The organism is Biostraticola tofi (genome assembly GCF_004343195.1).
GTDB lineage: Bacteria > Pseudomonadota > Gammaproteobacteria > Enterobacterales > Enterobacteriaceae > Biostraticola > Biostraticola tofi.
The window spans coordinates 1-57,671 of the sequence record NZ_SMCR01000007.1; the positions used below are offsets into that span (position 1 = coordinate 1).

The following is a 57,671-nucleotide window of genomic DNA, read 5'->3' on the forward strand; positions in this document are numbered from 1 at the left end:
GAACTCATGGGTAAATGTTTTTCTTCGCATTCTCACCTCGTTAGCGTTGCTCATTATATCTCTAACAAAGTGTCCGGTTTGATTAGACCATTACATTGCCATAGATAGCATCAGCTCTATGAGGGAGCAGTTTCTCTTGGCGTAGATTTCTGACCGAAGCCACCCGTTATTCCCATCTCAATTGCGCCGTTCATGAAATGATAACCCATACTCCCTGTCGCCCCATTCACGAGCAATGCCATGACAAACCTGCTGATAATCCACATATATTCTCGGTACCAACCGGACATCCATTATCATTATTGTCCATGATAAGACTAAAATGATTTTGTCTATCAACCCCCTTCATCAATTCTCTTGGGGGGAATGCTCCAATCAGGAAATCGCCAATGCTCTAAGAAAACTTCAATGAACTACAAATCTTGCTGGTGGTTGCCAGAGAGCGGAGTTTTACCAAAGCGGCCGGTAAGCTGGGGGTCTCCCAGTCCGCACTGAGCCATGCGATAAAAGCGCTGGAAGAGCGGTTAAACCTCCGTCTTTTGACCCGAACCACCCGAAGCGTTGCCCCGACAGCAGCGGGAGAGAGAATTATTGCCTGCCTTGAACCCCGGATAGCCGATCTTGAGCAGGAGCTGGAGTCACTGGTGCAACTCAATGGCACCGCTTCAGGCAATATCCGTTTATCCGCCGGGGAGCATGCCGCGCAAAGTCTGGTATGGCCCAACTTAAAACCCTTCCTCAGGGAATATCCAGCAATCAAGGTCGAACTGGTGGTGGATAACGGCTTTGTTGATATTGTCGAGGGGGGGTTGATGCCGGCATTCGCCTGGATGAAAGCGTGGATAAGGACATGATCGCCGTGAGGATTGGGCTGGATATGCGAATGGCTGTCGTGGGAGCACCGTCTTATTTCGCTGCAAATCCTGTACCTGAAACGCCGCACGAGTTACAAAATCATCGGTGCATCAATATGCGCCTGCCGACAGCCGGTGGGCTTTACCACTGGGAGTTTGAGAAGGAAGGGAAACCGTTACGGGTCAGAGTGGAAGGGCAGCTAACATTTAATCTGCAGGCAGAAAGGATCGATGCCGCTTTATCTGGATTTGGCATTGCCTGTGTTCCACAGGATAGGGTTGAGGATTATATAAAGTCACAACAACTTATCCAGGTTTTGCCGGACGGGTGTCCTTCTTTCCCTGGATATTATCTGTATTACCCCAGCCGCAAACAGCATCCACACGCTGCAGTTTGGTGGTGCCAGGGATGGGAACAATCCACGGCTTTTGGGCCAGCAGCCATGCCAGCGCGATTTGTGCGGACGTAACGCCTTTCTCTGCAGCCAGTTCACCCAGCAATGAGACCAGCTTTTCATTGGCTTCAATCGCCTGCTCGGCGAAACGCAGCACGGTGCTGCGGTAATCATCCTTGCCAAACGTCGTTCCTGGTTTAATCGAACCCGTCAGGAAGCCTTTGCCTAATGGGCTGAATGGCACAAAACCAATGCCAGCTCCTCCAGTAACGGCAGTATCTCCTGCTCAGGCTGGCGCCACCACATCGAATATTCGCTTTGCAGGGCAGTAACCGGTTGTACAGCATGCGCGCGTCGAATGGTTTGCGCGCCGGCCTCGGAAAGACCGAAATGCTTGACCTTTCCTTCAGCAATCAGGTCTTTTACCGTGCCCGCCACATCCTCAATGGGCACCTGTGGATCGACGCGATGCTGATACAGCAGATCAATCACTTCTGTTTTAAGACGGCGTAAAGGCCCCTCTACCGCTTCACGGATATGCTCTGGACGGCTGTTCAACATTTGCTGCTTGTGATCATTGCCGAAGGTAAAACCGAATTTGGTGGCGATAACCACGCGGTCGCGAAACGGTGTTAAGGCTTCGCCGACGACCTCTTCATTCAAATACGGGCCATACACTTCAGCAGTATCAAAGAACGTGACGCCACGTTCAACCCCTGCGCGAATCAGTTCGATAGCCTGACGGCTCAGTCGCTGGGCCGTAGCCGTGGCTGAGCCCCATGCAACCGAGTCCAAGAGCTGACACGCCGAGTTCGGATTTACCTAGATAACGTTTTTGCGTACTGTTTTGGCCAGCGAAACGATGCCGCGCTGGAGAAGCCATCGCAGGACAACCTGGCTCACGCTTTTGCCATACTTCTGACCTAGCGCCGTTAATACCGGATGTTGAAACAGACCATTTTTACCTTCTGCAAACGGTGCCCAGGCTTCGGGCTGAATGCCGCGGTATCAATCAGGCGATATCCCGTTTCAATAGCATCGATAACGGCTTTCTCGCACTCGGCTGCATCGGTCATTTGAAATACGCCAAAACCCAGCAGGGGCATTTCAATGCCGTTATTTAGTTTTACCGTTGGCATGACGTTATCCTTCAGTTGTTGGGTCGGATAAGCATAACGCAGAGTGATTTATTCGATAAGGTGGGGTAATGGGCTAGGGCTTATTAGATCAGTTCATTCATCATGCCTGTGTCTGATGCCAGCTTGGGGCCAGAAGCAGACATTGAAACATTAATGGCATTGTTGCGTGATGAAACAGATGACGACGGGTGACTATCTCTCGTAAGGTAGGTGATGACTTTGAATACAAATACTGAGTCATCATGGGCAGGTTGCAAGTCAAACTCATATTATTCACTGGTAGCATTCAGCTCGGCGCGAAGGTAAAAAATACGCATGTGGATTACCAGAATGTTTAATTGTAATCATCCGCTGATTTTCTAAGCCGTTACAGACAGGAGTAATACGTGCTGACAGTATGGGGAAGGAAAACGTCATCCAACGTACAGGCTCTGATGTGGTGTATAGGGGAAATGGGTCTGTCTTATAAACGTCACGATGCAGGCCATAAGTATGGGGGTACAGACTCTGATGAGTTTTACGCGCTTAACCCCAATCGTACCGTACCGGTATTGCAGGATGACTCCAATACACCGCTGTGGGAAACAGGAGCGATATTACGTTATCTGGCTAACCGGTATGGGTCTGACAGCTTCTGGCCTGCTGAGCTGTTAGCTAAAACGGAAGTTGATCGATGGGCCGAGTGGTCAAAACTCAATATCGCTCAGGCATTTACTGCTCCCGTATTCTGGCGAGTCGTTCGCACGCCTGAAGACAAGCGAGATGCTGAGGCTATAAATTCAGCCGTGGAGTATTTTGAGACAAAGCTTCAAATTGCGGAGGAACGTCTGGCAAAGCATGACTTTTTAGTCGGGAAGGCCCTTACTTTGGCAGACATCCAGTTTGGTCATGTCCTGTACCGTTATTATGATATCAATATTGACCGCAGGACCCTTCCCAATGTGCAGGCATATTATATGCGGATGACTTCCCGCCAGGCTTTCCGTGAACATGTCATGATTTCTTATGATGAACTGAGAGCTTAGTCTCTAAACGATATTGACAATTCCCGACCAAGTAATGTTCTGGCTCAGACACTATAAAATGCCAGGGCGTGTTTAATGGGAAAAAATCATTCGTCTGGCTACATATTCTGGCAGCCGGGGGAGATAATCAAACTGCCCCGGAATATTTCAGGGGCAGTTTCAAATAACACAGGCATAGCCGCAATTCATCACAGCATTACTTTTTCTTATACACTTCTGCGGTACCATGCATTTTGTTTTTGGTGTTGGCTGAGGTCACAACATAAATATCTCCGCCTTTTTCATCGGCCATTTTGGACAATTCTGCTTTGGCATCCGCAGCAGAAACTTCTCCAGATGTCGTAATGCTGCCCAGGCTGACATAGTGATCTTTCACCTTGGCAAATTCTGCCTTGGGCATAAGATCTGCCGCCATTGCGCTAAAGGCAAATGCACTTAATAAAATACCCAGTATCGTGAGTTTCATATAACGTTCCTTTTGGCTGACAGTGAATATGGCTTGGAATATCAATCTAGTGGTATTAACATCTACGCTGGTAACGCTGGTAACGCTGGTAACGCTGGTAACGCTGGTAACGCTGGTAACGCTGGTAACGTTGGTAACGTTGGTAACTTTAATCACTCCGACGAACCTGTTTTATGAGTCCGTAAAGCATCCGCTATCGCGCTTTACCTGACGATAAAGATGCCGTCGTGCACTGAAATATCCCGGTTAATGATCAAGATAGAGGTAGTGCATCCAACTGGTCATGCGCAGCAGCACCTTACGCATGACCGAAACGTGGCTGAAGTGGTCTGAATAAACCGCCACCTGAGCGAAAATACCATCAGGCAAAGCGTCAACATCCGCATTCGGCGCTAACTCGATTATCGCCAGTACGCCATCGGTACCGGGCAGGATGGTCAGTGATTGCAAGGTGCCCTGGGCCTGATAGGTTCCGCCGGGAACAACCGGCAATACCCGGTTGAGTTTTCCCCGGAATACCTGGCCCGGCAGCGCATTGAATACCACTTCAGCTTCATCTCCGGCTTGGAGGCGCAACAGCGAGTTCTGTCTGAACTGAGCGATAATAAAGCGTTCCTGCTCGGGAATAAAAACCATCACCGGGCGTAGAGGTAGCGCTGCGGCGTAAGTGCCCGGACGAATAAGCACCTGGGTGACATAGCCATTACTTGGCGCACGGACCACCGTCTGTTCAAGGTTGTAGCGGGCTTCAGCCAACTGGGCCTTGATACTGACAATCTGGGATTGTTCGCCGTTAACCACACTGTTTAACTGGCTCCTGATCTGTGCCTGCTCAGCCAACGAACTTTTTACCAGCGCAGCCTGGGCAAGGTAATTTTGCCGCGCATGATCGATATCGCTTTCGGAGAAGGGGTTTACCTGGGCTTTGCTCCCTCGCAGATAGCGCTGGTAGTCCTTGGAGACACGGTCTCGTTCGGCAACCACACCCGCTGTATTGGCGATAGCTTCATCCAATTGTCCTCTGAGCACTTGCACATTTTGGGTCGTCGTCATTAAGTCTGCTTGTAACCGGTCGACGCGGGTTTGATATCGAGTCGGCTCTATTTTGAAAAGGACGTCGCCCTTTTTTATCAAGATATTCGTTTTATCCGTTACTTCGGTTACCACGCCGGTGACCTGTGGTGTGATCGGAATTGAAATAACCGCTTTCTGGGCCAGGAAGGTATAGGGATGATTATAATTCATTAATAAAATTAAGGCGCCGACTATAACTACACCTCCCAGGGCGGCGGTGGGTATCGTCCATTTATTTACCGGGATTTTAAATATTTTGAATATAGCCCAGGCCACGGCAACATAAGTAAGAATAATGAGTAAGTCCATGACAGTTACTCCGCAGAGGGTGTTTTGATTTCCCTGATCTCTTTTTCCAGTTTTGCCACTCTTTGCTGCAATTGTGAAAATGATTCTTGCTGGCTCTGCATCCCCCAGCCACGCTCAGGCTGATATAACGTGGCCCATATCCACAGAAATGGCCAAATAACATGAAGTGTAAATAAGCTGACCCAACCTGCTACATGTATTGCATCGGCATGAGGGTGGTTGCGTGCTTTGGCGATTAAATATGGAATGTCGTGAAGTATAATTATCCCGTAAAAAATGACTAAAGCGACAAAAACCAGTACGCCTAAAGCAAAATAATTGAGGAACATAGCGACCTCGACTGAACGAACTTACATGAATCAATAAATCCGGTTTACATCTGCCATCAGTTTATTATTTTTTCCGAGTTATGATTTAGGAAAATTCACCACATCCTTGACCATATCGTCGATAGCCTGTTTGACGTCGTTAACGGTGATCGGGTCGTTATTATCACCGATTGTTTTTCCGTAACCTTTACGTACCACGGCAATGACGGTTTTGCCGGTGTCCTTATCTACCAGGTTCATTTCAAAAAATAACACGGTATTTTGCGTACGGTTGCCGCTGGCGGCCATTGTCGTAGCAATTACCGCTGCCACTGGGATAACTTCATAATATTGCATGTCTTTATTTTCAGCCGTCACAGCGGTAATCGCGACTTTTGCTACCAGCACTCGCGAACCGGACGGATTAGGCAACAGCACTTGGCGTTGCGCCAGAGCATTCGTCAGGCGCAGGTTGGCGTAATCCTTGATTTTGTTTAGCGTATCCTGGCTAACGCGTTGATTCGGTTTAGCCGCGGGGTAGTAAACCAGGGGGGATATATAGATACCTCGGTAAGCTGATTCCTTAAAACCCGGCGCTATCCAGCGTAAGACTTCATGTCCGCTGGCAATCTCAGTTCGTTCCAATTTACTGTAGTCGGGCAGAAAACCCGAATACTCATCTGTTTCAGCGACTTTGGAGGAACAGCCCGCGAATAACATGCTCGCAGACAAAACTGCAACGACAATGCGTAAATGATTTATTTTCATTTTTTTCTCGAAAGATTTTCAAAAGGTATATTCAATATAGCACTCGCAAAAAAAGACGTTAGCGTCAGGCGGGTATTATTTAATTATTGGTTGCGATCTTGCTCACAATATTCTAAAGGAAGTCGCTGGTTAAAAAATCCAATCATTACTTAGGTTGGTAGCTATATATTTTAATGGGGCAGCATTGATAAGTGATATTATTTCTGCGTATGGTTTTATCACTGGCCGATATATCTGCATTCAACTTTACTTTCCCGGTCTGGGCTGGGGCAGATAAAAGCAGTGCTAGAGCATTGCCCCCCCGGTCCCGCATTTAACGTTAAGTTGTCCTCTTTGCAACAAAGAGGGAATGAAGGGTAAAAAAGCATGATATAAACGCATCATTCCCTGGGGTTAAAAAAAAATTTCTCTGGAATCCGCTGTTTATTCTTCCTTGGCGCTGACATCAAAAAACCAGAACAGCACAAAACCAATAAAACCAAACACCAATAAAATCACCAACGTATAGATTTCATACTGTGCTGCATCAGCAGCGATAGCCTGCATGTCCTCCAGAGAGGGGCCTGGGTTTTCTTTAAACATCATCAACTGCCATTCATAAAGATTGACCGTTTTGATCTCTTTTATCGGCTGCCAGATATGATTGGCCGCAACCCCCAGGCCAAGCGCAGAGAATAAAGCGCCATAAACTCGTTGGCGTTTTTCCTGGCGTTTGGCAATGGCCTGGCGCATAAGCTCATCCAGACGATCAATCTGTTCGATCAATGCTCGGCGCTGCTCAGACAGGCCCCATTGGCAGGAGAGGTTTTCCGTCAGCCGGTTATGCAATGCGTCGCTGCCGAGCAGGCTACTGTGATTAACCGCTTTCAGGGCCTGGGCCTTGGTATGCAGGATCATTTCGGTCCACTGGCTCAGATGCCGGATTTTTCCCTGTCGATAGCCGCTCTGCTGTGACTCGAGCAAATCATTGAGCCAGTCGTCAAGCTGTTGGGAAGAACGAGTGAGAAAACTGTCATAGGCCTGGCTGGCATCCGCTACCGCCACTGTCGCACCGAGCAAAATATCAAGTTGGGCCTGGTCATCCTGACGGCAATACAGCGTGACGCCATGACGGTGGCTGACCGCGAGAATATCGCCATACCAAGCGCTGTGGTAACTGTCGGCGGCGGGTAAGTCCGCCGGACTCTTCACCACCAGGGCTGGGTTGCTGTTCGCTGCCAGCCAGGCATGAAAGGTCGGCGTATCGATCATCCGCATCATCGGATCGATCGAGGGATCGGCTAGTGCGGCCTGGTGATGGCGAAAAACGCGGATACTTTTGCCGCCGGTACGGCCAGCCAACGCCGGCACACTGAACGGCACGATGGCCGGTGGCAGATAACGCGAAAAATAGCATTCCCACACCGCCGGTAATATGTCGTTGTGCCAGTCAAGGCGGGTGCCTGGTTCGCCGGTCGGCAGTCTTTTAGGCGCGGCTATCAGCGTGTGTCTTCCCTGATCATCGTACCAGGGTTGGGTTGGGGCTTCAGGCCGTAGCTGATGGCTGCCCGGCAGACGATAGCTTTCCAGAAAACGCGGTGTCTCACGCGGGCGCAGGCCGTGCCAGGCATCATTCTCGCGCTGCTCCAGACGGTGCCATAGCGCGTCCAGCCGCGTGCCCTGGACCGGATCCAGCGACACCACCATATCATTGCCGCTGCCGGCTTCCTGTGGTCGATAAATCGCCAGCAGGCCGAATCCATTACGCGTCCAGGTATGCTGCCGGTCGGTACGGGCCAGGATCTTCAGCATGCCGGAGGGCGATGCCTCGTTGATAAACAGCGCATCCACCACCGTCTGCCGGCGTCCATCAGCCAGATCGACCAACAGTTGGCAGGTCAACGCCCGCTGCAGCACCTGCCGATATAGTTGCCGCTCATAGCCCAGGCTGGCGACAGCCTGGCTGTATTGCCGGGTGTGTAATGGCTCAATACCCGCGGTCGGTTGCGGATTGGCTTCCATCATGGCCGCTAACAGCGCCAGACAGTTGATCAAACCCTCGCGAACCCAGCTGTTATTGGTTGAGGTATGTTCCGGCAGATAGGCATGGCCAAGGGCGGATAACAGGCAGGCGGCTGAGCGTTCGACCGTATCACCGTCCAGATAAATACCGCTCTCCCAGGCGCTGATATAGGCAAGCCAGGGTTCGCTTAACGGCGGTGCCGTCCCGGCCGGCTCCAGATGCTGCAAAAACAGCAACAGCGCCAGACAGGTATCAGGCGAAAAATCCTCGATGATGACCCGTTGCAGATGCTGGGGATCAGGCAGCTTCTGCCGCCAACGGGCCCATTGCTGCTGATCGGCCCGGACAATAAGTTCGCTCACCGAGCCATACTGAGCCTGCCGATAGCCTTTATGATTAAGCGCGACACCGCTGCTCTGGCGGTCGTCGTTACTGTCGCCAAGACCGATTAAAACAGTACCGGCGGCGGCATCCCGGGCCTGAGGATCCCATTCAAAGACCAGATGTGCCCAGGTGTTATCGTGTAACGGCATCGTATACCCTTTCATTTGGCTAACGCCGTTTATAGGCGGTTATTTGACCACGTCATAAATCTTCTGCTGGGCCTTGCTCCAGTTGTTATCGATAGCAATATTCGGTGGTTGACTCGCCTGTTTGACGCAATAATCTTTCACCGACTGCCTGATGGAGCGGCTTTGTATGTCGCCACTGATAAGCTTCACATTGATATCGGCCAGCAACGCATCATGCAGCGAATAAGTGGATGATCCTGATAAGGAAAAACGGGCGGCATCATCAAGCAGATTTTGAGCATTATTCGCCAGTAATCGACGTTCACAGGTATTTGCCGGCTCCCTGGCGGCCATTTCGCGATCATAGGCCTGACGTTGGCGTTGTTCGAAACTGACAGCGGTCGCCAGTTTGCCTTTAATCAGCTGCACATCCGCTGAAGATGAGCAAAATGCCTTTAGATAATTCACCTGGGAAGGGGTTAGCGAATCCCTGTTTGACAGAGTGCTAAGCATGCTGCTGCCGGACAGACCTTCACAGCCATTGGGTTCATCCATCAGTGATTTATGCTGCAGCAGCAATTCGAGGGTGCCGGGGTGGTTGTCGTCAGCCAACGCTTTCTGAGTGTAATAAAGCTTCCAGGGCATGCCGCCGTCGAGAAATAAACCGACTACCCGGTTATCGCCGCGCTCAATGGCCGAACGGAGATTCTGTTCTTCCCAGCTGATGCCGATATTGGCCAGTTCTTTGCGGGGATCGCTACTGGATTCTTTCTTGACCCCGGCGACCGTTTTACCCACTTCGCCCAGTTCGCTTCTGATGGTTTCGGTATTGACTAACGTTTTGGTCGACGTACCAAAGATCAGCAGCGAACCTATGGCCAATGCGGCAATACCGGTCAGGACCCAGACCATTTTTTTGCGCAGCAAGCCGGTATCCTGCTTGATGTCATCCAGCTTTTCATCGTGACGTTCAAGGCTTTCCCGAACGTGCTGGATATCGTCACCCAGCCGGTCGATTTTTTCAGCCGCTTGCAGGAAATACTGGCGCACCTCCGCTTCGCCGGCATCGAAGTAACCATCTGGATTGACCGAAACCCTGCCGTCGTCAAAGGCCTCCTGTACCGGCTCGGCAATTTCATGGTAACAACGGTCCAGCAGGGCAATCTGTACCGTGGTGACGCGTTTATGATGTGCCAGTCGGTTGCGAATGGAGCGAATATCTTCAAGATAGGTTTGCAGCGTTTTGCGCTTGTCATTCATCAAACTGAGCAGCGGGGTGGTGTGATAGAGCGCAGAGTAGTGGTCTGTGTACTCTTTTTTGTCGACAAACAGCGAGGCCAGTTCACTGAACAGCGTGCCGCTCAATATATCATCGCGATCGGCCGCTTTAAGCCAGGACTGGACGCGTTCATCGCCAAACAGCTGTCTGAGCTGTTTCACCAGCGTTTGTTGGTTGCGATAGGCTTGGTTGATAAGGCTGCGGATCATCAACTCCAGCGCCCGAACCTGCTGCTGGCTGCGTAATTGTTTCTTTTCACCCGGCTGATGCAATTCGGTAGCGTAGCTGAAAAGGGGCTGCTGTTCTTTCAGGCGTTCGAGCTGGTTCACGAATCTCAAGGCCGCCATCAGCAGATTATGGGAGGCCGGCCGCTGGTGGTCATGCTGGCTGAGCAGCTTTCGGAAGATGCGTAATGTATGGGTAAACTGGGTCATTTGCGGGTCGTTAAGCCCCAATCGCTGGCCAACCTTATCCCAGCCGCCCAGATCTTGCCGAGCCTTTTGCAGTAAATCATAAAAGGCGTCCGGGTCGGCCGCCGTTGCGCCAGTCAAACCCAGTACCGGCAGGATTTGGTCAAATGCCTGGCGACAGATGACCAGGCAGGCGGCAAAATCATCCTGAATCATGTTATTTGATATATCGGCCATTATTTTCCTGAGATTTTATGCTGCGCATGGCAATCCATCATCCTGGCCCAATCATTTAAGTCTCAGGCAGTCTTCCTGGTCGCCCTAAGTTCCCTCATGGTGTGATTATTCTTGAAAGTTCACCCATGAGTCAACTTATCAGTGTGTTAACTCATGGGTGTCGTCATGTTTATGATAGGGGAGCCTCAGCAATATCAGGTCTACCCCAGCCAGTAGCTGACATTTTTTTGATTAACATAAAGTCTTATCAGGATGCTTGCGGCTCGTGCGGCACATAATGAAGATAATCAAAATCGGCAAAGCAGGATTGATGACTGATATCTTCACAATGCAAACCGACAAACGCACCGGTAAAGAAACCTTTGCCGATATTGTAGTCATCTGAGAGCTTCCACGAGGCTAATTGATAAGGCAGGATTTCCCATTTATGCCCATCAAAAGAATAGCTATAACTGTAGTGCAACCCGTCTACTGTGACTTTAAGCCAGATATATTCCACGTCCTGTGGAATACCTATACCTGCATCCCACAGCCAATATCGAGCTTCACCTTTATCCACCTCCATTAATTTGAGCACGCGCTGGCCGTCATAGTCGGTGGTGACGCAGCAGTATGACCAGCACTGGGTGCTGTAGTAACAGGTCAGGCCGGCCGATTGCTGGAAATGGATTGGATTGAATGAAAGCCGAGTTTCGGCAGTAAAATGGAAATGTTTCCAGCGCATGGCAACGGTCGACTGGATAAACGTCGAGACTAACGAGTCATTGCCATAAAGTCGCAAATGGCCAGGACGTGCGCTCAGTGAGCCTAGCTGGCTGCTGAAGGGGACTCGCAGCGTCTGCAGTTCATCTCCCAGGCTGCCGCGGCCAAAGTCATAGAGATATTCTTTTTCTGGTTGCCGGCTAACAGTGGTTCTGTCGGCGGGGGCCTGCACGGAGAGAGCGGGGTGGCTGTCCTGTATCCAGGGCCAGCCATCGCGCCATTCCACTTTAGCAATAGCCGTTTCTCTGCCCAGTGGACAATAGCCGCGTACTTCACTGGTAAGCAGTGCCATTTCCGGACGCTTAAGCGGACGGCTGGTCAGGTAAACCATATACCATTCATCTTCGCCAAAGCAGATCAAGGACCCATGACCGGCTTTCTGCAAGGGAAAACGCGGAATGTCCCATGAGGAAAGAATGTGCCATTCAGGATGCAGTTCATAAGGCCCCTCAATATCACGCGAACGGGCAACAGTGACCGCATGGGCATAACGGGTGCCGCCTTCGGCGGTAAACAGATAGTAATAGCCATCTTTAAAATAAATATGCGAGGCCTCTGTATATTTAAGATCGGTGCCCTCAAAGATGACTTTCCATTGGGGAGCGAGTTTTTTTTGCTCATGGAAATATTCCTGCAGCACGATAGTGTTGTGGGGATTGCTGTGATGCTGTGGCCCCCACAGCCGGTAGGTCAGGTATTTCCTTCCATCATCAGCGTGATACAGGGATGGGTCAATGCCGCCGGCGCCCAATAAAACCGGATCGCTCCACGGGCCATCGATATCTTCAGCGGTAATCAGATAGTTATAGCCGGTCTTCCAGGGCGCATTAACCACTTTGATATTGGTGAACACAATCCAGAATAAACCGTCATGCCAGGTGATATCCGGTGCCCAGATACCGCCGGAGTCCGGGTTACCCATCATGTCCAATTGCCTGGTCTCATTCAGGGCATAGCCTTTGAACGCCCAATTGACCATGTCGGTTGAATGATAGATACGAATACCCGGAAACCATTCAAATGAAGAGGTAATGATATAGTAGTCGTCGCCCTTACGACATATGCAGGGATCGGGGTTAAAACCGGTAATGATCGGATTTTGAATGGCCATGAGATGCTCCTTATTTAGTGGCATGGGCCGGCTCATTGTTCAATGACGTCAGGGCGGTCGCATCGGCCTGTTGGCGTTTTACATTCAACTCAGCAGTGATGCCGGCCACCGTTTTACTGTCCAGTTTATAGATAAACAACAGGGCGATTTGCAGGCCAGAAAAAACCGAGGGGAAGATGCAGAAAATAGCCTTGACCATCAGCGACACTGAGGGGTCTTGAATCACTGCTCCGGGTTGGTAATGGGCAAAGTGTAACGACCATCCCAGCAATGCACCGCCAAAAGCCAGCCCCATTTTAATACTGAACAAATAAGTGGAGAAAATTAACCCATCCAGACGATGGCCGCTGCGATGCTCCTCATAGTCAACAATATCTGAAGCCATTAGCCACTGCAGCGGGTTGGTAAGATTAAAAAACAACATGAAGACCATGTTCAGGCCAAATATCATCATGATATTTTCATTAGGCGTCATGAAAATGATGATGTTGAGGATGATATAAATAAGTACTGTTATTTTGCAGCTTTTAATTCTGTCGTATTTACCGAGTAATTTGGCTGAAAGCAGCGAGCCTACCATCGCCGCCAGGCTGCCGTAGAACACAAACTGAGGGGCCAGTTCCGGATGGTCCACAACATATTTGACGAAATACATCATGGCGCCGACGCGGATGGTATTAGACGCCGAGCCGACAATTTTGAACAGCATGATGATGCGCCACTGGGTATTCTTCCACAGGACTTTTATATCTTCTTTGATATTGAAATGGCTGCCTGCATTCAAAACATGGTTTTCTTTTGTCAAGGCAAAGCAGAGGAAAAAACACAGCGTTCCTAACGCGCCCAAAATGGCCATGGCGCCAAAATAACCAATGGCTTCATTGCCCTTGCCAATGATTTTGACCAGTGGCAACGCCACGCCAGATACCACTAATGCCGCCAGGGCAGCCATAAAGAAACGCCATGACTGCAGAGAGTGCCGTTCAGCCGGGTCAGAGGTTAGTGCCGCCGGCATTGAGCAGTACGGTACGTTTACCGCTGTATAAGCCAGCGTCAGCAGTATATACGTCACGGCCGCGTAGACTACCCGGCCTTGGTAGCTGAAATCAGGGGTATAAAAGGTGATGGCCATAATCAGGCCAAAGGGAATGGCGCACCACAGAATATATGGCCGGAATTGGCCATAGCGCGTTCTGGTCCGATCTACTATCATGCCCATCAAAGGATCTGTAATGGCGTCCAAGAGCCGGGATATCAAAAATATTGTCCCCATCGCCGCTGCCGAAATACCAAACACATCGGTATAGAAATAGGCCAGAAACAGCATGGTAGACTTCCATACAAAATTCGATGCGGTATCGCCCAAGCCGTAACCGATTTTTTCTTTAAAAGTAAGCATAAACTTATTCCGTTTATTTTATGTAGGGGAAGTAGGGAAGTTGATACTATATGCAGGGCAGGGGTTAAGTTCTTTTGTGATATTGCGTATGTATGTTATGGAAATTCACAAGTTTTACCTTCGTCACATAATTACTATTGTACCCAGTTAAGTCGTGATGGTGCCGATAGGAAAAGAGAATGTATTTAGTGTAGACGCCAAATTATCTGCATTCATTTTTATGCATTTGCCCATCATTGTTGATGGTTTACGGAATAGGCAGCGCCTAATTATGGCTTATTTAATCTGGTCAAGCTGTCAAAAAAGCGATAAGTGCGCAAAGAGCATAAAGGATGAAATTATCGGTGATTCCATGTAACAACTATTTTCATCGTTCGATGCCTGATTTTATCCTTAGCGCTCAGATCGCTGGGGCCAGTACTACGTTGAGCAAGGATGATTTAACCGCCGGGGCCTGAACTTAGCCAAGACCATTGCGCTGCGGCCGACGAAGCTTTAAATTCATATACATGAACGCAGTACTCATCAGGAGATAGGCAATGGAGGTAACTGCACTGAAAAAAGTGACGCTGACAGAGCAGATAATGGAGCAAATCGCCTCACAAATCGCGTCTGGCAAGCTCAAGCCAGGGCAACGATTGCCTAACGAGCGGGCGATGGGCGAGATGTTTAACGTCACCCGCAGCCGGGTGCGTGAAGCGTTGCGCGCTTTGGCGCTGATTGGGCTGATTGAAATCAAACCTGGCGATGGAAGTTACGTTTCTGAAAAAACGCCCCATCTGCCTGAAGAAACCATTAGCTGGATATTCCATCGGGAGGTACACAATCTCGATGAAGTCTATGCCGCCCGTAAGCTGATTGAAGAGGAAGTGTATCTGACGGCTGTCGATACTGCCGGCGCTGATGAAAATATCCGGCTGCAGGAGTTGGTTGACCGCATGTCGCTGGCCTCTTCAGCCGGGGCCAGTCCTGAAGTTTATCATCAGTTACTGGATGATTATGATCTGCTGATGGGCCGAATCTGCGGCAATCAAATCTACAATAAATTGATGCAGACTATCGTACTGCTGCGAAAGGACTTTTCCAGTAAATTGCTGCATGCTGATGGCGCTATAGCCCACAGTTTGAAAATGCGTCTGAAAATTCATGACGCTTTTATCCGGCGCGACAGAGTGTTACTGAAAAAGAATCTGCACAGTTTTTATCAGGCATCGCGTAAATTTTATGACACCGTGGCGAACAACAAAGATAACTGATTATGGCAAAGGTAAAATCTGCTGAGCGGACATTCAGGCTAATCGAGTTGGTCGCGGGTAATCGCCATGGGCTGACTTTTTCTCAAATGCAGGCCAGTCTGGAGATCCCGCGAAGCTCGGCCCACAGTCTTATTCAGGAATTTCTTGATAATGACTATCTGATCTATCTTCCCGATAATCGAAAATACTATGCCGGACTGGCGTTGATTAAAATGGCGGCAAACTGTATAGAGACCACCGATCTTATTCAGGATTTGCGTCTGCTGACTACCTTTCTCAGTAAAAAGCTGGGTAAAACTTCCCACGCGGCCATTCTAGACGGCAATCAGGTGGTTTATCTGGCCAAAGCGCAGGGGGGGGAAGATGTTTCGTTAATGCGCAATATCGGCAATCATCTGCCCGCTCACTGCACCGCCGTGGGTAAAATGCTGCTCAGCCAGTACGCTGATAATGACGTTATGCAACTGTATGCCGACCGGCCGCTGGAGAAAATGACCCTGGACTCCATTGGCACTATGGCGGTGCTGCTGCATGAACTGAAGCAGGTTCGCCGGCAGGGCTATGCCATTGAGATACGAGAAGCCAATGAGAGGGCGGCCTGCCTGGCGTTACCGCTCTATACGTCGTCCGGAAAAATGATCGCTGCTTTCAGCCTGACCTGTCTGGCATATGAATGGGAGGAACTGGCCTTGGATAACGCTCTACAGGTGATGAGAGAAAGCCGGTTAATGGTGCAGTGAACCGCTATCCGGCTTTTTTGATATCATCAGGGATTATCAGCACCCAGCGGCGGGGCGCCGACCGGGCTTAAAAAAACGTCGCCGTCGATTTTAATCGGGCAGCGAGTGGTCAGCAGCGATTTGCCGCTAGGTAGGGTTAATTGCTGTACCATCTTCAAGGCCTTGAATCCTTCGCTGGCGTATAGCTGTTCCCAATCCATAACCTTGGCGCACCAGATATCTTCTTGTTCCAATATAGACAGCCAGCTGTCGCAGTCTTTCGTCTGCAGGTGGTCAATCAGCAGGGTTTTGATCTCGTCCCGGTAACTGAACCAGGTGTCTGGCTGGGTGTAGGTGGTCAGTGCCGGGCAGCCAAGTAATTCACCTAAACGGGGGATCGGTGTCATGGCCAGCGCCAGGTATCCCCGGGCGGTAGGATAAATGCCATAGGGCGCGGAAAGGTAGGCGTTGGCATTATTGACCGCACTTCTGACCGGATCCTGTTGGCCGTCATTCATCCAGGTGGTCAATACCTCGAACTGCAAATCCAGCACCGTATCCAGTAAACTGACCTGCACTTGGCAGCCACATCCGGAAGTGATGCGCTTGACCAGACCGGCCATAATGCCCTGGACCAGATAGTCGCCGGCGAAAATATCCGTTACCGAAAGGCCAAACGGCAACGGAGGCTGGCTGGCATCGCCATTAAGATGGCAAAGGCCGGACAGCGCTTGAATCAGCAGATCCTGGCCGGGACGTTTCACCCACGGACCCTCATCGCCATAGCCTGATATTTCACCATAGATAATCGCCGGATTGATGGCTTTCAGCGACCTGTAATCAAGACCCAAGCGAGACGCCACCCCAGGGCGAAAGTTAAAAATAACCACATCGGCATTTTGAATCAGCGGCAGCAGGGCATCGTGCTGGGCCGCATTCTTCAGGTCGACGGTAATGCTTTTCTTATTGCGGTTGATGGCATGGAACAAGGAGCTGTCGCCATCGATCTGCAACGCTGAAATATACAGTCGACGGCAGATATCGCCACCGTCCGGATTTTCGATTTTGGTGACCGCCGCACCTAAATCAGCCAGACGCAGCGCGGCGGAGGGGCCTGAGAGAAATTGGCTGAAATCCAAAACGTTAATACCGGCGAGCGGCTTCATAAGTCAACCCCGGCAAGATTGAAGTCGGCAGTGATGCTGGCGGTATCTTCGCCCAGCCGAGGGGCGGATTTGGCGATGGCGCTGCGTTGGCCATTGATGCGCAGCGGAGAACGTAGCATACGAATGTGCTGACCCGATGGCAGCCTGACTCGCTGGGTGATATCCAGCGCTTTGAACCCCTCGCTGGCAAATAGCGTCTTCCAGTCATATACCTCCGAGCACCAGAATTCATGTGCATCCAGCAACCTAGTCCAATGCTCGGTTGGCCGGGTCAGCAGAATATCGGCGATCAGGTTTTTAATGCTATCGCGGCAACTGAACCAGGTCGCGGGATCGGTATAGCGAGCAAGCTCGTCAGACTGGAAGATTGCCGCCAGCGCGGTAACGCTGCCCATCGCAATCGCGATATGGCCATCTTCGGTCGGATAGATGCCGTAAGGCGCAGCCAGCCACGCATGAGCATTATTTTTGGCGCAACGGTTGGGCACCTGGTGACCGTCGTTCAGCCAAGTGGTCAATACTTCGAACTGCATGCTGAGCACTGATTCCATTAGGCTGATTTCAACTCGTCCTCCCTGTTGGGTTTTGCCTCGGCGTAGCAGACAGGCCAGAATGCCTTCGACCAGATGGGCTCCTGCCAGCGAGTCGGCGACTGAGAGTCCAAACGGCGTCGGCGGCTGATGGCGATCGCCGTTAAGCCAGGCAAGACCCGACATGGATTGAATCAGCAGATCCTGGCCAGCTTTGTCGGCCCAGGGGCCCTGACTGCCATAGCCGGTCACCGAGGCATACACTAAACGGGGATGCTGAATGCGCAGCGCCTCATAGCCCAAGCCTATTTTATCCATCACTCCGGGGCGAAAATTTTCAATCAAGACGTCAGCCTGGGCAATCAAATTTTTGACGCGCTGTAAGTCCGAAGGATCTTTCAGATTGGCGCAAAAACTTTCTTTACCGCGGTTGATAGTATGAAATAACAGGCTGTCTTCACCCACCCTCTGGTTGCGCAAAGTCAACTGCCTACTGGCATCACCGGTCAATGGTCGTTCCACTTTGATAACCCGGGCGCCCAAATCGGCTAAACGCAGCGCTGCCGAAGGCCCGGCCAGGAACTGGCTAAAATCCAGTACCACTAAACCTGACAAAGGAAACATAGCTACTCCAGTCCCTGCTGGGATGTTTGATAAAGGTGGTTCAATTTTTTTAGGGTAGCGCTGCTGTCGCCACCGTCCATCACCCAGTCGCGCACCAGGTCTCCGGCCCGGTCCTGGAACGTCAGGAAACCGCTGTAGCGGGGACGCTTGGCCGATCTGTCCAGGGTTGCCAGGGTATCTTTGAAGAAATCGAGGCTGCGCCGATTAACCTCTGCGTCCAGCCACGCGCCGCGATGGCCAGGCTGGCCGCCGCTGTCGAAAAACAAGGTTTTCTGGATATCCGGTGAGGCGGTAAAGCGAGCATAGTCCAAGGCGGTATCCAGATGTCGACAGTGAGCTGAGATGGCAAGGCCGGTGCCGCCCAGTACCGTCTGCAAGGGATTTCCCTGATAACTGACCACATCAGTGGCTTTCAGTATCGAACGGGCATAGCCCAAGCGGGAATAATTTGAATAGCCGTAAGCGTAGGGACAGTAGCTCCAGGTATCCTGACTTGAAAGCAACTCATGAACCTCAATGGGATCCCAGTCAAACAGCTGCCGAGGACAATGACCGGCCAGTTCACGCAGCGCTTCGAGGGCGTTTATGGCAGTATGGTTATCGGTAATTTTCTCTCCATCAAACCAGGTATTTCCCTGAGTAGCGCACAGCATCAGGAAGTCCATCAACAGATTAATCGGTATGCCGGCGTAAATGACCCGCCCTTGTCTAGCCAGGGCCAGTAAGTCCTCCCAGGTTGCGGGCAGCTCGAAACGTCCGGTGGCCAGATGATCCGGGCGATAAACGGCTACCGGGGCGGCTGCATCGATTGCCAGCGCGGTCTGAAATCCGTTGAACTCATAGCTTTCATGGGATCCGCCCACCGAATGCGCCGCTTGATCGGCCAGGTAATCAGCAGGCAGGTGATTCTGCAACGGCAGCAGTATGGATTTCTGGGCGACAAATCCGGCCCAGGGATGGTCAATCACCAGCAAATCGTATTCGCTTGCCAGCGCATCCAGGCTGCCGTCAGCGAAGGCCTGCAGCGAACGCTTTTCCCATTGAATATCCACCTGGGGATGCAGTTCGCCGTAGCGCTGCGCCGTGGATACCACTGAGGTAAAACCGCGGCTGTGGCCCCAGGTAATCCCCCTCAACGTCACCATAAAAAACTCCTTTTCCAATCAATGTCACAGAAAATTGGTACTACCACGCTACCATTGAGGCATAAAAATGCAGCGGCTTGTAGATCAATTCGGTGAAATTGTGACCGATGCTTTAAAAAAGAAATCTGAGAGATATTTCGTTTGACCAATTAAATAATGAGACTTAGTTTCCATGTAGTTCACACATATAAACCAGTGTTCTCATACGAGAACTGACGGTTTATGCGGTTTTTCATATCATAACAATAATAGGGGAAGCATTATGCTGGCGGGATTTATTGTTTTGATGATCGCTTGTATGTTCCAGGGCAGCTTTGGATTAGGGATGAAAAATTATCGTCCTTTCTCGTGGGAAGCATTCTGGGTAATATTTTCGATTATAGGTATTCTGATTATTCCCATTGTCTGGACCTGGATCGAGGTTCCGGGTTTTTACCAATATATTGCCGCAACACCGCCCTGGATACTGGCAATAGCCGCCGCCTGTGGATTTTTGTGGGGCGTCAGCGCTATTTGGTATGGCAAAGGTATCGACTGTATTGGTATGTCATTGACCGTTGGCATCAATACCGGCGTGGGATGTTCGCTGGGCTCGTTGATTCCTTTGTTTATTCTAGGGAATATGCCCTCCTCACACTCTCTGGCCTGGCTACTGGTCGGGATGGCGGTAATGATATTAGGTGTCGGCATTATTACCCGGGCCGGCATTCTGAAAGATAAAGAATCCAGGCAGGATGCCAGTCGTATCAGAAACCCGAAGTTTGTCAGCGGCCTGGTTATGGCCTTGGCCTCAGGTTTCGGCACCGCCGCGATGAATATTGGCTATACCTACGCCAGCCGCGCGAGTTCGCTGGCCGTTGAAGACGGTATCAATCCGGTCAGCGCCAGCCTGATTGCCTATGTCATCGTATTTGCCAGTGGCGGTTTTGTCTCCAATCTGGGTTATGCCTTATGGATGCTGAATAAAAATAATACTTTCAGTGACTTCTCTCGCCGCGGATCGTCCTTTGCCTGGTTCAAGGCGCTGCTGACCGGCGGTATCTGGTTTGCCGCGCTGGGACTGTACGCCAAGTCCACCGCCCTGTTGGGGGACCTGGGCCCGGTCATCGGCTGGATTGCATTCCTGTCAGGCGCGCTGATTATTTCAAACGCCTGGGGGTTGAAAACCGGCGAATGGCAAGGTTATGAGCGACCGAAAAGAGTCATGCTGTTGGGCAATGCGGTGCTGGTGCTGTCGGTGGTGATCGTCGGTTATGCCAATGGCTTATCTTGAAGATAAAGGGGAAAATATCATGTACATGATGACTCAGGTAACGATGCCTGTCGAAAAAAAACCTATAGCTATCATAGGCGCCGGTGGCATTGTGACCGACTCGCATCTGCCTGCTTATCAAAAAGCCGGCTTCCAGGTTCTGGCCATTTATGACCGAGATGCAGAAAAAGCGAAATCCGTTGCCGGCCAATGGGGGATTGACTCGCCCTGCCAAACGATAAATGAATTGATTCGGATTGCTGTCAGCCGAGGCTGTGTATTTGATATTGCCGTGCCGGCTTCTGAAATTATCAGCATTATCAATCTATTGCCTAAAAATTCAGCAGTATTGATTCAAAAGCCCATGGGAGAAACAATCGAGCAGGCAAAAGAGATTCTTGACTGTTGCCGCGATAAGAGAATGGTTGCCGGTATTAATTTCCAATTACGTCGGGCGCCTTTTATGATCGCGGCGAAATCGATGATTGAGCAGGGCAAGTTGGGTGACATTCATGACGTTGAAATGCGCGTAGTCTGCCAGACACCATGGAACCTATGGAAATTTTTATTTGAAAAAGAGCGAATGGAAGTTAATTACCACAGCATCCATTATATCGATGCTATTCGCTATTTCCTTGGCGATCCGCAGGCGGTTTATTGTAAAACCATGAAACATCCTAAAATGATGGAATTAGCACAGACGCGATCCTCAATTATCATGGATTATGGCGATATTATTCGGGCTAATATACATACCAACCACGGCCATGATTATGCTGCCGCTAAACAGGAATGTTTCTTCAAAATTGAAGGGACCCGAGGGGCAATTAAAATTCAAATCGGCGTGATTCTTAATTATCCCCAGGGCAGCGTTGACAAATTCGAATATATTCTGGATGACGGCAAGGGATGGCGGGAATTGCCGATTGAAGGGAGCTGGTTTCCAGAGGCATTCATCGGCCCAATGGCCGGGCTACAGTGCAAAATGGAAGATGAACACTATGAATACCTAAACAGTGTCGAGGATGCATGGAAAACCATGTGCGTGGTTGAGGCCTGTTACCGCTCATCAACCGCCGGCGAAACACCGGTCATTTACTGAGTTTTAGCGAGGCCTCCTATGTTGCGGATCACCGATACACATATTCATCTCTGGGATTTGTCGCGTTTCGATTTGCCGTGGCTGGCAGGAGTGCCGGCGCTAAACCATGATGTGAGCTGGTCCGATTACCAGGCCTGTAGCCACCAGGCAGAGTGGAAAGTGGATAAAGCGATGTATGTGGAAGTCGATGTGGCGCCATCTCAACGAGATGATGAAAGCCGCTACCTGTATAAAATTTGTGAAGATCAGACAACGGCGGTTTGCGCCGGCATCATCTCACTGGACTTGCTGCAGCCCAACACAGTGGAACGCTGGCTGGAGTCAGGTCAGAAACATCGCTGGGTAAGAGGGGTGCGCCATGTTCTGCATGTTGACAGCCAACCGCCGGGAAGCTGTCTGCATCCGGTCTTTATCGAAAATGTAAATGCACTGGGGCAGGCCGGCTTATGCTTCGAGGCGTGCCTGCGTAATGAAGAGTTATGCGATTTAGTGACACTGGCCGAACGCACCACTGAATCGGTTCTGGTGCTGAATCACATGGGCAATGTCGATGCCAGCAGGCTGGAACAGCAGCCGTCTTATCGGCAGCGCTGGCAGCAGAATATCCGCTTACTGAGTCAGTTCGACTCACTCTATTGCAAGGTATCAGGCATCAATGTGCCTGACCAGGCGGATATGCGGCTGGTCAGGCCGGCGGTGGAGTATGCCTTGAATTCCTTCAGAGAAGACCGGGTGGTGTTTGCCACTAATTTTCCGGTCTGCAATCTCGGCACCGGGCTCGCACCCTGGGTTGAAACAGTGAGAACCCTCACCGCTGGCCAGGGCAGTGGCTATCAGTCAAAGTTATTTCGGGAAAATGCGAACCGACTCTACCGCTTGGCGTGATCAGTATCTCACTCGGTCGAGTCGCTAAACACACTGTTATCATAGGAGAAGCGTATGTCAGTCATATTCAAAGGCATCATTCCGCCGGTACCGACCTTGTTTGACGAAAAGGAACAGTTTGATGAAACCGCCATGCAGAGGCTGATTGACCATCTGGTGGCAACCGATGTGAATGGTCTGTTTTTTTTGGGCAGCGCCGGGGAATTCGCCCATATGTCGGATGCGCTGCGGCAGCGGGTGATGAAGTTTTGCATCGAAGCAGTAGGAGGCCGTAAGCCGGTGTTGGTCGGTATTGCTCATCCAGGAACCCAGGCAACCATCGACTTTGGTCACCTGGCGCAGGAGTATGGCGCCGATGGCGTGGTCGTGGTTAACCCCTGGTATAACCCGTTAGCGGAAGACTATTTGTTTGAACACTTCCGCTATATTGCCGAGCAACTGACTCTACCGATCATTATCTATAATTTTCCTGCTCTGACCGGCCAGTCTATTCCGGTATCCTGTATTACCCAGCTGGCGCTGGCCTGCCCAAACATCGTCGGTGTTAAAGATACCGTCGATACGCTCAACCATATCCGTGAAGTTATTCATGCAGTCAAACCACTGCGTCCGGAGTTTGCGGTATTTTCCGGCTACGATGAATATCTGCTCGGCACATTGATTCTAGGCGGCGATGGCGCTATTCCCGCCAGCGCAAATTTTGCACCGCAGTTGACCTGCGGCATCTACCGCCACTGGCTTGCTAAGCAATTTGCCGAGGCCAATGCGCTGCAAATCCGGCTTTCATGGATCCCGGCGCTGTATAGTCTGGATGTCCCTTTTTACAACGTCGTCAAATATGCTCTGACGCTTATCGGCCTTGACCTGCCGGTTTATTCACTCAAGCCTACCGGCCCGCTCAGTGAAGAAAGAAAAGCCAGGGTTCGCGAGGCATTGCAGAATAGCGGTGTTATTTAATTAATCTCCTGAGGAGGTAGCCATGAAAAACACTCGGCGCTTTGGCGGCGTGATCAAGGTTAAGCCTGAAAAATACCCTTACTACGCCCAATTGCATGCCAACCCATGGCCGGAAATCAATGCCATGATCACGTCCTGCAATATCAGCAATTACTCGATCTATTTTAAAGATGGCTATCTCTTCAGCTATTTCGAATACCAGGGAGAAAATTATCAGGAAGATATGCAGAAAATGGCAGCCGATCCCGCTACCCAAGCTTGGTGGGAAGAGTGTATCCCTTGTTTGACACCGTTGGACAGCAGGGCGGAAGGAGAGCTTTGGGCAACAATGGACGAAGTTTATCACCTGGATTAACGACCTGTTGGAGTCATCTTATGTTCATTGAAAAATACTTTGAAGATTTTTCCGTTGATGATGCCCGTACCACCCTGGGCCGTACCATCACAGAAAGCGATATTGTGCTGCATGCCGGCCAGACCGGGGATTTTTATCCGCACCATATGGATGCCGAATGGTGCAAAAGCCAGCCTTTTGGCCAGCGTATTGCCCACGGCACCTTAACCTTTGCTATCGCTGTGGGCATGACCGCCGGTGACATCAACACCCGCGCCATGACCTATGGCTACGAAAAGCTGCGCTTTCCCAAGCCGGTATTTATTGGCGATACGCTCCACGTCGCCATCCGCATTAGCGAGAAAAAGGATCACCCGCGTAAAGCCGCCTACGGTCTGGTGACCGAACAGTTGGATGTGCTGAATCAGCAGGGCGACTGTGTGCTGGCCACCCAGCATGTGCTGCTGGTGGAGAAACGCGGTGCGCAGCCCTAAATCCCCAACGCTTTCCTGACGACACCTTCAGCCGGTTCGCCATTACGGGTGGTGATACCGCTGAGCCAGCCGGATAACAGTTCGGGCCGCTTGGCCAGCGCCGCCCGGGCAGCCTGTTCCGGACTTTGCTTAGCATCCAGCACGCGGGTGATAATGGCGTTTTCCAGCGGTACGTCAAATTTGAGCTGGCTAAACAGCCGATTGAGATTCGGACATTGGTCGGCAAAATCTTTGCGCGTCACGGTATTGACGGTGGCGCTGCCATAGTTGGCGCCAAACCAGGCATCCCCGCCGCTCAGATAAGTCAGCTTGAAGCGGGTATTCATCGCATGGGGTTCCCAACCCAGAAACACCACCCACTGTTTGCGGCTGACGGCGCGGGTCACCTGCGCCAGCATCCCGCTTTCGCTGGATTCTACCAGGTTCCAGTCCTGCAGCCCGAAGTCGTGCTTATCAAGCATGTTTTTGATGTTCTGGTTAGCCGGCGCGCCCGGCGCTATGCCATAGATTTTATGACTGAACTTATCGGCATATTTCTGCAGATCGGCGAAATCTTTTACCCCGGCCGCCGCCACATAGTCCGGTACCGCCAGGGTAAATTTAGCTGCCGGCAGATTGGCGCCCAGCACCTTGACCGAGCCATCATCGGTAAACTTGGCGATGACCGGCGCCTGGGCCGGCATCCAGTTGCCCAAGAACACGTCCAATTGGCCGGTTTTCAATCCCTGGAAGGCCAGGGCAACCGACAGGTTCTGAACTTTCTGCTGGTAGCCCAGGGCATTGAGCACGATGCCTGACAGCGCATTGGTGGCGGCAATGTCGGTCCAGCCGGGATCGGACTGGTTTACCGTGGCGCAGCGAGCCTCCTCGGCGGCGAAAACGCTCTGCGGCACTATACCGGCAGTGGCCAGCCATAAAAGCGTGGTGAGTTTCTTCATCATCATTATTATTCCCCTGAAGGGTGTTTATTGGGGCGTGGGTAGCGAGAAAAGGCTTCCTGCTGATCCAGCGTCTGGTGATTACGGATATAGCGCTGGGACGCCGCTTGATGGGGTTGGAAATCCCATTGAGGGATGGCATCCCGACCGGCTATGCGGGTGAGAAAAAGCCTCTTCTGCTGACTGGCCCTGACCTGTTTATCCAGCGTAGCCAGATCCCAGCGGGTCGCTACGTCATCGGCAAATTGCTTAACAATCTGCAGATAATCGGCGTGTGCCGCCAGATTGTTGCGCTCATGGGGGTCTTGCTGCACATGATAGAGCTGTGGCGCTTCGGTCAGCGGGTGGATGTATTTCCAGGGACCGCGGCGGATCATCACTATCGGCTCAATGGCGCCTTCCGCCAGATATTCTCCAATGGCGTCATTCGAACCGGTTTCTCCCAGCAGGTGCGGCACCAGACTATGGCCATCCAGCGGCGCGACCGGCTGCTGCAATCGGGCATCGCCGCCCGCCAGGCTGGTAAAGGTCGGCAACAGGTCTACCAATGAAACGTTCTGCTGCACTCGGCGGGCGGCAAAGCGTTTTGGATTATGGACAATAAAGGGGATGCGCGTTGCGCCTTCAAAAAAAGTCATTTTGTACCACAGCCCGCGCTCGCCCAGCATCTCTCCATGATCGGCCACCACAAACACCACCGTATCTTCGGCCAGACCGGTCTCTTCAAGCGTCTTTATCACTTCGCCGAAACAATCATCCACATAGGCCATCGCGCCATAGTAGGCATGACGCGCCCGGCGGATCTGTTGGTCGCTGAGCATTCCTTCTTCAAGCTGGTACATAGCCCGCAGCCGGGCAGAATGGGGATCGTCTGCCACCTGATGTTCACCGGTCACCGGCAGATCGATATCTTCCGGCTTGAACCGGTCCAGATAACGGCGGGGAATGGCGAAAGGGTCATGAGGATGGGTAAGGGACAGCAGCAGCAGGAACGGCTGTTCATCCGGTCTGCGCGCGGCATCAAACAGACGCTGGCGCGCCATGAACAGCGCTTCATCGTCAAAATCAAGCTGGTTGGTACGTACGCATTCGCCGGCGTCCAGTACCGAACTCATATTATGAAACCAGTCCAGCCGGCGTTCCGGGTGCTGCCAGTCAGGCGTCCAGCCGAAGTCTGCCGGATAGATATCGGTGGTCAGACGTTCATCGAAGCCATGTAGTTGATCCGGGCCGCAGAAATGCATTTTACCGGACAGCCAAGTGCGGTAACCCTGTTCGCGCAGATAATGGCAAAAGGTCGGCGAGTCGGCGCGAAATTCCGCCGCATTATCATACACCCCATTTTTCGACAGCAATTGTCCGGTCATCATTGAGGCGCGGGACGGGGCGCACAGGGGGCTGTTGCAATAAGCGGATTCAAATACCACCCCCTGCTCGGCCAGCTTATCAATATTCGGCGTCAGGCTGACGTTATTTCCATAGGTGCGTAATGCCCCGGCAGTTAACTGATCTGCCATGAGAATAACGATATTCGGTTTATTTATAAGCATATCAACTCGAAAAATAAATTTAATAAGCCATTCGTGTTAATTTTATCTCATGCTGATTTCCATCTGTGAAGAGGCTAATTTATTATCATGGTATAAGGTGAAGTTATGTCAGGAAAATTACAGCTGCCCCCATTACAGATACTGGTGGTATTTGAAGCGGCTGCTCGTCACGCTAATTTTACCGCGGCCGGAAACGAGCTAGGGCTTTCCCAACCGGCGGTCAGTCAGCGAATTCAAATGCTGGAAAATCTGCTTAATGGCCCCTTGTTTGAGCGCCGTCATCGGGGAGTGCAATTGACAGAATCGGGCAATGCTCTTTACCAGATTGTTCGCGCCAGCCTTAATGATATCAGCGAGCAGATAGAGCGCACCCGTCACCAGCGCAGCACCTTGAGAATCGACACCGATATGGGCTTTGCCAGTTACTGGCTGTTGCCGAGGATGAATGCTATTCAGGCCTTGATTCCGGGGGTAGAAGTGCAGGTGTCCACCTCGCCGAATGATTATAATTTCCGCGACAGTAACGCCCATCTGGCGATTTATTTCGGCAACGGCAACTGGCCGGGAACCCAGTCGCAGAAGCTGTTTCCTGAAGAGGTTATTCCTGTTTGTAATCATGAAATTATTACAGAAATGGGTCCGCGGCCCGCTCCGGCAGCGCTGCTGTCTTACCCGCTACTGAAACTGCCTGAAACTCGGCCACAGCGCTGGCTGACCTGGGAAGACTGGTTTCGCTATCAGAAGGTGCCTGCCCACAACCATGCGGGTTCCCGTACCTTTAATGCCTACTCGCTGGTGATCCAGGCGGCGGTCGAGGGACAGGGCATCGCCCTGGGGTGGCGGCCGCTGATTTCAGCCTTAATCGAGCGTAAACAGTTATTTGTCTGCGGGCCTGAGGTGCGCACTGAACGCGGCTATTATCTGATTACTTCTGGGGTAAAGCCGGCCAGTACACAACAGCAAAAAGTCACTCGGTGGTTATTAGATGAGGCATGGGATTTTCATCATTCCTCTGCGCTATTGCCAAAATATAAATAAGCTAATGCAAAATATGTCTATCAAGTTTATTAAAAAATATAACCCGTCAGCGATATTTTAGGTTAGCGTGTTATGGTTTTTGCAAAATATGCGATATTGTTATGCCACAATCTATAATTGAACTGGTCGATGTTTATAAATCTTTTTCATCCACGGAAAAACGGACATTATTTTCCCGCGCGAAAAATAAACCACCGGTAAATGCATTAAGCCATATCAATCTGCACATCTATGCCGGTGAAATCTTCGTCATCGTTGGTCTGTCGGGCTCCGGAAAATCGACGTTGCTGCGCACTTTGAATTATCTGATTGAGCCAACGGCGGGAGAGATAAAATTCGATGGGCAAACGCTGGGTCATCTCAGCGCCCAGCAGATGATTACGCTCAGGCGACAGCAGATAGGCATGGTGTTTCAGTCGTTTGCCCTGTTTGAAGAGCGGACGGTCATCGACAACGTGGCGTTTGGGCTGGAAGTGGCCGGTATTCAGCGGGATGAACGTTCTCGGCGCGCCATAGACATGCTGGAAAAAGTCGGGCTGAGCCAGGTCGCTTCCCAGTATCCGCATCAGCTCTCCGGCGGCATGCAGCAGCGTGTTGGCCTGGCCAGGGCGCTGGTGGTCAACCCGGCGGTATTGCTGATGGATGAGGCATTCTCGGCTCTGGATCCCATTATCCGGCGTGAGATGCAAGCCCTGCTGCTGGCCCTGCAGGCAGAACAGCAGCGCACTGTCGTGTTTGTGACTCATGATATGGAGGAGGCGCTGCGTCTGGGTAGCCGTATCGCCATCATGCAGGAGGGTAGGTTGGTGCAGGTCGGCACCCCTGAGAACATCATCAATCTTCCCGCCTCGCCTTATGTTCAACATTTTTTCGCAGGCGTGGATACGTCTCGCTGGCAGATGGCGGAAACCTACGCTGATGTCTGGACGTCGTCCTGAGCAGGTAAACTTATGGCCTATCCGTTAGATTTCAGTCGACAGGCTGACCGTGTTATCCAGGCATTGCTGCAGCATGCCGGCGGTTTTTTCGATGGACTGGCGGCCGGCATCGATGCCTTTGCCGGCGGTCTGGAAACCCTGATTGGCTGGCTTACCCCCTGGGGACTGGTGGCGCTGACCGTGGGTCTCGGCGCATGGCGTATTGGTAAAGGCTTCGCGCTGTTTGCCCTGTTAGCACTGCTCTATATCATTTACAGCGGCTACAGCGAGCATGCGTCCATTACGCTTGCGCTGACGCTGTCGTCAACCTTTTTCAGCCTGCTGCTGGGGATACCGCTGGGCATTTGGAGCGCACGGCGCGCCTCCGTGGGCAGCGTGGTGCGTACGCTGATGGATTTCATGCAGACCATGCCGGCCTTTGTCTATCTTATTCCGGCCACCATCCTGTTCGGACTGGGACGTCCGCCCGGGATTTTCGCTACCATTTTATTCTCAATGCCGCCGGTAGTGCGATTGACCGATTTAGGCATTCGCCAAGTGAATGCGGCGCGCATCGAGGCGGGACTGGCCTTTGGCTGTACGCCTTGGCAACTGCTATGGAAAGTCCAATTGCCGGCGGCTCAGCCCGCCATTATGGCGGGCGTCAACCAGACCATTATGATGGCCATGTCGATGGTGATTATTGCCTCCATGGTCGGCGCCGGTGGATTGGGCAACGATATACTCAGCAGTATCCAGCAGTTGGATATCGGCCTGGGTCTGCAGAGCGGCATCGTCGTGGTGCTGATGGCTATCCTGCTCGACCGGCTTTCGGCAAGCTTTGCCCGCCAACGAGGCGAGAGAGTATGAACGGCCATGACGTCGCAAGCGTCGTAAGACGCCATCGCCGGAGTTAATAAGGGGTTACATAAGCTTCTGCATTGCTGAAAGCTGATTTAGGCAAATCAAGGGGACTGGCTTTATTTATGGGCCTGCAACCGGCTACGCTGGGGTACGGTGTCATTCAGTAACCTGCCTACCTCTGGCGCCTCTACGCCGCTTGCGTGGCAGGCGGCTTAGAGGCAGACAATACATTTAGCGGTATTCCATAACATCAAACCCTTCGTCAGGCATTGGTGCTGAGAAATAACTCGTTATGACCTCAAATTGCTGTTCTGTAGCTGCAAAATCGTGCGTACCGTCTTCATTACGGGCGTGTAACCGGTCTTTACATATCTCATCGGACATGTTCAGAAAATGCAGGCAATGACTGGCGCCCGATTCCTTAATGATACTCATCATCCATTGTTTCGCACCGATCACTCCCCCGGAGAAAATGGAAGCCACAATCCTTGCTGCACTTTAAACAACGTGTTTCGGTAATCCAAACCATTCACTTTTAGAGCGAGACTAACAAATTTCTTGCGAGTGATTTGATGAGGTGAAGAGCGCTCACTTTCAATAATTCTGATCCCTCAATAAAACGGTCAGCACCTCTTGCGGAAGACCTCTCCGCATGCAGCAACTAACCAGCCTACGGCGCCGCTCTGCAACGCATCTGCGCCGGCCTCGGCTGAATTGACCTTATCAGAATGACCGCCGGGGCGGTCATTCTGAGCGGGCGGAGATCAGAACCAGGCTTCCCACATGGCACCCACATTAAAGGAGTCCAACTGGGTATTTTCGCCGTTTGCCGTGCGGGCGGTATGGTTGTTTTCCACTTCTCCGCCGGTCACGTAGAAGCGCAGCATCGGCCTGAATTCCGGCCCCATGGCAATTGAAATATTCTGCGACAGGGTCAGCTTCCAGCCTTTATTGTCGCCGCCGGTATCATAGTCTACCCGCTGATAGCCGGCTTCCAGCCAGGTCGAATGCACATCATTCCAGTAATACATCGGACGAACGATGGCGCCGTAATTGCGGCGATCGTCCTGGTTTTGGTTTTTGTTGTCGTTGGCATAATCATGGAATGCCAGCAGATACTCTACCTGTGCCTGAGGAGTAAACTTGTAGCTGCCCTCAAAGCTGGTATAGACGGTACGCAGGTCTTCGGTTTTGCTGTAGACGCTGTTATCTGAATTGTCCGAATAGCGGGCTATCAGTTTATTGAGACTGTTTTTACCGGTATGGCTGAAAACCATTGCCGCCTGCCAGGCCTTTAGCCGGTCATCGCTTTCCACCGCTTTGGAATCAAAACCGTAGTTGGCGTAAAGCTCGAAATCGACCGGTCCCAGCTGGATGCCGTGGATTTTGGAGGTCAGCGCATAGTTGCCTTTATCACCGGTGCCTGATCCGCCGGTACAGGTAATGCGCGATGGGTTGGCCTCGTCTTCCATGACTTCAGGGCTACAGGCTTCAACCGCACCGACGGCCGCCAGGTCAAATTTTACCCCGCCTAACTCCAGATCCCGTACCCCGGCACCCTGGCCGTCATGGTTCATCCAGAAGTAGTCATTGATACCCTGCTGTGGACGCTGGTGAAAATCTCGGCCGGCCCAGAAATAGGCGTTGGGTTGGGATGCAAACAGGTTGGTCACCCCGGCATAGGCTTTTTTCAGGTTAACTTCATCGCCCCAGTGGTCGAACATTACCGCCACATCCCAGATGGCGCCGTTCTCGCCCCTGATAGATTTAGTCAGCTGGAACTCGCCGCCGTTGCCTTCGTTACCCAGACGACCCAATGCCGATGCGCCATTATAAGAGCCATCGACGCCGACATATTTCTGATCCCCGCCCTGGAACTGCGCGCCATAACGGGCGTAGCCAGTGAAAGCAACGCCGTAGGGCAGTTGCATATCCGGCGTTTTAGCCGTTTCAGCTGTGCCGACGGGCTGAGCGGCAGCCGGCGTAGCCGTGGTCACCGCTGTCGCCGTCGCTGCCGGTGACGCGGCGACCGCCGGTCTTTGCGCATTAGCGGCAGCCAGTTTGGCCTCCCGCTCCTGCAGGGCTTTTTCTACCGCCTGGGCAACGATTTTATCTAATTGCTCAGTGGTTACCGTTATTTCTTGTGCGAGTACCGAAAGCGGACATAAGGCAGCGATGACCGCCACGGCTAATGGAAGCTGTTTATTTATTTTCATGTTCATCTCAATGAGTAAGTTATTCTCAGACGAAAACGATCCTGCTGTGGATGACGGAATAAATGCGTCATTGCCAAGGCAAGGTTGTTTTTATACACGAACCGGATTGAGCTAAATTATATTATTCTTGTAATGACTTCTCCATTTCCAGAGGTGAAGTGGTAATTAATTACGAAGTCTGGCGCTGATAAAGATGAATGATTTCTTCTGACAATTCCCGCGCCAGCAGTGATGTCATTAAATGATCCTGGGCGTGAACCATAATTAATGTCATCGGTTGCCTGCCTTCCCCTGCATCTTGTTCAATCAATTTAGTCTGCATATGATGGGCCTTGCGCGCAAACTCGTCCGCCTCTTTAAGCAGGCTTCTGGCTTCATCGATGCCGCCTTGGCGAGCGGCATGCAGGGCCTCAAAGCACAGGCTGCGGGATTGCCCGGCATTGACGATAATTTCCATGACGGCTTCTTCTAATTCAATCATTGTCTTTTTTCCGGTTAATTGAAGCCATTATTGGCTGAGGTCGCGGCAAACCATTCGCCGCTCTTTTTAATAATGCGCTGTTGGTTGGCTAAATCTAATTGAACAAAACCATAGCGATTTTTATAGCCATTGCACCATGACCAGTTATCGATAAACGTCCACATATGGTAGCCAAGACAATTAGAACCTTCACTGATCCCTCGGTGCAGCCATTTAAGATGGTCGGAAACAAAATCTATTCGGTATTGATCATTGATTTGGTTGTGCTCAATAAATCGCTGCTCGTTCTCAACCCCCATGCCGTTTTCGGAGATAAAGCAGCGTGGGTTACTGTAATTCAACCGCAGGTTGGTCAGGATATCGTATATTCCGGGTTCATAAATTTCCCACCCCCGGTATGGATTCATTTTACGTCCGGGCATTTCGTAGTTTTCAAACAGCCATTCGGGCATAAAAGGCGCTGCTGGGTTGACGGCGCTGTCACGGCATTTCACCCGCCTGGGCTGATAGTAATTGATGCCGAGCAAATCTATCTTACCTTCGGCAATCAGCGCCTTGTCGCCTGGCTGGCATGGCGGCAATTGGTCATACTCCTGCAGCAGGGCAACCAGTGCCGGCGGATACTCCCCCCTGAGCACCGGGTCGAGAAAGCTGCGGTTAAACAGTAAATCGGCATGTTCGGCCGCCTTCACGTCCGCCGGATGCTGCGAGCGCGGATAGGACGGCGTCAAATTGAGCACGATGCCGATCTCTCCCTGATAGCCGCCGGTCCGATAGATCTTTACTGCGGCTGCATGCGCCAGCACCGTATGATAGGCCACGGTCGCCGCCCGTTTGAAATCCACCACATTGGGATAATGGAAATCGTACAGATAGCCGCCTTCCACCGGCACTATCGGTTCATTGAAGGTGAACCAGTGCTTGACCCGATCGCCAAACAGGTCAAAGCACAGTTTGGCGTATTGCTGCCAGGCATCAATAACCTGACGATTTTCCCAACCGCCTTTTTGCTGCATCACCATCGGCATATCAAAGTGGAACAGCGTGATAAAAGGGGTAATACCTTGCGCCAGCAGTTCATCAATCACGTTATTATAAAAATCCACGGCTTCCGGGTTGACCTCACCGGTGCCGTCCGGTATCAGGCGCGACCAGCTCAAGGACGTTCTAAAGCTGTTGTGATTAAGCGTCTTGAGCAGCGCAATGTCCTGGCGCCAGTGGCGATAAAACGTCGATGTGTCATCCGGGCCAATTTGCTGATGAAAGCGCCAGGGCTGGCTGGCGTACCAGCTATCCCAAGTCGTTGCGCCCTTACCGCCGCCGCGGCTTTCCCCTTCGGTCTGCAGGGCTGAACTTGCGCTGCCCCACCAGAAGCCTGGCGGAAAAAGATAGTTCATGGCTATTGTCTCCTGTTGATCTGGCTTAGTTGCTGCGGGCGGTTTCGATCAGTGGCGCCGTATGCTGGGCCTTTTCTGCTTCGGTTTTCAGCAGTGAGCGTTCATAGGCACGCAGGAACGGCAGGTAAAGCAAGGCTGAAAGCACCATACAGAACAGACACATAATCACCGGGCTGAAGGTCCAGTTGGTGGCCCAGGATGCGCCGATCGGGGCCGGAGTAGTCCATGGCGTCAGTGAGACCACCTGTTCAATCCAACCCAACCTGGTGGCGGAATAGGCCAGTACCGCATTGACCATCGGGACGAAAACAAAAGGCAGAAACAGCATCGGATTCATGATGATCGGGGCACCGAACAGGATAGGTTCATTGATATTGAAAAAGCTCGGCACCACGCCCATTCTGCCGATGGTACGTAAGTGCACCACTTTACTGCGCAATAGCAGGAACGCCAGCGGCAGGGTGCAGCCTACGCCGCCAATCAGCAGATAGTGATCCCAGAAACCCTGCAGGTAGATATGAGGTAAGGCCGTGCCTGCGGCCAGAGCGGCCTGGTTTGCCGCCAGGTTGGTCATCCAGAATGGGTTCATGATACCGGTGACAATCAGCGAGCCATGGATGCCGGAGAACCAGAACAGCTGACACAGCAGCACCGACAGTAGCACGGCCGGCAGAGAATCGGAGGCAGAAACCAGCGGGGCCAGCAGATGCATGATGGCTTCGGGGATGATCATCCCGGTCTGGGCTTCAATAAACAGATTAAGCGGATGCAGGGTCGCAATGATCACCAATACCGGGATCAGTATTTCAAAAGATCGCGCCACCCCGGTCGGTACTTCTTTCGGCAGGCGAATGGTGATTTTATGCTGTTTGAGGGCGGCATAAACCCGGGTCGAATAAATCGAGGTAATCAGTGCGGTAAAGATCCCCTGCCCGGAAAGATACTGGGTAGAGATCTGGTCGTCGGCATAGGGCGCAGCGACCATCAGAAACGCCATAAACGCCAGTAGGCCCGACATCACCGGATCCAGATTGAACTGGCGTCCCAGACTGGCGCCAATGCCTACTGAAATAAAGAAGGTCATTACTCCCATGCTCAGACGGTACGGCAGCATCAATTGCTCACGGTAGGTGGCTGAAAAGTCCAGCCAGGCGCGGGCAAACCCCACCTGGGTATCGGCGGAGAAAGGGGGAAAGATAAACACCAGCATAAACGAACCGATGATCATAAAAGGCAACGCAGCGGTAAAGCCATCACGAATGGCGATAACGTACTTTTGCTGGCCCAGACGACCGGCCAGTGGCGTGATGGATTTCTCTATCACCCCAACCATTGATTGATATAAAGAACTCATGAGAACACCTTTTAGTGTTAGTGAGCCGCTTCGATTAGCGACAGAGCGAAGTCCAGTACCTTATCGCCACGCTGCATTCCATAGTCCATCATTTCAATGGGCTGAACCGGAATACCTTGCGTGGCAGCCTTTTCTTGGAGCATGCCTAACATGTACTTCACTTGAGGGCCGAGCAGCACCACTTGATAGCGGGAAAATTGCGTGTCAAATTCCGACACGCCATAGGCATCAATCTCTACCTCTAGTCCTCTTTCTTCGGCCACCACCAGCATTTTTCTCACCAGCATACTGGTGGACATCCCGGCCGAGCAGCACAGCATTATCTTGACCATCCCACCTAATCCTTACATGTTTAGAGTAATTTCGACATGATTGGATACCATATGGAAACCGTTTTCCATCGACGGCCAGCAAAACTGTGAACTTCATCAATGTCCTTTCTCTATGCGGCTTGTTAATTGGATTTTCATCACAAAATTATTGGGAATAGGTATGATTTGGATGTGATGTGGAAAAAAGTTTCCAAGAAAAACGGAAACGACTATAATAATCGTGGCGACACTATGAGCCGCAGGTTTTGTCGGGCTATACAGGCAGGCATTAAAAACTTGCCAGGGGAAAACGATGTCTACGATCAACGATGTATCACGTCTAGCTGGGGTGTCCAAAGCCACAGTGTCACGGGTGTTGAGTGGTTCACGCGGCGTAAAGGAAGCCAGCCGTCAGGCAGTGCTCAAAGCGGCGGAAGAGCTGAAATACCGGCCAAATGTCATCGCGCAATCATTATTAAGTCAGTCTACCGGCTGTATTGGCGTTATCTGCGCCCAAGATAATATCAACCAGAGCACCGGTTATCTGTACGCCCTTGAGAAACACCTCAGCCAGCATCAGAAGCATCTGCTGCTGCGCTTTGCCAACAACAAAGGCGAGGTCATGCAGGCGCTGGAAGAACTCACCTGCGGCCTGTGTGATGATGTGCTGATTATCGGCGCGCGCTTTGAACTGAATATCAGTGATGAAAACATTATTCTGGTCGACTGTATGGATGGCGATACCGGCAACAGTATCCAGTTTGATCATGCCTTCGCGGCTGAAACGGCCTGTAACTTCCTGATAAAACAGGGAAGGAGGCAGATCGCCCTGATCAATCCCGAGCACGCAGGCGGCGTAGAACCGGTATTGCTGGGGTATAAGCGTGCGCTGGAAAATAACTTCCTGCCGTTTAACCGCAACCTGATTTTTACCGATGCGTCTTCTTCCTCGGTCGCACTGCAGGTGCTGCTGAACAACAGCACGACACTTAATTTCAACGCCCTGCTGGTGGCTGATGAACTGGAAGCTCAGCGGGCCATCACCCAACTGCAGGCGTTTAATAAATCGGTGCCTGACGACATCATGGTCTTCAGCCTTGCCGGTTCGTTAAATTTGCCTGGGATCCCGACCATACCCGCCATCGAATATTCCATGGACGCAATGGCGGCCAGGATTGTGGCCTGGCTCAATCAAAAAACGCACAGCGTGCTGGGGTCGTATGTGCTGCGTGGTGATTTGATTATTCCCGATATGTCCGGCAGGAAATAACCACCCCAGGGATAATGATTCACATGGAGGTTGTATGTCGGTATTCATCATTATCGCATTGCCGCTGCTGGCGGTGCGATTGACACTGCTGTTTCTGGCCGCCAGGAAAAAGGACAAAACTTATCTGGTGCCTGGCTTTGTCCGGTTGGTCTGTTCTTTTGTTAATGCGGTGATGGGGATCAGCCGGTCGACGGCAGCACTATGACCGGGCGGATTCGCCCGCCTGACCGGTAGCGGCCGGCGCGTGTCCGACAGGCAGCTCGAGGAACTCCAGCCCTGGCACAGCCTGGTTCAATAGCGGACAATACGGTTGCCATCTCTGGTCATCAATTGCATCAATTCAGGGTGCATATAGCGTGTCTCCCGGCCCTGACGACTGGGTTTTTATTCATATGAATTTCTTTTCACCTGCGAACTATCCCTCCCATCACATCAGTAGATGCTGAAAATGCTTACCAGGCATACAGGCGTGCTTTTCCTTTATATGCCTGCGCCAATGACAGATAGCTTTTCCTTATTTCTAAGACGTTGATGACAGAAGCCATCATTTTTGCCAATGTTTATTGCTTTTTTGCTGCTGTGCATTTGGTCTACAAGTGGTATACAAATAGCATACCTGTCGGGGCAAGCGAATTTGTTTTCCTCTGTCCTTCACCGGAATTAAGGCCAGTGAAGTGAAAACGGCGGTTGTAGTCATGTGCAGGCCTATCGCCGGTGCCCGGGATGCCATCGTCTGGTCGGTTACCAGCGACCCTGTTCGCTGACACCCGCGGATTACCCTCTTTTTTTAATGACTTTCAGGATTACCATGGCAGGCAAACGATTGCTTTATTTGCATAACGGCCGTTCGACCCGAACCGTCGCCCAGCTTGATGACCGTTTTGAATCGTGGGGATTGAACGTCGACCGCTACTGGGCTTTCGACGATGAATTTCCCGAGGATCTTAGCCCCTATCACGGGATTTTTCTTTCAGGCAGCCCCCACGGCGCTTACGAAGATGTTCCCTTTATTGCGCAGGAGCACGCCCTTATTCAGGAGGCCGCGCGCCGCCATATTCCAATGCTCGGGGTGTGCTTCGGCAGCCAGATCCTGGCATCGGCGCTGTGTGGTCGTGATCAAGTGTTTCGCCGTCCGTTTTGCGAAATCGGCAATAAATGGCTCAAGGCAACGCCGGCCGCAGCGCTGGACCCGATAGCATCGGCTATTTCACCCGCAGTCTATATGTTCGTCTGGCATAACGATGAAGTCCGGGCAGATCACCCGGATATGACGATTCTGGCGGCCACCGATCAGTGCCCCAATCAGATTTGGCGCTTTCGCGACCGGCCAATCTGGGGCATTCAAGGGCATCCTGAAATTACCCTTGCGCAAGCGCCTGACTGGTTTGAACAGAATCGTACCCGCATGGAGCTGGACGGCGGCGATATCGAGCAGCTTATTGCCTCCGCCGATGAAGCCCGAGCGGCCAAAAGCATGCTGACCGGATTTGCCGAGCTGGTGAAGGCCTGGCCGGGACAGGCTGGGCATCGGTAATGTCTTTAGTCGTACCACAACCTTAACGCAGTAACCTATGGGGAGAGTAGCGGGATGACAGGTTCAATCAAACAATGGCTGGCAGGGGGAATGGTGGCCGTTTCCATGCTATGGGGCAGCGGCGCCGGCGCAAAAGAGCTGGTGTTTACCAGTTGGGGCGGTGCGTATCAGGACGGCGTCGATGAAGCCTGGCTTAAGCCATTCAGTAAAGAAACCGGCATCGATATCATCCAGGATACCAACCCGGTCATAGCCCGTATCAAGGCGATGGTAGAGACCCGCAAAGTAGAATGGGATGTGGTGACTGCCGGCGGGGCGACTCTGATGCAGGGTGCCCGGGAAGGGTTATTTGAAAAAATCACCGGCGATATGGTTGATCAAAGCAATGTGCTGCCTGAGGCGCGCAACGATTATGGAATTCCATCTGAAATTTTTTCTACCGTGATTGGCTATTCAACCAAAGCATTTCCTAAAGGAGGGCCCAAAACCTTTGCCGACTTTTGGGATGTGAAAAAATTCCCCGGCAAACGCACCTTGCCCAGCAAACCGGATACGGTACTGGAAGCGGCGCTGATGGCCGATGGCGTGGCGCCTGAGGCGGTTTATAAAACCCTCGGTACCCCGGCAGGTATGGAACGGGCCCTGAACAAAGTCAAACAAATCAAACCTTATGTCGCCATGTGGTGGTCTACCGGGGCGCAGCCGGTACAGGCGCTGGCCAGCGGCGAAGTGGTCATGGCACTGGGGTGGAACGGACGCTTTCAGGCAGGTATGGATGACGGCCAGCCCATAGCCATGTCGTGGGATCAATCGGTGGCCCAGGTGGGCTACTTTATGATCGTCAAAGGTGCACCGGACAAGGCAGAAGCGGTTCAATTTCTCAATTATATCATCCGGCCGGAAGTGCAGGCCCGATTCAGCCAGTACGTGGCTTACGGACCTTCCACACCTAAATCGATCCCGCTCATTGACCCTCCTTTGCTGGATCGGCTGCCCTCGACGCCTGAACGGCTGAGCAATGCTTTGTTCCTCGATCTGAACTGGTGGGCCGATCATTCCTTGTCCGCAGCCGAAGCCTACAACACCGTGATCCAGTGAACGCGTCAACTCATCTTCATGACCCGGCGCCAGCGCGCCCGGGCGATAGACAACAGGATATCTCCATGGCAGACAAACAGTATTGGTTTAGCGAACAGGAGTTCAGTGAGCGTTTGAGGCGGGTACAGGCCAGCCTGCACCAACAGGGCTTTGATGCACTGCTGGCCTTTATGCCCGAAAGCGTGACCTGGCTGACCGGCTTTTATACCCGCGCCTATTCATCCTTCCAGTTTGCCATCATTCCCAGGGAAGGCCTGCCGACGGTTATCTGCCGGGATGTGGAAGCCTACTACCTGGACACCACCTGCTGTTATCCGGACCGGGTGATGTGGAGCGACAGCGATGACAAAACGACGCTGGCGGTTAACGCCATTCGTTCCAGGCTGGGAGAATCGCCGTGCCTGCTGGTGGAAATGGATGCCTGGCCATTGTCGGTAGCCCGATTCAATGGGCTGCGCGCCGGCCTGCCCAAAGCCCAATGGCGTGATGCCGGAGGGTTGCTGAGCCGCATGCGCTTCATTAAATCGGCAGCGGAACTCACTTATCAGCGACGCGCGGCAAGAGCGGCCGAGGCTGGTATGCAGGCAGCAATAGCTTCAGCGCTGCCTGGCGTCAGCGAACGTGAAATGGCCGCCCAGATCTGCAGCGCAATGATCCGCGCCGGCAGTGACTTGCCCGGGCCCGGCGTGATGTCCTCCGGCGAACGCGCCCTGCATCTGCACGGTGGCTATAGCGACCGGGTCTTGAACCGGGGGGACACCGTGCAAATCGAAACCATACCCAATGTTCGCCATTACCACGCGCGCTTTATGCGGCCGATAAAAGTGGCCGAGGCGACAGATGAGGATTATCGAACGGTAGAAACGCTGATTGCCATCCAGGATGCGGCTTTGTCTGAGGTCAGGCCGGGAGTACCGGCCAACGTGCCGGATGAAATCTATCGGCAAGGAGTGCTCAGCGCGGGGTTACGGGAGACCTATACCAATAAAACCTTTTATTCGGTCGGGCTGCTGCTGGCCCCCAACGGCGGTGAGCCTCTGGAGGCGGCCCCTGGCAGTGACTGGCGGTTTGAGCCCGGCATGACGTTTCATACCTATGTTCTGGCCCGTGGGTTTGGTATGTCTGAAACTATTTTGATAACCCATGACGGTATTGAGCGACTGACGCAGTTCCGGCGTCAATTATTCGTCAGCCAATAAAGAAATAGGGAAAAACCACCCTGATTTATGACAAATGTTAGGATTACATTAAGCTGGGTAAAGCCGCGTCAGTTAGCACCTTTTGAGATATTTCTCTCTATTTTCATCGCCTATCATAAGTGATATTGCGTGATGACGGCAGTTTGATTCGCCGTAATTTTAATGAGGGAAGTAAAATGAAAAAATTACCGCTGGCATTTATTCTGGCTATATCAACCTCAGGCAGTTTATTGTCGAACGCTGCTTTTGCCGGTGGACCGGGCGGTCACCAGGACCCGCAGCAATGGCAACCTCAGCACGGCGGCCACCAGGACCCGCAGCAATGGCAGCCTCAGCACGGCGGCCACCCAGGGGAACTGGGCAGGCAGAACGACCAGCGGATGGCGCATGACCAGGCGCCCCGGTCGGTTGAGCGGGACCGCTTCGCCTGGCAAGGCCATGATTTCAGGAGGGGATACGCGGCTCCGCAACCATTCCGTGGTGAGCAATACCGGGTCAGCGACTGGCGTGACCGGGGCCTGCGGCAGCCCCCTCGCGGTGAGCATTGGGCCTATATCGATGGGAACTATGTACTGATTGCCGCCGCCACCGGAATTATTACTTCGATCATATTAAATAACGCGCTGGGAGAGTAATTGGACCGGATTTTTTTAATAAATTGAGCCATGTATGCCGTCAGTATTACAAATGTCCACCCCATCAGACGGTTAACCGGCTACAGCCTGCTCTGCCTGCTTATCTGGGAAATAAACGAAGTGTTAGCATATCATTAAGATGCGTAAATAACCGTAAGGGCATTTATTTTAAGATAAATGGCTATATTCGGCTGACGGCATTCAGGCAATATTGATATCGACGGGCTTATCCAAGACGTTGCCGTTTTAAGGATATCATGATGAATAAAACGATGTTGGCGCTGGTGATAACGCTTTTTACCCTGACCAGTCTGATGTCCCCGGCCTCCTATGCCGGCGGTCGGGGCGATGACCGTGGTCACGGGGCTCGCTGGGACGAACGCCGCGGCGGACCGGACTGGCACGCGGGTCGAGGTGAGATGCATCGCCGCGGTTATCACGGCAATGGGCGTGGCGATTTTCGCGAGCGTGACTATCAGGGTTGGCGCGGCGGCGATCGCAATCGATTCGCCTGGCGGGGAGATGAGTTCAGGCGTGGATATCCTGCTCCGGAGCGCTATCGAGGCGACTATTACCGAGTGGATGACTGGCATCACCGTGGCCTGCAGCCACCACCGCGTGGGCATTACTGGTCCTATATCGACGGGCGCTATGTATTGATAGCCGCCGCCACCGGGGTTATCACCACTATTCTGATGGGGAATTTGCTCGACGGGCGGTAAAAATAACCGGGCCTCGGCAGCCCGGGTTTCCCAATGGCCGGGAAAAAATGGAAATTCATATTCCCATGCCATCAGTCAACCATCAGACAATGAGTCCACGTCGCCCGGTTCACTACCCTGTGCCGGGTGACCTGCCCGCAAGCACTGACAGGTCCCGCTGGAGTGCAGGGGATTAAAGCAAATGATTCTCGGCGAGATCCAGGGCGAAATAACTGAAAATGATATCCGCACCGGCGCGCTTAATCGCGCCCAGGCTTTCCAGTACCACAGCCTGTTCGTTAATCGCGCCTGCCTGGCCGGCAAATTTGATCATCGCGTATTCTCCGCTGACCTGGTAAGCGGCCAGCGGCAACTCGGTCCGCTCACGAATATCACGCAGCACATCCAGATAAGGACCCGCTGGCTTGACCATCAGGGCATCGGCGCCTTCGGCCTCGTCAATCAGCGATTCCCTGATCGCTTCTCGGCGGTTCATCGGGTTCATCTGATAAGTCTTGCGATCGCCCTTGAGCGAGGTGCCGGCTGCTTCACGGAATGGGCCATAGAATGAAGACGCAAACTTGGTTGAATAGGACATGATGCCGGTATCGATAAAGCCAGCCTCATCCAGCGCACGGCGAATGGCTGCCACCTGGCCATCCATAGCCGCCGAAGGGGCGATAAAATCAGCGCCGGCGCGAGCGGCGGCAACCGCTTGTTTACCCAGGTTTTTGAGCGTAGCGTCATTGTCGACTTCACTGCCATGGAGCACGCCGCAGTGACCGTGACTGGTGTATTCGCAAAAGCAGGTGTCGGACATCACGATCATTTCCGGCACTGCGTCTTTGCAGATGCGTGACATTCTGGCCACCAGCCCCTTTTCCTGCCAGGTATCGCTGCCTTCGCTGTCGGTGTGATGCGATATACCGAACGTCATTACCGAACCAATCCCCGCCTTGGCAATCCGCTCTATTTCATAGGCCAGCCGGTGTTCCGGGATACGCACCACGCCGGGCATGGCTTTTATCGGGGTATAGTCGCTGATGCCTTCTTCGATAAAGATCGGCAAGGCCAGGTCATGCAGGCTCAGTCGGGACTCCTGGAACAGCGCGCGTACGGAAGGTGATTTGCGCAAGCGGCGCGGACGTTGGGCGGGGGTAAATTCAGACAAAGCAACCTCGTTTGGATGACGTATCGACAATTAAAACCACACCATTGACGATGACAAAAAAGATTCAAGGCGCAACATTATACCCGGCTAGACTATTTAACAACATCTCCGGCGATGAACCTGAATTCAACGCTTTTTATCCAATTGATTTGTAGTTTATTTTTTTAACGCCAACCTATATTTGGACGCAATTTTCCCGATTATTACCGCTTGTAGCGTCCTCAAACACCGCTGGCATGGCTATACCGGCAGGGTGTCGATTTTAGCGCGCGCGGTCATGGCGCTGCCCACACCGGCGCAAATAGAAAATGCAACCGCTACCAGCTGTACCGGCGTCAGGCTTTCCGCCAGCATAAAAAATGCCACTATCGCCGCCACTGCCGGCTCCATACTGATCAGGATGCCGAACGTTTTATGAGGCAGTCGCCTTAACGCCGCCATTTCAAGTGACATCGGCAGGGCACTGGAAATGCCGGCGATCATGAAGCCGATAAGCAGGATCCAGGGGTGGTCAAACAATGGGCCAAGTTCATTAATGCCGGCCGGCAGCGTCACCATTGAAGCGAATATCAGGCCGATGGCGACGGTATGACCGGAATGCAGATGGCTGACTCGTTTACCAAAAACGATATACAATCCCCAGCAAAAAGCCGCACCCAGTGCGAATAATACACCGGTGATATCCAGGCCGCTGTCGCTGCCGTTAAGCGGTAATATCAGCAGGATGCCCACTGTCGCCAGGGCTATCCAGATAAAATCGGTTGGTTTACGGGAGTAGATAACCGTTACCGTCAAGGGGCCGATAAATTCAATCGCTACCGCCAACGCGAAGGGGATAGTGTTCAGCGCCAGGTAAAAGCACAGATTCATCATGCCCAACGTCAGGCCGTAAAAGGCGATGAATTTGACATCGCGGCCACGAATGGGCTGGCGCCACGGACGCCAGATCAGCAACAGGATTAACGCCGAAAAGCCGGTTCGCAATGCGGTGGTACCGGTTGGGCCAATAACCGGAAAAAGCAGGTCTTTAGCGATCGAGGTACCGATTGAAAGTGAAACGATAGAGCCTAAAACCAGCAGGAACGGAACAAACCTGTCCGATATCGATAATCGCATTGCACATAACCGCGTTTAAAAGTTCATGAAAGGCTAATGGTTTTACCACGGCTGCGGGATTTATTGAATGAAAAAAACGGTTTGCAGCATCGCTGTGATAATCTCGCCGCCCTGGCATGGCGATGATATTTTCCGGAGGTACCTCCCCAATGCAGATTGAACCTCTGCCGCCGCTCAATACCTTGGTGGCTTTTGAATGCGTCGCACGCTATTGCAATTTTTCCCGCGCAGCCCAGGAATTGAATCTTACGCAAAGCGCCATCAGCCGGCAGATTATCCAATTGGAAGAGATGCTGGGCTGCAAATTATTCCTGAGAGCGCAGCGTAGGGTGCTGATGACGCCGCGCGGTGAGGTCTACGCCCTGCAGGTACGCAAGCTGCTGGCTGGAATTTCCAAGTCGACGGCAGAAGTGATGGGATGGAGTGGTATGCCCCAGGTCACTATCGCCTGTACCGCCGCCATAGGATCGCTATGGCTGAGCTCCAGGCTTTCTTCTTTGCGTCTGGCCATGCCTGAACTGCAGCTTCGTCTGAAGACGTCCGACAGTTTTGCCGACCTTAAGTCGTCGGAGTTCGACCTGGCTATTTTTTACCTTCACGAGCCGCCAGCGGGATTCCAGTCTGTCGCGCTGTTTGATGAAATCTGCTATCCGATGTGTTCACCCTCCTGCCTGGGGCGCATCGGCCGACTGACTTGTCCCCTGGATCTGCTCAACCATACGCTGCTGGTGCAGGATGATCCGCAGCGAGAATGGACCGGTTGGGCAGACTGGTTTATCTCTCAGGGTATCAACCGCTTTCTTCCGGCCCAGAGCTGGCGGGCCAACAGTTATTCGTTCCTGGTGCAGGCAGGCATTCAGGGTGACGGGATCCTGCTGGGATGGGAAGGGCTGGTACAGGACAAGCTCAACCGGGGGGAGCTGATGGCGGCGCATCCGTTCAAGCTGGCGGCCAAAGGAAAATGTTTTTTACTCACTCCCCAGGACAGGTACACCCGGCCGGTGATTCACCAGGTTATTCACTGGTTGCAATCCAGCATTCAGTCTTGAAATTTCGCTGAGATTATCAGGTAATGTACCCGTCATTTAGAACACTTGACGGTTGTTATAACGAAAGCCAGTTTTTGACATCTGAGTTAAAATGTTATTTCCCAGCGGGAATATGTCTAAATACGCAAAATTAATAGATTCGGCCCTTATAAATCAATCACGACGCCGAACTTAAGTTATTAAAGTAATTCACTATCAGCCGCAAGGCGGCAGTAAAAAATATAATACCGTAACCGCATTGAGAAAAAATATATGGCGGCATGGAGTTTGTGTGGGGCTTATTCATCAGTAAACAGCGTCGGATTCAATAATGTCTCAATGATTAATGATTAATGATTAATGATTAATGATTAATCATTAGTGGTTAATGGTTAATGGTTAATGGTTAATGGTTAATGGTTAATGGTTAATGGTTAATGGTTAATGGTTGGTGGTTGGTGGTTGGTGGTTGGAGGTTGGTGGTTGGTGGTTAATGGTTGGTAATTGATTATTAATTTATTAATTTTTAATTAGTTATATTTTAATTCGCTGATTGCTTGCTGGTGGCTGAGCCGTGAGTCATCACGCTGTGGATCTAAGTAGCGCTATCAGGCTGATTAAAATTCAAATATAAATTATTTGGGTAATATATACATGTTCGAAACCGTGGTGCGCATTTTTCGCATGCTCTCATGATAAATGCTCATGCGGCTATTTCCCATTGTTTTGATATAAAGCGGACTCGTTCAGCCAACTGCATCATTGCTGGCGCTGGATGAAATCATATGGAGCAGGAATAAATGACCGACAATAATAACTCTCTGAAGAAATTAATCAGGGAAGGCTCAATCAATCGCCGACGTTTTATCACGGCCGGATCTGTATTGGGCATTGCTACCGTGGCAGCACTTTCTGGCGTTGCCGCCCTGGCTGCCCCGAGCGCGGTACCGAGAAAAGGTGGCCTCTTGAGGCTTGGCATGGCCGGCGGTAATACCAGTGATACGCTGGATCCCACTCTCTTCAATGACTGGGTGCCGTTGAATCAGGCATATATGCTGATGAATGGTCTGATTGAAATTGATGATGCCAACAATGCCGTCCCGGAACTGTTTGAAAGCTGGCACGCCGAACCTGGCGCGGCCGAATGGTTGTTTACGCTGCGCCGGGGCGTCACTTTTCACAATGGCAAGACGCTGGATGCAGACGATATTATCTACTCTATTAATCTGCATCGGGGAAAAAAATCGCACAGTGCTATTCGCACTCAGCTTGATTGCATTAGCCGCCTTGAGAAAACCGCTGATGGCCGTATCCGGATAACCCTTGACAGTCCAAATGCCGATTTGCCCTATCTGCTGGCTGATTATCATCTGGTCGTGGTTCCCAAGGACTTTACCGACTGGTCGCGGCCAGTGGGTACCGGCGGCTTTGTATTTGATCATTACGAACCGGGCGTCAGATCGCTGTTTAAACGTAATCCCGATTACTGGAAACCGAAACGGGCATGGGTGGATGCCGTCGAAGTGCTGGTTATCAATGATCACACCGCCCGCACCAATGCGCTTATTTCCGGGCAAGTGCATGCCATTAACCGGGTCGATTTCAAAACCGTTGATTTCCTTAAGCACCGCCCGGCTATCAGGATTATCCGTTCGTCCGGCGGCCAGCATTTTACCTTCTTGATGGACTGCCGGGCAGCGCCCTACAACCGCAATGATATCCGTCTGGCCATCAAACACGGTATTGATCGTGAGAAAATACTGGCGACCGTGCTGCGCGGCTATGGCTCGCTCGGCAATGACCATCCGATTCCGCGAAGCGACCGGTTTTTTAATCCGGCGCTAGCGCAACGCGGCTATGATCCTGATAAGTCCAGGTTCTACTTGAAAAAAGCCGGATTGGAAAGGTTGAATCTGGATCTGTTTGCGTCGGATGCGGCCTTTGCCGGCGCGATGGATGCGGCGGCCCTGTTCCAGGGACAGGCCGGCAAAGCCGGACTGCAGATGAATATCAAGCGTCAGCCGGCGGACAGTTACTGGGATGATGCCTGGATGAAAGCGCCCTTCTCAATGGGGTACTGGGGGGGGCGTCCTACCGCAGATCAAATGTTTTCTACCGCCTACCGGTCCACTGCCAAATGGAACGACTCACACTGGAGTGATAATAAATTCGATACGCTGCTGCTGCAGGCCCGTGCGCTGCAGGATAACAATCAGCGGCGGCAGATATATGGCGAACTGCAAAGCATCGTGCGGGATCACGGCGGTTCACTGATCCCGCTGTTCGGCGATTATCTGGATGCCGTCAGCAGCAGCATAGGCGGCGCAGCGCCTCATCCTATGTTCAATTTCATGGGCGGCCGTCTGGCTGAACGGGTGTGGCTCGCATCATGATGAACTTACCTATTCTGCAACGGATGGTGCTGGCAGTGCTGACGCTGTGGCTGGTCTCACTGCTGATCTTTGTCGCCACTGAACTGCTGCCCGGCGATGTCGCCAGCGCGATTCTTGGTCAAAACGGTACGCCTGAAACGCTGGCGGCACTGCGTGAACAGCGTGGACTGAATCAGCCCGCCCTAAAGCGCTATTTACAGTGGCTATACCCTATGCTGCACGGCGATCTGGGCAGGTCGCTGACCAATGGCCGTCCTATCGCCGAAGACCTGTTGCCGAGGCTCGGCAACAGTCTGTTCCTGGCAGCCTATGCGGCGGTTATCGCCATTCCCCTGGCGGTATTGCTGGGTATCGCCTCTGCTGTTTGGCGCGGCACGCTATTCGATCGCCTGACCAATGGCCTGACGCTGCTGTGCATATCGGTACCGGAGTTTTTTGTCGGCTATCTGCTGGTGATGTTTCTGTCTGTCAGGCTGGCCTGGTTCCCCAGCCTGTCGATGGTCAGTCCTGAAACCGGCCTGAGCGAAAGGCTATATCATTGTACGCTGCCGATGCTGACGCTGGTGCTGGTCGTGTTGGCCCATATGCTGCGCATGACCCGTGCTTCGGTCGGCGCAGTCATGTCCAGCAGCTATATCGAAACAGCGGTGCTTAAAGGCATCGTCAACTGGCGCATAGTGTTAAGCCATGCGTTGCCTAACGCGCTTGCCCCGGTAATCAATGTCATTGCCTTTAATCTGGCCTATCTGGTGGTGGGGGTTATCCTGGTTGAGGTGGTGTTTGTCTACCCGGGGGTAGGGCAACTGATGGTTGATGCGGTGACCAAACGAGATTTGCCGGTGGTCCAGGCCTGCGGGCTGCTGTTCGGCGGAACCTATATTCTGTTGAACACCACCGCCGATCTGCTGGCGATGTGGTGTAACCCACGACTGCGGCATGGGAGGTAAGCCATGAAATCAATCAAAGATGCCGCGCTGCCAATCCCGGCCAAGATGGGGCTGGCGATTATTGCCATCAATATTATCGGCGCATTATTTGCCCCCTGGCTTGCGCCGCATAATGAGACGGATACCGTAGGCGATATCTGGATGATGCCGTCGCTTCACTCGCCGCTGGGCACCGACAGTCTGGGACGGGACATGCTGTCACGCATACTCTTCGGTGCGCGCACCACTATCGCCATTGCGCTGGCCATCACCCTAAGCTCTTTTGTCATCGGTATTATCAGTGGCTTTGCCGCTGCCCTTTATGGCCGCTGGGTAGATGCGTTGCTGACCAGGGCAGTGGATACGCTGATGTCCGTTCCGGTGCTTATCCTGGCGCTCATCGTACTGTCGGTGCTGGGCACTTCGATTCCGGTATTGATAATGACCATTGCCTTGCTGGATGCCACCCGGGTATTCCGGCTGGCAAGGCTAGTGGCGCAAGGCATAGTCTGTCAGCCATATATGGAAGCGGCCCTGCTTCGCGGCGAAGGGCTGGGCTGGATGCTGTATAAAGAAATCCTGCCCAACGCCATCGGGCCGCTGTTGGCTGAATTCGGCATGCGCTTTTGCTTCACTTTGCTGTTTATTGCCGGCCTGAGCTTCCTTGGCCTGGGGATCCAGCCGCCGTACGCCGACTGGGGCGGCATGGTGCGTGATAATGCCCAGGCGATAAACCTCGGTCAATTGGCCCCCCTTTATCCGGCTCTGGCCATCGCGCTGTTAACTATCGGCGTCAATCTGGTGGTGGATTGGCTGTTGGCGCGCAGTGATCTTCCAGGGAGGAGGTGCTGATGAATGCTGCTCTCCTGGAAATGCGCGGTCTGTGGGTAAAAACCCAGCATGATGTTCCGCTGGTGCAGGATATTTCCCTGACGCTTCAGCGGGGGGAAGTGCTTGGGCTGATTGGTGAATCCGGTGCCGGCAAGTCTACCATCGGATTGGCAGCCTTGGGCTATGCCCGCCAGGGATGCTATATCAGCGGTGGCGAAGTGTTGCTCAACGGCATCGATATACTCAAGCTTCCCGCGGCCCTGCGCCGCGGTCTGCGCGGTAGCAAGGTGGCCTATGTGGCGCAAAGCGCGGCGGCGGCGTTCAATCCTGCGCTGACAATCGGTCGGCAGGTGTGTGAAGGGCCACTGCGACACCGACTGATGACGCAGGCCCAGGCGCAGGCATGGGCGGTGAGGCTGTTTCGCGCTCTGGACTTGCCCGATGCTGAGCATATCGGTCGGCGCTACCCTCATCAGCTTTCCGGCGGACAGCTGCAGCGGGCGATGGCGGCGATGGCTATGTCCTGCCGACCTGCTGTGCTGGTGATGGACGAACCCACCACCGCCCTGGATGTCACCACCCAGCTTGAGGTACTGGTGATGCTGCGCAAGCTGGTGCGGGAATTCAATACCGCCGCCCTGTATATCACCCACGATCTGGGGGTAGTGGCACAGATAGCCGACCGCATTATGGTGTTGCGGCAGGGCCGGCAAGTCGAGACCGGCAACGCGGCCGCCATCCTCGCCGAGCCCGCTCAGGACTATACTCGCCGTCTGGTATCGGAACGGTCCCATCGCGCAACCCAGCCGCTCGGCAAGGCCGTCGATGCCAGTCAGCCGCTCTTGGCGATCCGCCATTTCACTAGCGGTTATAACCGGCAACCGGTGATCCGCGACCTTAACCTGACGTTGCATCGCGGCCAGACGCTGGCGGTGATAGGCCAGTCGGGCAGCGGCAAAAGCACGCTGGCCCGGGCTTTGGCCGGGCTGCTTCCCGCTACCCAGGGTCTGGTGACCTTTGACGGCCAGCCGCTGGATAACCGCTATCAGCGGCGCGGTAAAGAAACGCTGCGCCGGATACAGTTGATTTACCAGATACCGGATGTGGCCCTGAATCCACGGCAGAGCATCCTTGAAATCATCGGCCGTCCGCTGGCCTTCTATTTTGATTTGTCGCCCCGGCAGGTCAGCTATCGGGTCGAGGAGTTGCTGCGCCTGACCGAACTGTCGCCCGGGCTGATGAACCGCTATCCGGGCGAACTCTCCGTTGGTCAGAAACAGCGGGTGTGCATTGCCCGGGCGCTGGCGGCCAAGCCTGAGCTGATTATCTGCGATGAAGCTACCTCGGCCCTGGATCCCCTGATAGCGGAACAGGTGCTCCGGCTGTTGCGTCAGTTGCAGCGGCAGTTCGGCCTGTCCTATCTGTTTATCACCCATGACCTCGCCACTGTAAAGCGTATCGCTCATCAGGTGGCGGTAATGTATCAAGGCAATATCCTGGTCAGCGGCGCCACCGATCAGGTGTTCAGTCCTCCTATGCATCCCTGCGCCGAAACCTTGTTGAACTCGGTACCGGAAATGCGCACCAACTGGCTGGATGAGCTGTTGATAAAACAGGCAAAACGTCCAACGGCATAATTATGATGAAACGTATTGTCAGTGATTTCCCTTTTGCATTCCACATCACCGAACATCTGTGGATCCCATTAAGTGACGGTATGCGGCTGGCGGCGCGCATGTGGTTGCCTGACACGGCTTTCACCGCCGCGGTCCCGGCGATCCTCGAATATCTTCCCTATCGCAAGCGTGACGGTACCCGTAGTCGGGATCAACCGATGCATGGCTATTTTGCCGGCCATGGCTTCGCGGTATTGCGCGTGGATATGCGTGGCTGCGGCGAGTCCGATGGACTGCTGGCCGATGAATATCTGCTGCAGGAGCAGCAAGACGCGCTGGAGGTTATTGACTGGATAAGCCATCAGCGCTGGTGCAGCGGTCAGGTCGGCATGATGGGCAAGTCCTGGGGCGGGTTCAACAGCCTGCAGCTGGCTGCGCGCCGGCCGCCGGCGCTGAAGGCCATTATTGCCGTTTGCTCCAGTGATGATCGTTACAGCGATGATATCCACTATAAAGGCGGCTGCCTGCTGAACGATAATCTCTGGTGGGGCGGTATTATGCTGGCCTACCAGAGCCGTCCACCAGATCCGGCATTGCTGGGTCCCTCTGCCCACCGGCAGTGGCTAGCCCGGCTTGAACGCATGCCGTTCTTTCCGGCCATTTGGCTGGCACACCCGCTGCGCGATGACTACTGGCGACAGGGGTCAATCGCTGAAGACTGGGCGGCTATTCAGTGCCCGGTGCTGGCGGTCGGTGGATGGGCTGATGCCTATAGTAATGCGGTATTTCGCCTGATGGATAACCTGCAGGCGCCGGCGAGAGCGATCATCGGTCCCTGGGCGCATGTCTATCCGCACGACGGTACCCCTGAACCGGCCATCGGTTTTTTGCAGCAAGCGGTAGCCTGGTGGGATCGCTGGCTCAAAGGTAAAGATAACGACGCGATGAACGGATCAAAAATCCAGGCCTGGATCAATGACAGCCAGCCGCCTTCCGCTCTGCGCCCGTCGGCCAGGGGCGAGTGGGTCGGCTTTGACAGCGGTAGCGCCAGCAATATTCGCTCGCTATCGCTGTACCTTGATCGCGGTCGGTTGGATATCCAGCCGACGGCCGCAGCGTCTTGGCTGCCGGTTTGCTCTCCCCAGAGCCATGGCCTGATGGGGGGGGAATGGATGGGGACCGGGATACTGGGTGAAAGCCCGCCCGACCAGCGCATAGACGACGGCCAGGCGGTGATATTTGATGGCGCGCCGTTGGCTGAACCGCTATCCATTTTCGGCCGGCCGCTTTTTCACGTCAGGTTGAAAAGCGACAAACCGGCAGCCATGCTGTATGTCCGCTTGTCAGATGTATCGACGGATGGCGCGGTCAACCGGGTAACCCACGGCTGGAAAAACCTGGCTCATCTGCAGGGACCGGATGAAAAAGTGCCATTGATACCGGGAGAAACGGTATACGTCAGCCTGCTGCTGGACGGTATTGGCTGGCGTTTTGCCGCCGGTCATCGGCTGCGATTATCGGTTGCCACCACTTTCTGGCCGCTGGTATGGCCGATGCCGGAAGAGGCCACCCTGACGCTTGATCTCTCCAGCGCCCGGCTGTCTATGCCAGTCTGCGATGCGCCACTGTCGATAACCGGGCCTGCCGAGTCGGCTGAAACCGCCGCCGATACGCCATTGACGGTGCTATCCCCGGGCAGGGTCGATCGCCATCTGACCTATGATGTGCTGGCCGATTGCTGGACCGCCGTCACCCATGCGGTGGGCGGGGTATTTGGCGAGGGGGTATATCGGCTTGATGAGATCAATACCCAAGTGGATCACCGCGTTAAACGCCAATTGTCGATAAAAAACCATGATCCCCTCTCAGCCCGTTATCGGCTGACGCAATCGTTGAAAATGGGACGTAAGGATTGGTGGACCGAGGCCGATATCAGTCTGGAGATGACCAGCACCCTGACGCACTTTATCGTTCAGGGACGAATGAAGGTCAGCCTGAATGGCAAACGGGTGGCGGATAAACAGTGGCACCAGTCTGTGGAACGCTGAAGTGCTGTCTGAGCCGATGGCCTGTCTGGTTTGCCACGTCGATGCCGCTGCGAGTGATACGCTATTAGGATAATCACCTAATGAAATGATTGCGTCATGGTGTTATTTTTAGTGCGTCAACACCAGGAAATCATCATCAGTACACTATAATAAGCAGTATCAGGCCCGCCCACAGTGCGGGCCTTTTTCTCGCCTGTTGTTCAGAACAGACGTATTATGGCGCAGTGTTTCAGGTTAAGGGGGCCGCCAGCTCCGCTTAATTGACACAGGAGCCGCGTTGGCCTTTTCTAATGCTACCCCGGACGGCTTGGGTTTGATAATGACAATAAAAGGATTGGGCTATGAACGAAATAAAACTGTCTGAAAAACTGCGTAACCGACTGCAGGCCCAGGCGGACTCGCTGGGTAACCTCTTCGTAGACGGATTTCACTACATCGCCTTGTTCGGGATTGGTGCCATCACTGCCTGGGCGGCGGTGCATGCGTTTATCGGCATGGTCATCGAAGGGGATATCAACGTCGATGATATTCTGTTGCTGTTTATTTATCTGGAATTAGGCGCAATGATTGGTATTTATTTCAAAACTAATCATATGCCGATTCGTTTTTTACTCTACGTTGCCATTACTGCATTGACGCGTTTGTTAATTGGCGATGTATCACATCATAATCCTCCAAATATTGGGATAATTTATTTATGCGGCGGCATATTGCTTTTGGCAATTGCCACATTGATTGTCCGCTATGCTTCATATAGATTTCCCTCTGACAAAACCATTGAAAATAAAAACAGCGATCGCTCCGCTCACTGATCGCGCTGCAACTCAATCGTCGTTTGCTGTCGGCATCAGCCAGGGAGTTTCCATCAAGATGACATTCAGTTTAATTTCGGCATCGGGCTGCGGCAAGCGCCGTTACCAGGGAGCGATGTTAGCGGCGATACTGGCGCTGCTGGCCGGCTGTGATGATAAGCCCGGGCAGGCTGCCGCCCCGACTTCTGCCGACGGCACACCAGCGCACCCCGCGGCATCGGTGACAAAGCCCGACAGCGCCAGCGTGGCTGCGCTGGCCAAAAAAACCGCCGGCAAACCGCTGACGCTGCTGGATGCGTCCGAAATCCAGCTCGACGGCGCCAGCACTCTGGTGCTGACCTTTTCTGTTCCGTTGGATCCGAGTCAGGATTTCTCCGCTCTGGCCCAGGTGGTCGATACCAAAGCCGGCAAGCCCGATGGCGCATGGGAACTTTCACCCAGTCTGACCGAACTGCGCCTGCGGCATTTACAGCCCAACCGAAAATTGATGGTGACGGTCAACGGCGGGATGCGGGCGGCTAATGGCGCTACGCTTGGTGAAGAGCAACAGCATCAGTTGACCACCCGTGATATCCAGCCCAGCGTTGGCTTCGCCAGCAAGGGGTCGCTGCTGCCGACCCGCCTGGCGGAAGGCCTGCCGGTCATGGCGCTCAATGTTGATAAAATCGACGTCAATTTTTTCCGCATCAGGCAAGCTGCGCTGCCGGCGTTTATCACTGACTGGCAATATCGCACCTCGTTCTCTACCTGGGAATCGGATGAATGGCTTTCCCGCGCCGACCTGGTCTACAGCGGCCGCTTTGATCTTAATCCGGAAAAAAATACCCGCCAGCGCCTGCTGCTGCCATTGTCGGGCATTGAGCCGCTCAAGCAGCCCGGCGTTTATCTGGCCGTAATGCAGCAGGCCGGTCACTACAGCTACTCCAATCCGGCGACACTGTTTTCTCTGAGCGATATCGGCGTATCGCTGCATCGTTACCATGACCGCATGGATGTTTTTAGCCAGAGTCTGGCCGATGGCAAGCCGCTCGGCGGCGCACAGCTGCAAGTACTGGACGACAAGGGCGGAAAACTGGCGGAAGCTTCCACCGAGGCCAATGGTCATGCCAGGCTTACGCTTGATCCGCGAGCCAAAATTCTGCTGGCAATGCAGCAAGGACATACCAGCCTTATCGATTTATCCAGCGCGGCGCTCGATCTGACCGAATTTGATATTGGTGGGCCCAAAGGGTATAGCAAGAACCTGTTTGCCTTTGGCCCGCGCGATGTGTACCGGCCCGGCGAATTGCTGCAGATCAATGGACTGCTTCGCGATGCCGACGGCAAACAGCTTGCCGCCCAGCCGATCAATGTCGAAGTGATAAAGCCTGACGGCCAGGTAGCCCGGACCTTTGTCTGGCAACCGGAAAACGGGCTCTACCGTTATCAATATCCGATTGCTGCCTCTGCCGCTACCGGCGATTGGTCGCTGCGCTTCAATCTTGGCGATAACCAGCCGCGCAGCTACAGCTTCAAGGTCGAAGATTTCATGCCTGAGCGCATGGCCCTGGAACTGACATCAGGCGATCAGCAGCCGGCGATGGACAGCCCGTTGACTTTCGGCGTCAGCGGGCGCTATCTCTATGGCGCTCCTGCTGCCGGCAATCAGCTGCAGGCGCAAATTTTCATGCGGCCGATGCGCGAAGCGGTGCCGCAGTTGCCGGGTTTTGAATTTGGCAACATCAGCGAAGAAAACCTTTCCCGGACCCTTAACGAGTTTGAGGCTAGCCTGGACGATCTGGGCAAAGCCGACATTGCGGTGGATAATACCTGGAGTGATGTGCGTTCGCCGCTAAACATCATTTTGCAGGCCAGCCTGCTTGAGTCCGGCGGCCGCCCGGTGACTCGCCGGGCCGATCAGGCGGTGTGGCCGGCTCAAACGCTGGCCGGCATCCGTCCGCTGTTTGCCCAGCAGCAGGTCTACGACTATACCCGGAATGATTATACCTCCCAGTATATGGTGGATGAAAACAGCCAGGCTGAATTTGACATAGTCTACGCCGGCGCCAAGGGTGAAAAACGGGCGGTTCAGGGACTTAAAGCGCGTCTTGTCCGTGAACGTCGCGATTACTACTGGGAATGGTCCGAAGGCAGCGGCTGGGATTCGCGCTTTGATAAAAAGGATCTGCTGGTCGCCGAAGACAATATCGACATCACCGCCGGCAATAGCGCCAAGGTCAGCTTTGGGGTGGAGTGGGGCGCTTATCGGCTTGACGTCATTGATCCGGAAAATGATCTGGTCAGCAGCACCCGCTTCTGGGCGGGTTACAGCTGGCAGGATAATACCGCCGGCAGCGGCGCGGTACGGCCGGATAAAGTTAAGCTGAAACTCGACAAGCCCGCCTATCATCCTGGCGACAAGGTAAAACTGCATATACAGGCTCCGGCGGCCGGCAAAGGCTATCTGCTGGTGGAGTCCGGCGAAGGGCCGCTGTGGTGGCAGGAAATATCGGTGCCTGAGCAGGGGATGGATATCGATGTGCCGCTGGATAAAGACTGGAACCGCCATGATCTCTATCTCAGCGCCCTGGTTATCCGACCCGGCGATAAACAGCTGCAATCTACGCCCAAGCGGGCAGTCGGCGTATTGCATCTGCCGCTGGCAGGGGATAAACGCAAGATTGACCTGGCCCTGAATGCGCCTGCACGAGTGCGCCCCAACCAGACGCTGACGGTCAAAGTCAACGCCAGCCGCAAAGACGGCAAACTGCCCGACAAGGTCCATGTGCTGTTGTCGGCAGTCGACGCAGGCATCCTGAATATCACTGAATATAAAACGCCCGATCCCTTTGACGCATTCCTCGGACGCAAGCGCTACGGCGTCGATCAGTACGATGTCTATGGCCAGCTGATTGATGCCCAGGGGCGACTGGCCAACCTGCGCTATGGTGGTGATGGCGATGATGAGGACGTTCTGTCCCGCGGCGGCAAAAAACCCATCACCGAGGTCACGATTGTTGCTCAGCAGGCCCAGCCGGTTCAGTTGGATGCCAATGGCGAGGGTGAAGTAAAACTGGCCATACCGGAATTTAACGGTGAACTGCGGTTGATGGCTCAGGCCTGGAGCGACGATAATTTCGGCAGTGCTGATGCCAAAGTCGTCGTTGCCGCGCCGGTGGTCGTCGAGATGTCGACGCCGCGTTTCCTGGCCGGTGGGGATACCACCCACCTGTCGCTGGATGTCAGCAACATGTCCGGCCAGCCCCAGACGCTGAACCTACAGACTCGCTTCAGCGGGCTGGTCGCTTCCGGTAATACGGCGACGGCGACTTCATCGGTACAATTGGCCAATGGCCAGCGTAAAACCGTTACCCTGCCGGTAACGGCGCTGACCGGCTTTGGCCAGGGAGAAGTGTCGGTGACGGTAAGCGGCCTTACCCTTCCTGGCGAAAGCGCAGCCGATTATCACCGCAGTTGGAAAATTGGCGTCCGCCCGGCCTATCCGGCCCAGACCCAGCATTTTGCCGCCCTACTGCAGCCTGGCGCCGGCTGGATGCTGCCGCCGGAGGCGCTGAGCGGCCTGGCGCCACGCACCGCCGAGGGCCGGCTGCTGCTGACACGCAATCCGCCGCTTAATCTGGCCCGCTATATCGCTGAACTGAAAGCCTATCCTTACGGTTGCCTGGAGCAGACGACCAGCGGTCTGTATCCTTCCTTGTATTCCAGCCAAGAGC

General features: G+C 53.0%; 50 protein-coding genes and 3 pseudogenes (1 of these 53 running past the window's edge). 29 read left to right on the forward strand and 24 right to left on the reverse strand.

From position 1 onward, the window contains the following. Positions 1–419 precede the first annotated feature (419 nt). A pseudogene (locus tag EDC52_RS14020) lies at positions 420–1,243 on the forward strand (LysR family transcriptional regulator); the annotation flags it as partial. Here EDC52_RS14020 and EDC52_RS14025 read toward each other — a convergent pair. From EDC52_RS14025 to EDC52_RS14030, 3 genes and pseudogenes are all read right to left on the reverse strand, one after another. After that, positions 1,179–2,132: pseudogene (locus EDC52_RS14025) on the reverse strand (aldo/keto reductase); the annotation flags it as partial. The pseudogenes EDC52_RS14020 and EDC52_RS14025 sit on opposite strands and share 65 nt — an antisense overlap. Beyond that, positions 2,084–2,254: pseudogene (locus EDC52_RS20520) on the reverse strand (aldo/keto reductase); the annotation flags it as partial. The pseudogenes EDC52_RS20520 and EDC52_RS14025, both read right to left, overlap by 49 nt. Further along, positions 2,182–2,388 (reverse strand): hypothetical protein, encoded by a 207-nt coding sequence (locus EDC52_RS14030; protein WP_456236573.1) that lies wholly within the window; start codon positions 2,386–2,388, stop codon positions 2,182–2,184. The pseudogene EDC52_RS20520 and the gene EDC52_RS14030, both read right to left, overlap by 73 nt. A gap of 386 nt (positions 2,389–2,774) precedes the next feature. On the opposite strand from EDC52_RS14030, the gene EDC52_RS14035 reads away from it, so the two are divergent. Beyond that, entirely contained in the window at positions 2,775–3,413 is a 639-nt protein-coding gene (locus EDC52_RS14035) for a glutathione S-transferase family protein (RefSeq protein ID WP_131865969.1), read from the forward strand. A 196-nt stretch (positions 3,414–3,609) separates the two neighbouring features. On the opposite strand, the gene yahO is transcribed toward EDC52_RS14035, so the two are convergent. Next, a complete protein-coding gene (yahO, locus tag EDC52_RS14040; protein ID WP_131865970.1) occupies positions 3,610–3,879 on the reverse strand; it encodes a DUF1471 family periplasmic protein YahO in 270 nt (89 codons plus the stop codon). A 28-nt stretch (positions 3,880–3,907) separates the two neighbouring features. On the opposite strand from yahO, the gene EDC52_RS14045 reads away from it, so the two are divergent. Further along, the gene (locus EDC52_RS14045; RefSeq protein ID WP_131865971.1) at positions 3,908–4,090 is read left to right on the forward strand and encodes a hypothetical protein; all 183 of its coding nucleotides are present in this window, start codon (positions 3,908–3,910) and stop codon (positions 4,088–4,090) included. A gap of 35 nt (positions 4,091–4,125) precedes the next feature. Here the strand turns inward: EDC52_RS14045 and EDC52_RS14050 are convergent, their stop codons facing one another. The 7 genes from EDC52_RS14050 to EDC52_RS14080 form a co-directional block, all read right to left on the reverse strand. Continuing rightward, positions 4,126–5,262: an HlyD family secretion protein gene (locus EDC52_RS14050; RefSeq protein WP_131865972.1), complete on the reverse strand. Its 1,137-nt coding sequence runs from the start codon at positions 5,260–5,262 to the stop codon at positions 4,126–4,128. Between the two features lie 5 nt (positions 5,263–5,267). Then, entirely contained in the window at positions 5,268–5,591 is a 324-nt protein-coding gene (locus tag EDC52_RS14055) for a DUF3302 domain-containing protein (protein ID WP_131865973.1), read from the reverse strand. Between the two features lie 78 nt (positions 5,592–5,669). Further along, on the reverse strand, positions 5,670–6,338 hold the full coding sequence (locus EDC52_RS14060; protein ID WP_131865974.1) for a DUF3313 domain-containing protein: 669 nt from the start codon (positions 6,336–6,338) through the stop codon (positions 5,670–5,672). A 423-nt stretch (positions 6,339–6,761) separates the two neighbouring features. Further along, positions 6,762–8,888 (reverse strand): hypothetical protein, encoded by a 2,127-nt coding sequence (locus EDC52_RS14065; protein ID WP_131865975.1) that lies wholly within the window; start codon positions 8,886–8,888, stop codon positions 6,762–6,764. A 24-nt stretch (positions 8,889–8,912) separates the two neighbouring features. Then, entirely contained in the window at positions 8,913–10,778 is a 1,866-nt protein-coding gene (locus EDC52_RS14070) for an STY4199 family HEPN domain-containing protein (protein WP_131865976.1), read from the reverse strand. A gap of 247 nt (positions 10,779–11,025) precedes the next feature. Next, positions 11,026–12,651, reverse strand: a complete 1,626-nt coding sequence (locus tag EDC52_RS14075) for a glycoside hydrolase family 43 protein (protein WP_131865977.1) — start codon at positions 12,649–12,651, stop codon at positions 11,026–11,028. A 10-nt stretch (positions 12,652–12,661) separates the two neighbouring features. After that, complete coding sequence (locus EDC52_RS14080; RefSeq protein ID WP_131865978.1) at positions 12,662–14,050, reverse strand: glycoside-pentoside-hexuronide (GPH):cation symporter; 1,389 nt, start codon at positions 14,048–14,050, stop codon at positions 12,662–12,664. Between the two features lie 539 nt (positions 14,051–14,589). On the opposite strand from EDC52_RS14080, the gene EDC52_RS14085 reads away from it, so the two are divergent. Together EDC52_RS14085 and EDC52_RS14090 are read left to right on the forward strand one after the other, a co-directional pair. Next, positions 14,590–15,306, forward strand: coding sequence for a FadR/GntR family transcriptional regulator (locus EDC52_RS14085; protein WP_131865979.1), 717 nt, complete (start codon positions 14,590–14,592; stop codon positions 15,304–15,306). Between the two features lie 2 nt (positions 15,307–15,308). Further along, positions 15,309–16,046 carry an IclR family transcriptional regulator gene (locus EDC52_RS14090; RefSeq protein ID WP_131865980.1) on the forward strand — a complete coding sequence of 246 codons (738 nt, stop codon included), beginning with the start codon at positions 15,309–15,311 and terminating at the stop codon, positions 16,044–16,046. 26 nt (positions 16,047–16,072) lie between these two features. On the opposite strand, the gene EDC52_RS14095 is transcribed toward EDC52_RS14090, so the two are convergent. Genes EDC52_RS14095 through EDC52_RS14105 form a run of 3 tightly spaced genes read right to left on the reverse strand, consistent with a single transcriptional unit; the run spans position 16,073 to position 19,490 of the window. After that, on the reverse strand, positions 16,073–17,191 hold the full coding sequence (locus tag EDC52_RS14095; RefSeq protein ID WP_131865981.1) for a CaiB/BaiF CoA transferase family protein: 1,119 nt from the start codon (positions 17,189–17,191) through the stop codon (positions 16,073–16,075). Further along, positions 17,188–18,345, reverse strand: coding sequence for a CaiB/BaiF CoA transferase family protein (locus EDC52_RS14100; protein WP_131865982.1), 1,158 nt, complete (start codon positions 18,343–18,345; stop codon positions 17,188–17,190). Before EDC52_RS14100 ends, EDC52_RS14095 begins: the two co-directional genes overlap by 4 nt. 2 nt (positions 18,346–18,347) lie before the next feature. Further along, on the reverse strand, positions 18,348–19,490 hold the full coding sequence (locus EDC52_RS14105) for an extracellular solute-binding protein (protein WP_131865983.1): 1,143 nt from the start codon (positions 19,488–19,490) through the stop codon (positions 18,348–18,350). Positions 19,491–19,752: 262 nt separating this feature from the next. Between EDC52_RS14105 and EDC52_RS14110 the strand changes: the two genes are divergently transcribed. From EDC52_RS14110 to EDC52_RS14135, 6 genes are read left to right on the forward strand one after another with little or no spacing between them, the layout of a single operon-like run. After that, positions 19,753–20,763, forward strand: coding sequence for an L-rhamnose/proton symporter RhaT (locus tag EDC52_RS14110; RefSeq protein ID WP_131865984.1), 1,011 nt, complete (start codon positions 19,753–19,755; stop codon positions 20,761–20,763). Further along, entirely contained in the window at positions 20,750–21,844 is a 1,095-nt protein-coding gene (locus tag EDC52_RS14115) for a Gfo/Idh/MocA family protein (protein ID WP_230468061.1), read from the forward strand. Before EDC52_RS14110 ends, EDC52_RS14115 begins: the two co-directional genes overlap by 14 nt. Before the next feature lie 18 nt (positions 21,845–21,862). Continuing rightward, positions 21,863–22,729: an amidohydrolase family protein gene (locus EDC52_RS14120; protein WP_131865985.1), complete on the forward strand. Its 867-nt coding sequence runs from the start codon at positions 21,863–21,865 to the stop codon at positions 22,727–22,729. Positions 22,730–22,783: 54 nt separating this feature from the next. Next, positions 22,784–23,686: a dihydrodipicolinate synthase family protein gene (locus EDC52_RS14125; protein WP_131865986.1), complete on the forward strand. Its 903-nt coding sequence runs from the start codon at positions 22,784–22,786 to the stop codon at positions 23,684–23,686. Between the two features lie 22 nt (positions 23,687–23,708). After that, positions 23,709–24,041, forward strand: a complete 333-nt coding sequence (locus EDC52_RS14130; RefSeq protein ID WP_131865987.1) for an L-rhamnose mutarotase — start codon at positions 23,709–23,711, stop codon at positions 24,039–24,041. Between the two features lie 20 nt (positions 24,042–24,061). Further along, complete coding sequence (locus tag EDC52_RS14135; protein WP_131865988.1) at positions 24,062–24,514, forward strand: MaoC family dehydratase; 453 nt, start codon at positions 24,062–24,064, stop codon at positions 24,512–24,514. On the opposite strand, the gene choX is transcribed toward EDC52_RS14135, so the two are convergent. Then, complete coding sequence (gene choX / locus EDC52_RS14140) at positions 24,511–25,458, reverse strand: choline ABC transporter substrate-binding protein (RefSeq protein ID WP_131865989.1); 948 nt, start codon at positions 25,456–25,458, stop codon at positions 24,511–24,513. The two genes, EDC52_RS14135 and choX, sit on opposite strands and share 4 nt — an antisense overlap. Before the next feature lie 2 nt (positions 25,459–25,460). Further along, positions 25,461–27,002 (reverse strand): choline-sulfatase, encoded by a 1,542-nt coding sequence (gene betC, locus EDC52_RS14145; RefSeq protein ID WP_131865990.1) that lies wholly within the window; start codon positions 27,000–27,002, stop codon positions 25,461–25,463. A 105-nt stretch (positions 27,003–27,107) separates the two neighbouring features. Between betC and EDC52_RS14150 the strand changes: the two genes are divergently transcribed. The 3 genes from EDC52_RS14150 (at position 27,108) to EDC52_RS14160 (ending at position 29,827) form a co-directional block, all read left to right on the forward strand. Then, positions 27,108–28,040, forward strand: a complete 933-nt coding sequence (locus EDC52_RS14150) for a LysR substrate-binding domain-containing protein (RefSeq protein WP_131865991.1) — start codon at positions 27,108–27,110, stop codon at positions 28,038–28,040. Between the two features lie 101 nt (positions 28,041–28,141). Continuing rightward, positions 28,142–28,978, forward strand: a complete 837-nt coding sequence (locus EDC52_RS14155) for a betaine/proline/choline family ABC transporter ATP-binding protein (RefSeq protein WP_131865992.1) — start codon at positions 28,142–28,144, stop codon at positions 28,976–28,978. Between the two features lie 12 nt (positions 28,979–28,990). Further along, positions 28,991–29,827 (forward strand): ABC transporter permease, encoded by an 837-nt coding sequence (locus EDC52_RS14160; protein ID WP_131865993.1) that lies wholly within the window; start codon positions 28,991–28,993, stop codon positions 29,825–29,827. 225 nt (positions 29,828–30,052) lie between these two features. Here the strand turns inward: EDC52_RS14160 and EDC52_RS14165 are convergent, their stop codons facing one another. The 6 genes from EDC52_RS14165 to EDC52_RS14190 form a co-directional block, all read right to left on the reverse strand. Beyond that, the gene (locus EDC52_RS14165; protein WP_230468063.1) at positions 30,053–30,304 is read right to left on the reverse strand and encodes an AAA family ATPase; all 252 of its coding nucleotides are present in this window, start codon (positions 30,302–30,304) and stop codon (positions 30,053–30,055) included. Positions 30,305–30,585: 281 nt separating this feature from the next. Continuing rightward, a complete protein-coding gene (locus EDC52_RS14170; RefSeq protein WP_131865994.1) occupies positions 30,586–32,037 on the reverse strand; it encodes a carbohydrate porin in 1,452 nt (483 codons plus the stop codon). 169 nt (positions 32,038–32,206) lie between these two features. Continuing rightward, positions 32,207–32,518 carry a PTS lactose/cellobiose transporter subunit IIA gene (locus EDC52_RS14175; RefSeq protein ID WP_131865995.1) on the reverse strand — a complete coding sequence of 104 codons (312 nt, stop codon included), beginning with the start codon at positions 32,516–32,518 and terminating at the stop codon, positions 32,207–32,209. A 14-nt stretch (positions 32,519–32,532) separates the two neighbouring features. Continuing rightward, on the reverse strand, positions 32,533–33,915 hold the full coding sequence (locus EDC52_RS14180; RefSeq protein ID WP_131865996.1) for a glycoside hydrolase family 1 protein: 1,383 nt from the start codon (positions 33,913–33,915) through the stop codon (positions 32,533–32,535). Between the two features lie 25 nt (positions 33,916–33,940). Next, positions 33,941–35,269: a PTS sugar transporter subunit IIC gene (locus tag EDC52_RS14185; protein ID WP_131865997.1), complete on the reverse strand. Its 1,329-nt coding sequence runs from the start codon at positions 35,267–35,269 to the stop codon at positions 33,941–33,943. 17 nt (positions 35,270–35,286) lie between these two features. Next, positions 35,287–35,601, reverse strand: a complete 315-nt coding sequence (locus tag EDC52_RS14190; RefSeq protein ID WP_131865998.1) for a PTS sugar transporter subunit IIB — start codon at positions 35,599–35,601, stop codon at positions 35,287–35,289. A 292-nt stretch (positions 35,602–35,893) separates the two neighbouring features. On the opposite strand from EDC52_RS14190, the gene EDC52_RS14195 reads away from it, so the two are divergent. The 7 genes from EDC52_RS14195 (at position 35,894) to EDC52_RS14220 (ending at position 42,038) form a co-directional block, all read left to right on the forward strand. Further along, on the forward strand, positions 35,894–36,850 hold the full coding sequence (locus EDC52_RS14195; protein ID WP_131865999.1) for a LacI family DNA-binding transcriptional regulator: 957 nt from the start codon (positions 35,894–35,896) through the stop codon (positions 36,848–36,850). A gap of 34 nt (positions 36,851–36,884) precedes the next feature. Further along, positions 36,885–37,055 carry a hypothetical protein gene (locus tag EDC52_RS19890; RefSeq protein WP_165911723.1) on the forward strand — a complete coding sequence of 57 codons (171 nt, stop codon included), beginning with the start codon at positions 36,885–36,887 and terminating at the stop codon, positions 37,053–37,055. A gap of 603 nt (positions 37,056–37,658) precedes the next feature. Continuing rightward, positions 37,659–38,384, forward strand: a complete 726-nt coding sequence (locus tag EDC52_RS14200) for a type 1 glutamine amidotransferase (RefSeq protein WP_131866000.1) — start codon at positions 37,659–37,661, stop codon at positions 38,382–38,384. A gap of 54 nt (positions 38,385–38,438) precedes the next feature. After that, positions 38,439–39,482 carry an ABC transporter substrate-binding protein gene (locus tag EDC52_RS14205; protein ID WP_131866001.1) on the forward strand — a complete coding sequence of 348 codons (1,044 nt, stop codon included), beginning with the start codon at positions 38,439–38,441 and terminating at the stop codon, positions 39,480–39,482. A 65-nt stretch (positions 39,483–39,547) separates the two neighbouring features. Next, positions 39,548–40,681, forward strand: coding sequence for a M24 family metallopeptidase (locus EDC52_RS14210; RefSeq protein WP_131866002.1), 1,134 nt, complete (start codon positions 39,548–39,550; stop codon positions 40,679–40,681). Positions 40,682–40,857: 176 nt separating this feature from the next. Next, entirely contained in the window at positions 40,858–41,316 is a 459-nt protein-coding gene (locus EDC52_RS14215; RefSeq protein ID WP_131866003.1) for an RcnB family protein, read from the forward strand. A 257-nt stretch (positions 41,317–41,573) separates the two neighbouring features. Then, positions 41,574–42,038: an RcnB family protein gene (locus EDC52_RS14220; protein WP_329955560.1), complete on the forward strand. Its 465-nt coding sequence runs from the start codon at positions 41,574–41,576 to the stop codon at positions 42,036–42,038. Positions 42,039–42,210: 172 nt separating this feature from the next. Here EDC52_RS14220 and hemB read toward each other — a convergent pair whose 3' ends face one another. Together hemB and EDC52_RS14230 are read right to left on the reverse strand one after the other, a co-directional pair. After that, on the reverse strand, positions 42,211–43,188 hold the full coding sequence (hemB, locus tag EDC52_RS14225; protein WP_131866004.1) for a porphobilinogen synthase: 978 nt from the start codon (positions 43,186–43,188) through the stop codon (positions 42,211–42,213). Between the two features lie 240 nt (positions 43,189–43,428). Then, positions 43,429–44,304, reverse strand: coding sequence for an EamA family transporter (locus tag EDC52_RS14230; RefSeq protein WP_131866006.1), 876 nt, complete (start codon positions 44,302–44,304; stop codon positions 43,429–43,431). Between the two features lie 149 nt (positions 44,305–44,453). On the opposite strand from EDC52_RS14230, the gene EDC52_RS14235 reads away from it, so the two are divergent. The 8 genes from EDC52_RS14235 to EDC52_RS14270 all read left to right on the forward strand — a co-directional run. Continuing rightward, the gene (locus EDC52_RS14235) at positions 44,454–45,353 is read left to right on the forward strand and encodes a LysR substrate-binding domain-containing protein (protein WP_131866008.1); all 900 of its coding nucleotides are present in this window, start codon (positions 44,454–44,456) and stop codon (positions 45,351–45,353) included. A 779-nt stretch (positions 45,354–46,132) separates the two neighbouring features. Continuing rightward, positions 46,133–47,725, forward strand: coding sequence for an ABC transporter substrate-binding protein (locus EDC52_RS14240; RefSeq protein ID WP_131866010.1), 1,593 nt, complete (start codon positions 46,133–46,135; stop codon positions 47,723–47,725). Then, positions 47,725–48,672 carry an ABC transporter permease gene (locus EDC52_RS14245; protein ID WP_131866300.1) on the forward strand — a complete coding sequence of 316 codons (948 nt, stop codon included), beginning with the start codon at positions 47,725–47,727 and terminating at the stop codon, positions 48,670–48,672. Before EDC52_RS14240 ends, EDC52_RS14245 begins: the two co-directional genes overlap by 1 nt. Before the next feature lie 3 nt (positions 48,673–48,675). After that, on the forward strand, positions 48,676–49,503 hold the full coding sequence (locus EDC52_RS14250; protein WP_131866012.1) for an ABC transporter permease: 828 nt from the start codon (positions 48,676–48,678) through the stop codon (positions 49,501–49,503). Next, positions 49,503–51,119: an ABC transporter ATP-binding protein gene (locus EDC52_RS14255; RefSeq protein ID WP_131866014.1), complete on the forward strand. Its 1,617-nt coding sequence runs from the start codon at positions 49,503–49,505 to the stop codon at positions 51,117–51,119. The genes EDC52_RS14250 and EDC52_RS14255 overlap by 1 nt, the downstream gene beginning before the upstream one ends. 5 nt (positions 51,120–51,124) lie before the next feature. Continuing rightward, positions 51,125–53,146: a CocE/NonD family hydrolase gene (locus EDC52_RS14260; protein WP_131866302.1), complete on the forward strand. Its 2,022-nt coding sequence runs from the start codon at positions 51,125–51,127 to the stop codon at positions 53,144–53,146. A gap of 341 nt (positions 53,147–53,487) precedes the next feature. After that, entirely contained in the window at positions 53,488–53,958 is a 471-nt protein-coding gene (locus EDC52_RS14265) for a phosphate-starvation-inducible protein PsiE (RefSeq protein ID WP_131866016.1), read from the forward strand. Positions 53,959–54,016: 58 nt separating this feature from the next. Beyond that, positions 54,017–57,671, forward strand: the 5' portion of a protein-coding gene (locus EDC52_RS14270) for an alpha-2-macroglobulin family protein (protein ID WP_131866018.1). The gene runs 1,346 nt beyond the window's last position; the window shows 3,655 of its 5,001 coding nt (coding positions 1–3,655); the start codon lies at positions 54,017–54,019; its stop codon lies beyond the right edge, outside the window.

Bases quoted from the DNA above. Each gene is read 5' to 3' on its own strand.
- EDC52_RS14030 (WP_456236573.1), bottom strand. From the start codon at position 2,388: ATGCCAACGGTAAAACTAAATAACGGCATTGAAATGCCCCTGCTGGGT.
- yahO (WP_131865970.1), bottom strand. From the start codon at position 3,879: ATGAAACTCACGATACTGGGTATTTTATTAAGTGCATTTGCCTTTAGC.
- EDC52_RS14045 (WP_131865971.1), top strand. From the start codon at position 3,908: ATGGCTTGGAATATCAATCTAGTGGTATTAACATCTACGCTGGTAACG.
- EDC52_RS14050 (WP_131865972.1), bottom strand. From the start codon at position 5,262: ATGGACTTACTCATTATTCTTACTTATGTTGCCGTGGCCTGGGCTATA.
- EDC52_RS14055 (WP_131865973.1), bottom strand. From the start codon at position 5,591: ATGTTCCTCAATTATTTTGCTTTAGGCGTACTGGTTTTTGTCGCTTTA.
- EDC52_RS14060 (WP_131865974.1), bottom strand. From the start codon at position 6,338: ATGAAAATAAATCATTTACGCATTGTCGTTGCAGTTTTGTCTGCGAGC.
- EDC52_RS14065 (WP_131865975.1), bottom strand. From the start codon at position 8,888: ATGAAAGGGTATACGATGCCGTTACACGATAACACCTGGGCACATCTG.
- EDC52_RS14070 (WP_131865976.1), bottom strand. From the start codon at position 10,778: ATGGCCGATATATCAAATAACATGATTCAGGATGATTTTGCCGCCTGC.
- EDC52_RS14075 (WP_131865977.1), bottom strand. From the start codon at position 12,651: ATGGCCATTCAAAATCCGATCATTACCGGTTTTAACCCCGATCCCTGC.
- EDC52_RS14080 (WP_131865978.1), bottom strand. From the start codon at position 14,050: ATGCTTACTTTTAAAGAAAAAATCGGTTACGGCTTGGGCGATACCGCA.
- EDC52_RS14085 (WP_131865979.1), top strand. From the start codon at position 14,590: ATGGAGGTAACTGCACTGAAAAAAGTGACGCTGACAGAGCAGATAATG.
- EDC52_RS14090 (WP_131865980.1), top strand. From the start codon at position 15,309: ATGGCAAAGGTAAAATCTGCTGAGCGGACATTCAGGCTAATCGAGTTG.
- EDC52_RS14095 (WP_131865981.1), bottom strand. From the start codon at position 17,191: ATGAAGCCGCTCGCCGGTATTAACGTTTTGGATTTCAGCCAATTTCTC.
- EDC52_RS14100 (WP_131865982.1), bottom strand. From the start codon at position 18,345: ATGTTTCCTTTGTCAGGTTTAGTGGTACTGGATTTTAGCCAGTTCCTG.
- EDC52_RS14105 (WP_131865983.1), bottom strand. From the start codon at position 19,490: ATGGTGACGTTGAGGGGGATTACCTGGGGCCACAGCCGCGGTTTTACC.
- EDC52_RS14110 (WP_131865984.1), top strand. From the start codon at position 19,753: ATGCTGGCGGGATTTATTGTTTTGATGATCGCTTGTATGTTCCAGGGC.
- EDC52_RS14115 (WP_230468061.1), top strand. From the start codon at position 20,750: ATGGCTTATCTTGAAGATAAAGGGGAAAATATCATGTACATGATGACT.
- EDC52_RS14120 (WP_131865985.1), top strand. From the start codon at position 21,863: ATGTTGCGGATCACCGATACACATATTCATCTCTGGGATTTGTCGCGT.
- EDC52_RS14125 (WP_131865986.1), top strand. From the start codon at position 22,784: ATGTCAGTCATATTCAAAGGCATCATTCCGCCGGTACCGACCTTGTTT.
- EDC52_RS14130 (WP_131865987.1), top strand. From the start codon at position 23,709: ATGAAAAACACTCGGCGCTTTGGCGGCGTGATCAAGGTTAAGCCTGAA.
- EDC52_RS14135 (WP_131865988.1), top strand. From the start codon at position 24,062: ATGTTCATTGAAAAATACTTTGAAGATTTTTCCGTTGATGATGCCCGT.
- choX (WP_131865989.1), bottom strand. From the start codon at position 25,458: ATGATGATGAAGAAACTCACCACGCTTTTATGGCTGGCCACTGCCGGT.
- betC (WP_131865990.1), bottom strand. From the start codon at position 27,002: ATGCTTATAAATAAACCGAATATCGTTATTCTCATGGCAGATCAGTTA.
- EDC52_RS14150 (WP_131865991.1), top strand. From the start codon at position 27,108: ATGTCAGGAAAATTACAGCTGCCCCCATTACAGATACTGGTGGTATTT.
- EDC52_RS14155 (WP_131865992.1), top strand. From the start codon at position 28,142: ATGCCACAATCTATAATTGAACTGGTCGATGTTTATAAATCTTTTTCA.
- EDC52_RS14160 (WP_131865993.1), top strand. From the start codon at position 28,991: ATGGCCTATCCGTTAGATTTCAGTCGACAGGCTGACCGTGTTATCCAG.
- EDC52_RS14170 (WP_131865994.1), bottom strand. From the start codon at position 32,037: ATGAAAATAAATAAACAGCTTCCATTAGCCGTGGCGGTCATCGCTGCC.
- EDC52_RS14175 (WP_131865995.1), bottom strand. From the start codon at position 32,518: ATGATTGAATTAGAAGAAGCCGTCATGGAAATTATCGTCAATGCCGGG.
- EDC52_RS14180 (WP_131865996.1), bottom strand. From the start codon at position 33,915: ATGAACTATCTTTTTCCGCCAGGCTTCTGGTGGGGCAGCGCAAGTTCA.
- EDC52_RS14185 (WP_131865997.1), bottom strand. From the start codon at position 35,269: ATGAGTTCTTTATATCAATCAATGGTTGGGGTGATAGAGAAATCCATC.
- EDC52_RS14190 (WP_131865998.1), bottom strand. From the start codon at position 35,601: ATGGTCAAGATAATGCTGTGCTGCTCGGCCGGGATGTCCACCAGTATG.
- EDC52_RS14195 (WP_131865999.1), top strand. From the start codon at position 35,894: ATGTCTACGATCAACGATGTATCACGTCTAGCTGGGGTGTCCAAAGCC.
- EDC52_RS19890 (WP_165911723.1), top strand. From the start codon at position 36,885: ATGTCGGTATTCATCATTATCGCATTGCCGCTGCTGGCGGTGCGATTG.
- EDC52_RS14200 (WP_131866000.1), top strand. From the start codon at position 37,659: ATGGCAGGCAAACGATTGCTTTATTTGCATAACGGCCGTTCGACCCGA.
- EDC52_RS14205 (WP_131866001.1), top strand. From the start codon at position 38,439: ATGACAGGTTCAATCAAACAATGGCTGGCAGGGGGAATGGTGGCCGTT.
- EDC52_RS14210 (WP_131866002.1), top strand. From the start codon at position 39,548: ATGGCAGACAAACAGTATTGGTTTAGCGAACAGGAGTTCAGTGAGCGT.
- EDC52_RS14215 (WP_131866003.1), top strand. From the start codon at position 40,858: ATGAAAAAATTACCGCTGGCATTTATTCTGGCTATATCAACCTCAGGC.
- EDC52_RS14220 (WP_329955560.1), top strand. From the start codon at position 41,574: ATGATGAATAAAACGATGTTGGCGCTGGTGATAACGCTTTTTACCCTG.
- EDC52_RS14230 (WP_131866006.1), bottom strand. From the start codon at position 44,304: ATGCGATTATCGATATCGGACAGGTTTGTTCCGTTCCTGCTGGTTTTA.
- EDC52_RS14235 (WP_131866008.1), top strand. From the start codon at position 44,454: ATGCAGATTGAACCTCTGCCGCCGCTCAATACCTTGGTGGCTTTTGAA.
- EDC52_RS14240 (WP_131866010.1), top strand. From the start codon at position 46,133: ATGACCGACAATAATAACTCTCTGAAGAAATTAATCAGGGAAGGCTCA.
- EDC52_RS14245 (WP_131866300.1), top strand. From the start codon at position 47,725: ATGAACTTACCTATTCTGCAACGGATGGTGCTGGCAGTGCTGACGCTG.
- EDC52_RS14250 (WP_131866012.1), top strand. From the start codon at position 48,676: ATGAAATCAATCAAAGATGCCGCGCTGCCAATCCCGGCCAAGATGGGG.
- EDC52_RS14255 (WP_131866014.1), top strand. From the start codon at position 49,503: ATGAATGCTGCTCTCCTGGAAATGCGCGGTCTGTGGGTAAAAACCCAG.
- EDC52_RS14260 (WP_131866302.1), top strand. From the start codon at position 51,125: ATGAAACGTATTGTCAGTGATTTCCCTTTTGCATTCCACATCACCGAA.
- EDC52_RS14265 (WP_131866016.1), top strand. From the start codon at position 53,488: ATGAACGAAATAAAACTGTCTGAAAAACTGCGTAACCGACTGCAGGCC.